Origin of the sequence: Nostoc sp., from assembly GCF_036917455.1 — a bacterium.
Taxonomy (GTDB): domain Bacteria; phylum Cyanobacteriota; class Cyanobacteriia; order Cyanobacteriales; family Nostocaceae; genus Nostoc.
Genome location: NZ_JBALDK010000055.1, coordinates 1 through 44,690, shown reverse-complemented (window position 1 = coordinate 44,690; position 44,690 = coordinate 1). Strand labels below are relative to the sequence as shown.

The 44,690-nt window shown below is 42.5% G+C and carries 32 protein-coding genes and 1 tRNA gene; 14 read left to right on the top strand and 19 right to left on the bottom strand.

What is annotated here, in order from left to right; translation table 11 throughout:
* Positions 1 to 281 precede the first annotated feature (281 nt).
* Entirely contained in the window at positions 282 to 1,157 is an 876-nt protein-coding gene (gene pheA / locus V7K42_RS06160) for a prephenate dehydratase (RefSeq protein WP_334914484.1), read from the top strand.
* Between the two features lie 114 nt (positions 1,158 to 1,271).
* On the opposite strand, the gene V7K42_RS06155 is transcribed toward pheA, so the two are convergent.
* The 9 genes from V7K42_RS06155 to V7K42_RS06115 all read right to left on the bottom strand — a co-directional run bounded on the left by V7K42_RS06155 (position 1,272) and on the right by V7K42_RS06115 (position 10,943).
* Positions 1,272 to 1,919 (bottom strand): LON peptidase substrate-binding domain-containing protein, encoded by a 648-nt coding sequence (locus tag V7K42_RS06155; RefSeq protein WP_334914482.1) that lies wholly within the window; start codon positions 1,917 to 1,919, stop codon positions 1,272 to 1,274.
* Positions 1,920 to 2,140: 221 nt separating this feature from the next.
* Entirely contained in the window at positions 2,141 to 2,458 is a 318-nt protein-coding gene (gene rpsJ, locus V7K42_RS06150) for a 30S ribosomal protein S10 (RefSeq protein ID WP_008232935.1), read from the bottom strand.
* A 180-nt stretch (positions 2,459 to 2,638) separates the two neighbouring features.
* Positions 2,639 to 3,868 carry an elongation factor Tu gene (gene tuf / locus V7K42_RS06145; RefSeq protein WP_334914480.1) on the bottom strand — a complete coding sequence of 410 codons (1,230 nt, stop codon included), beginning with the start codon at positions 3,866 to 3,868 and terminating at the stop codon, positions 2,639 to 2,641.
* A 23-nt stretch (positions 3,869 to 3,891) separates the two neighbouring features.
* Positions 3,892 to 5,970 (bottom strand): elongation factor G, encoded by a 2,079-nt coding sequence (gene fusA / locus V7K42_RS06140; protein WP_334914478.1) that lies wholly within the window; start codon positions 5,968 to 5,970, stop codon positions 3,892 to 3,894.
* Between the two features lie 139 nt (positions 5,971 to 6,109).
* The gene (gene rpsG, locus V7K42_RS06135; RefSeq protein ID WP_094331156.1) at positions 6,110 to 6,580 is read right to left on the bottom strand and encodes a 30S ribosomal protein S7; all 471 of its coding nucleotides are present in this window, start codon (positions 6,578 to 6,580) and stop codon (positions 6,110 to 6,112) included.
* A 528-nt stretch (positions 6,581 to 7,108) separates the two neighbouring features.
* Positions 7,109 to 7,495 (bottom strand): 30S ribosomal protein S12, encoded by a 387-nt coding sequence (rpsL, locus tag V7K42_RS06130; protein WP_094331155.1) that lies wholly within the window; start codon positions 7,493 to 7,495, stop codon positions 7,109 to 7,111.
* Positions 7,496 to 7,613: 118 nt separating this feature from the next.
* Positions 7,614 to 7,943, bottom strand: a complete 330-nt coding sequence (locus V7K42_RS06125) for a HesB/IscA family protein (protein ID WP_104899173.1) — start codon at positions 7,941 to 7,943, stop codon at positions 7,614 to 7,616.
* 229 nt (positions 7,944 to 8,172) lie between these two features.
* A complete protein-coding gene (locus V7K42_RS06120; protein ID WP_094331153.1) occupies positions 8,173 to 8,592 on the bottom strand; it encodes a cupin domain-containing protein in 420 nt (139 codons plus the stop codon).
* 308 nt (positions 8,593 to 8,900) lie between these two features.
* Positions 8,901 to 10,943: a phosphodiester glycosidase family protein gene (locus V7K42_RS06115; RefSeq protein WP_442938529.1), complete on the bottom strand. Its 2,043-nt coding sequence runs from the start codon at positions 10,941 to 10,943 to the stop codon at positions 8,901 to 8,903.
* A gap of 756 nt (positions 10,944 to 11,699) precedes the next feature.
* Between V7K42_RS06115 and gltB the strand changes: the two genes are divergently transcribed.
* On the top strand, positions 11,700 to 16,376 hold the full coding sequence (gene gltB, locus V7K42_RS06110) for a glutamate synthase large subunit (RefSeq protein WP_334914475.1): 4,677 nt from the start codon (positions 11,700 to 11,702) through the stop codon (positions 16,374 to 16,376).
* Between the two features lie 675 nt (positions 16,377 to 17,051).
* On the opposite strand, the gene V7K42_RS06105 is transcribed toward gltB, so the two are convergent.
* The gene (locus V7K42_RS06105; RefSeq protein ID WP_334914473.1) at positions 17,052 to 17,963 is read right to left on the bottom strand and encodes a polysaccharide deacetylase family protein; all 912 of its coding nucleotides are present in this window, start codon (positions 17,961 to 17,963) and stop codon (positions 17,052 to 17,054) included.
* Positions 17,964 to 19,560: 1,597 nt separating this feature from the next.
* Between V7K42_RS06105 and lepB the strand changes: the two genes are divergently transcribed.
* Positions 19,561 to 20,133: a signal peptidase I gene (lepB, locus tag V7K42_RS06100; protein WP_334914471.1), complete on the top strand. Its 573-nt coding sequence runs from the start codon at positions 19,561 to 19,563 to the stop codon at positions 20,131 to 20,133.
* A gap of 108 nt (positions 20,134 to 20,241) precedes the next feature.
* On the opposite strand, the gene V7K42_RS06095 is transcribed toward lepB, so the two are convergent.
* Positions 20,242 to 20,775 (bottom strand): ComEA family DNA-binding protein, encoded by a 534-nt coding sequence (locus V7K42_RS06095; RefSeq protein ID WP_334914469.1) that lies wholly within the window; start codon positions 20,773 to 20,775, stop codon positions 20,242 to 20,244.
* Between the two features lie 113 nt (positions 20,776 to 20,888).
* Complete coding sequence (locus V7K42_RS06090; RefSeq protein ID WP_334914467.1) at positions 20,889 to 21,263, bottom strand: NINE protein; 375 nt, start codon at positions 21,261 to 21,263, stop codon at positions 20,889 to 20,891.
* 189 nt (positions 21,264 to 21,452) lie between these two features.
* On the opposite strand from V7K42_RS06090, the gene V7K42_RS06085 reads away from it, so the two are divergent.
* Together V7K42_RS06085 and V7K42_RS06080 are read left to right on the top strand one after the other, a co-directional pair.
* On the top strand, positions 21,453 to 22,355 hold the full coding sequence (locus tag V7K42_RS06085) for a J domain-containing protein (RefSeq protein ID WP_334914465.1): 903 nt from the start codon (positions 21,453 to 21,455) through the stop codon (positions 22,353 to 22,355).
* Between the two features lie 126 nt (positions 22,356 to 22,481).
* The gene (locus tag V7K42_RS06080; protein ID WP_094340846.1) at positions 22,482 to 22,805 is read left to right on the top strand and encodes a DUF1825 family protein; all 324 of its coding nucleotides are present in this window, start codon (positions 22,482 to 22,484) and stop codon (positions 22,803 to 22,805) included.
* Between the two features lie 84 nt (positions 22,806 to 22,889).
* On the opposite strand, the gene V7K42_RS06075 is transcribed toward V7K42_RS06080, so the two are convergent.
* A complete protein-coding gene (locus tag V7K42_RS06075; protein ID WP_094340843.1) occupies positions 22,890 to 24,815 on the bottom strand; it encodes a transglycosylase domain-containing protein in 1,926 nt (641 codons plus the stop codon).
* A 173-nt stretch (positions 24,816 to 24,988) separates the two neighbouring features.
* On the opposite strand from V7K42_RS06075, the gene tyrS reads away from it, so the two are divergent.
* The 3 genes from tyrS to V7K42_RS06060 are packed head-to-tail and all read left to right on the top strand — an operon-like array spanning position 24,989 to position 27,629.
* Entirely contained in the window at positions 24,989 to 26,173 is a 1,185-nt protein-coding gene (tyrS, locus tag V7K42_RS06070) for a tyrosine--tRNA ligase (protein ID WP_334914488.1), read from the top strand.
* 14 nt (positions 26,174 to 26,187) lie between these two features.
* Positions 26,188 to 26,919, top strand: coding sequence for an orotidine-5'-phosphate decarboxylase (gene pyrF / locus V7K42_RS06065; RefSeq protein WP_334914462.1), 732 nt, complete (start codon positions 26,188 to 26,190; stop codon positions 26,917 to 26,919).
* Positions 26,916 to 27,629, top strand: a complete 714-nt coding sequence (locus tag V7K42_RS06060; protein ID WP_334914460.1) for a hypothetical protein — start codon at positions 26,916 to 26,918, stop codon at positions 27,627 to 27,629. Before pyrF ends, V7K42_RS06060 begins: the two co-directional genes overlap by 4 nt.
* 145 nt (positions 27,630 to 27,774) lie before the next feature.
* Here the strand turns inward: V7K42_RS06060 and V7K42_RS06055 are convergent, their stop codons facing one another.
* Entirely contained in the window at positions 27,775 to 30,045 is a 2,271-nt protein-coding gene (locus V7K42_RS06055) for a transglycosylase domain-containing protein (RefSeq protein ID WP_334914458.1), read from the bottom strand.
* Positions 30,046 to 30,473: 428 nt separating this feature from the next.
* On the opposite strand from V7K42_RS06055, the gene V7K42_RS06050 reads away from it, so the two are divergent.
* Positions 30,474 to 31,139: a hypothetical protein gene (locus V7K42_RS06050; RefSeq protein WP_334914456.1), complete on the top strand. Its 666-nt coding sequence runs from the start codon at positions 30,474 to 30,476 to the stop codon at positions 31,137 to 31,139.
* Between the two features lie 274 nt (positions 31,140 to 31,413).
* Here the strand turns inward: V7K42_RS06050 and lspA are convergent, their stop codons facing one another.
* The gene (gene lspA / locus V7K42_RS06045) at positions 31,414 to 31,890 is read right to left on the bottom strand and encodes a signal peptidase II (RefSeq protein ID WP_094331532.1); all 477 of its coding nucleotides are present in this window, start codon (positions 31,888 to 31,890) and stop codon (positions 31,414 to 31,416) included.
* Positions 31,891 to 31,992: 102 nt separating this feature from the next.
* Positions 31,993 to 32,580, bottom strand: a complete 588-nt coding sequence (locus V7K42_RS06040) for a biotin transporter BioY (protein WP_334914453.1) — start codon at positions 32,578 to 32,580, stop codon at positions 31,993 to 31,995.
* Between the two features lie 761 nt (positions 32,581 to 33,341).
* On the opposite strand from V7K42_RS06040, the gene pstS reads away from it, so the two are divergent.
* From pstS to pstB, 4 genes are all read left to right on the top strand, one after another.
* A complete protein-coding gene (gene pstS, locus V7K42_RS06035) occupies positions 33,342 to 34,523 on the top strand; it encodes a phosphate ABC transporter substrate-binding protein PstS (protein ID WP_334914451.1) in 1,182 nt (393 codons plus the stop codon).
* Between the two features lie 143 nt (positions 34,524 to 34,666).
* Positions 34,667 to 35,617, top strand: coding sequence for a phosphate ABC transporter permease subunit PstC (gene pstC, locus V7K42_RS06030; RefSeq protein ID WP_334914449.1), 951 nt, complete (start codon positions 34,667 to 34,669; stop codon positions 35,615 to 35,617).
* Positions 35,618 to 35,636: 19 nt separating this feature from the next.
* A complete protein-coding gene (gene pstA, locus V7K42_RS06025; protein WP_334914447.1) occupies positions 35,637 to 36,518 on the top strand; it encodes a phosphate ABC transporter permease PstA in 882 nt (293 codons plus the stop codon).
* A 57-nt stretch (positions 36,519 to 36,575) separates the two neighbouring features.
* Positions 36,576 to 37,382 (top strand): phosphate ABC transporter ATP-binding protein PstB, encoded by an 807-nt coding sequence (pstB, locus tag V7K42_RS06020; protein ID WP_334914445.1) that lies wholly within the window; start codon positions 36,576 to 36,578, stop codon positions 37,380 to 37,382.
* A gap of 279 nt (positions 37,383 to 37,661) precedes the next feature.
* Here pstB and V7K42_RS06015 read toward each other — a convergent pair.
* The 3 genes from V7K42_RS06015 to V7K42_RS06005 all read right to left on the bottom strand — a co-directional run bounded on the left by V7K42_RS06015 (position 37,662) and on the right by V7K42_RS06005 (position 42,551).
* Positions 37,662 to 37,732 (bottom strand) — tRNA-Gly (locus V7K42_RS06015).
* 50 nt (positions 37,733 to 37,782) lie between these two features.
* Positions 37,783 to 38,934 carry a hypothetical protein gene (locus V7K42_RS06010; RefSeq protein WP_334914443.1) on the bottom strand — a complete coding sequence of 384 codons (1,152 nt, stop codon included), beginning with the start codon at positions 38,932 to 38,934 and terminating at the stop codon, positions 37,783 to 37,785.
* Between the two features lie 68 nt (positions 38,935 to 39,002).
* Positions 39,003 to 42,551 carry a response regulator gene (locus V7K42_RS06005; RefSeq protein WP_334914441.1) on the bottom strand — a complete coding sequence of 1,183 codons (3,549 nt, stop codon included), beginning with the start codon at positions 42,549 to 42,551 and terminating at the stop codon, positions 39,003 to 39,005.
* 1,018 nt (positions 42,552 to 43,569) lie between these two features.
* Here V7K42_RS06005 and V7K42_RS06000 point away from each other — a divergent pair.
* Entirely contained in the window at positions 43,570 to 44,202 is a 633-nt protein-coding gene (locus tag V7K42_RS06000) for a GNAT family N-acetyltransferase (protein WP_442938528.1), read from the top strand.
* The last annotated feature ends 488 nt before the right edge of the window (positions 44,203 to 44,690 follow it).

Below are 44,690 nucleotides of genomic sequence, written 5' to 3'. Positions count from 1 at the left end.
AGGGGTCATGCTTAAAACTGCTGGAATTCATGTGCAATAGACATTTTGGCAGTTTTTGACTCCTCTTTTCTCAGGCTTTGTGAGAAATCCGGGAAAGGAAGGAAGAAATAAGAAGCAAAGGAATATTTGGCGCAGCTTCACAAAAAAAAGGTGTTAGTGCGTAAATTTTAGAGATAACAGTCTTTATTAAGAATAGATATCGAATATATTTTATATTTGCTAAACCCAAAATATCATAATCTCTATTTTACGTATTAAACTCGCAACTCAAGGCTAAAAGCATGACTTTATCGATCGCACATTTAGGGCCTCCCGGCACTTACGCAGAACAAGCAGCTGTTCTTTATGTCAACTGGTTGACTAAAAATAAGGGAGTTGAAGCTACCTTATGTCCCTATCCCACCATCTCACAGTCACTACACGCCGTTGCTGATAGTCAAGCTCACCTAGCTGTTGTGCCGGTAGAAAATTCTATTGAAGGGAGTGTGACTATGACGCTAGATACACTGTGGCAGTTAGACAGTTTGCGGATTCAGCTGGGTTTGGTATTACCCATTGTCCATACCTTAATCTCCTGTGCGTCAGGCTTAGATAAGATTAAAACTGTTTACTCTCACCCGCAGGCTTTGGCACAATGTCAAGGATGGTTAGAGCGGTTTCTGCCGACTGTACAGATTATTCCCAGCAATTCTACAACTGAAGCACTACAGCGATTAGAGCAAGAGACGACAACAGCAGCGATCGCTTCTAGTAGAGCCGCTCAACTCTACAACCTGCCTATACTTGCCACTGGTATTAACGACTATCCAGGAAACTGTACTCGTTTTTGGGTAGTAAGTCAGGGTGAGGGGGACGCTGGATATCAAGCATCAACAACACCTACGAGTCACACATCGCTAGCTTTTAGTATGCCTGCCAACACACCCGGAGCATTACTCAAACCTTTGCAAATATTTGCTCAATTAGGAATTAACCTCAGCCGGATTGAATCTCGTCCGACGAAGCGATCGCTAGGCGAATATTTATTTTTCATGGATTTAGAAGCAGATGTCAAGGAAACAAAAATGCAATCTGCTTTAGCAGAATTAACTATCCACACAGAGATTTTAAAAATTCTTGGCGCTTACAATATTTTGCCGATCGGCGCTCTTACTTGAGAAGTTAGGAGTTATCAGTTATCATTTAGGGAATATAAATTATTTTTTGTTATTTCTTCCTAACTACTAACTGCTGTACAGACACAGATTTTTCACGTCTCTACTTCTCACTCATCACTTTTCATTAAATGTGTCTTTGAGAACAGCGCGAGCTGCCAAGTGATTACGAGTAGAAGTTAAGATCTCTGCTTCCCGCTCTAAACGAGTTGCAGTATCTTGCATTTCTAGCAATAACTGCTGCTCTGCGGCAACACCATAAAGATTACTGGCTACCCAATAAGATAGCTCTGTTGGTAAATCGGGCAAATCTTCTGGGAGTTCGATATTTTGTTCGGTTAATTTACCTGATAGACGCACAACATCTCGCAGTAGTTGTTCTACGTCAGTTGACAAAGGACGCAAATCTTTAGTCGGTGTTTGGTCTTCAATCCACTCAACTAAACCAACCCGATATGGCTTTTCACGAACATACTCTAATACACGAAATCTTTGCTGCCCTAAAGTCAACATCTTGATCCGATCGTCTGGCAGCCTTTGGTGATGAACGATTTCCGCACAGCAACCAGTATTTGCAATTGTACCTTTGACTGGATCGAACATCAAAACACCGAACCTGCGATCGCTCTCCAAAATCGTGTTCATCATGATTCGGTAGCGAAATTCAAAGATATGCAGAGGCAATGGTCTAGTAGGAAACAGAACTACTTCAGGTAACGGGAACAGAGGTAGTTCACGAACTGCAATTTTAGAAGATGATGTCATTGTTACCTCGGTATAAACTTAATCTTTAAAATTTCTTTTTCTCTGCTTTTCCCGTATTTTGTCTATATTCTATCATTTGTTTCCCAGCTAAATAAAAGCCCTGAGATATATTTCTCAAGGCTACGTAAGTATTTATACTAATGTTATTTGTCAGTTGTCCTTTGTTTTTTGTCCTTTGTTTATTCACAAATGACCACAAATGACTAATGACAAATGACTAATTAAAGTTTTACTTCAATATCTACACCCGATGGTAGATCCAATTTCATCAGGGCATCTATAGTCTTAGAAGAAGGCTGGTAAATGTCAATAATCCGGCGATGAGTACGAGTTTCAAAGTGTTCCCGTGAATCTTTATCTACGTGAGGCGATCGCAGCACACAATAAATCCGGCGTTTTGTAGGTAAAGGAATTGGGCCTATGGCTGTAGCGTTGGTGCGGTTAGCTGTGTCTACAATCTTCTCGCAAGATGTATCTAATAAACGTCGGTCAAAGGCTTGTAAGCGAATTCTAATTTTCTGCTGCTGTAGAGTTGCCATCTTTAATTTTCCAGGTTCTGCGTAATTAGGGGATTATTTACAAGGTTAAAGGTTACAGGGTAAAGGTTACAGAAAACTATCAACTGTCCCCTGTAACCTATTACCTTATTTATAGAGGGAAGAGAAAGGAGCAGAGAGGAATTATACCATCTCTGCTCCTTTGTTATGAGCGAAAAGGTGCTATTTGATAATTTTGGAGACGACACCAGCACCGATGGTACGTCCACCTTCGCGGATAGCGAAGCGCATTCCTTGTTCAATAGCGATCGCGTTGATCAATTCTACTGTCATCTTGATGCGATCGCCTGGCATCACCATTTCTACTTCTTTGCCATCATCAGAGGTGTAGGCTTTGATAGTACCAGTTACATCGGTTGTCCGTACATAGAACTGGGGACGGTAGCCAGCGAAAAATGGAGTCTTACGACCACCTTCTTTTTCTGTTAGGACGTACACTTCACCTTCAAATTGAGTGTGAGGTGTAATTGAACCTGGTTTGGCTATTACCATACCGCGCTCGATATCTTCTTTCTTGAGACCACGCAGTAGTACACCAGCGTTATCTCCAGCCAGACCCTCGTCGAGGCTCTTCTTGAACATCTCAATCCCGGTGACGGCGGTAGTCCGAGTGTCTTTGAGACCAATTAGCTCGACAGTATCGCCAACCTTGACTTTCCCGCGTTCAATCCGTCCAGTAGCCACAGTACCGCGACCTGTGATGGTGAACACGTCTTCTACTGCCATCAAGAAGGGTTTATCAACATCCCGCTCAGGAGTGGGGATAAAGGAATCCACAGCATCCATCAAGTCGTAGATTTTATCTACCCAAGGATTTTCACCTTTTTTGGTCTTAGGATTCTTGGTCATTGCTTCGAGAGCTTGTAGACCAGAGCCTTTAACAATGGGGATATCATCGCCAGGGAAGTCATAGCTGCTTAACAGTTCTCTGAGTTCTAGTTCTACTAGTTCCAAGAGTTCTGGGTCATCCATCAAGTCTTCTTTGTTCAAGAATACAACCAGACTGGGAACGCCCACCTGTTTTGCTAACAGAATGTGTTCGCGGGTTTGGGGCATAGGGCCATCAGTAGCAGCTACTACGAGGATACCTCCATCCATCTGAGCAGCGCCAGTGATCATGTTCTTCACATAGTCAGCGTGGCCTGGACAGTCTACGTGAGCATAGTGCCGATTTTCGGTTTCATACTCAACGTGAGCGGTATTGATGGTAATACCCCGTGCTTTTTCTTCTGGCGCGTTATCGATTTGGTCGTAGCCTTTAGCTGTAGCTTGACCAAGAGCCGCCAAGGTCATAGTGATGGCTGCTGTTAACGTGGTTTTACCGTGGTCAACGTGGCCAATAGTACCGATATTGAGGTGGGGTTTATTTCTTTCAAACTTTGCGCGTGCCATGAATGCTCATTTCCTTATTTTAACTAAGCGTTCCCTTTGCTTTTTGCAATGATAGTTTCAGCTACGCTGCGAGGCACCTCTTCGTAGTGGCTGAACTCCATCGTGAAGGTACCCCGACCTTGGGTTTTTGACCGGATATCAGTGGCGTAGCCAAACATACTTGCCAGTGGAACTTTAGATGTTACCTTAGCAAGTCCCTTTTCGGTGCTTTGGCTTTCAATCTGCCCTCGACGAGTGTTGAGGTCGCCAATGACGTTACCCATATAGTCTTCAGGAACTTCAACTTCAACTTTCATCATAGGTTCTAAGATGACAGGTGAAGCTTTCAGTACAGCTTCTTTCATCGCCATTGAGCCAGCGATTTTGAAAGCCATTTCTGAAGAGTCTACATCGTGGTATGACCCATCAATTAACGTCGCTTTAACGTCAATCAATGGATATCCAGCTAGAACACCGGATTCGCAGCTTTCTTTCATCCCTTGTTCTGCGGGGCCAACGTACTCTTTAGGTACTGTACCGCCGGCAATTTTGGAAACGAATTCAAAGCCAGTACCGGGTTCTCCAGGCTCCAAATTGATCACAACGTGACCGTATTGACCTTTACCACCACTTTGGCGGATGAATTTGCCTTCAACTTTGTTCACAGCTTTCCGAATTGTTTCTCGGTAAGCTACTTGTGGCGCACCTACATTCGCTTCCACCTTGAATTCTCGTAACATCCGGTCTACTAGAATTTCTAGGTGTAGCTCTCCCATCCCGGCGATCACGGTTTGGTTTGTTTCGGGATCGACGCGGACACGGAAGGTAGGGTCTTCTTCTGAAAGAGATTGCAGAGCCTTGGACAACTTGTCCATGTCGTTCTTGGTTTTGGGTTCAACCGCCACCGAGATTACAGGCTCAGGAATGAATAGAGATTCCAGAATTACTGGCGATCCATCATCACAGAGTGTGTCACCTGTCAAGGTATCTTTCAATCCCAAAGCTGCTCCTAGATCGCCCGCTCTCAGTTCATCGACATCTTGCCGATCGTCTGCTTTCATGAGAACTAAGCGGGAAATCCGTTCTTTTTTATTCTTACTAGCGTTGAGAACGTAGCTGCCCTTTTTCAGGACACCAGAATAAACGCGAACGAATGTCAGGCGACCGTAAGGGTCAGCCATAATTTTGAATGCCAGAGCCGCTAGGGGTTCGTTGTCATCAGCCCGCCGCTCAACAGTATCGCCATTGAGCAGTAAGCCTTGAATTGGCGGTACTTCACTTGGCGCTGGCAGGTAATCGATAACAGCATCCAGCATTAACTGCACGCCTTTGTTTTTGAATGCCGAACCACAAAGTACTGGTACAATCGTCCCCGCAATTGTGCCTTTACGCAGGGCAGTCCGAATTTCCTGTTCTGTAAGTTCTTCGCCGTCGAAGTACTTGGCCATCAGAGCATCATCGGTTTCTGCTGCGGCTTCTATGAGCTTGGTGCGGAATTCGTCTACTTGCGCTTGCAATTCTTCCGGGATATCGGTTTCCTGGATATCGGTTCCTTGATCGTTGGCGTAAATGTACGCACGTTGTCCTACTAGGTCAACGATACCTTGGAAGTCGTTTTCACTACCAATCGGTAGTTGAATGGCGATCGCATTCGCCCGCAAGCGATCGCGGATTTGATCGTGAACTTTATAAAAGTTCGCTCCGGTGCGATCCATCTTGTTGATAAAGGCGATCCGAGGAACTTTGTAGCGTTCTGCTTGCCGCCACACTGTCTCAGACTGCGGTTGCACGCCGCCCACAGAACAAAATACTGCGATTACGCCATCCAACACGCGCATGGAACGCTCAACTTCAATTGTGAAGTCTACGTGACCCGGAGTATCGATAATGTTAATTTGATGATCTTTCCAGCTGGTACTGATAGCAGCCGCAGTAATGGTAATTCCCCGCTCCCGCTCTTGCTCCATCCAGTCTGTGACGGCAGTTCCTTCATGAACTTCGCCAATTTTATGAATTATCCCAGAGTAAAATAATATTCTCTCTGTTGTTGTTGTTTTGCCCGCATCTATATGCGCCGCAATACCAATGTTGCGTACTTTGTCTAGCGGGATCGTGCGTGCCACAGCTACCTCCTATAGTTTTTGCCTCATGATATCTTGTATATTACTCTTTGTTAAGATTCTATACTTTTACGGAAAACCGTCTTTGTTTTTGTAAATCCACGATATACCGCTTGGGCAAGGCGATATATCGCTTTTTTACTTAATAACGATAGTGAGCAAATGCTTTGTTAGCTTCTGCCATCCGGTGCGTTTCTTCGCGTTTCCGAATCGCATTGCCAGTTTCGTTGGCAGCATCCATTAACTCATTTGCCAATTTACTTGCCATTGTCCGGCCTGGTCTAGACCGGGAATATTGCACTAACCAACGCAGTGCTAGGGTAGTACCCCGTTCTGTACGCACTTCCATTGGTACTTGGTAGGTTGCTCCACCTACTCGCCGAGCTTTTACTTCTACTAAAGGCGTGGCATTTCGCACTGCTCTTTCAAAGGTTTCTAAAGCACCGTTACCAGTGCGTTCTTCAATAGTTTTCAATGCTTCATAAACAATTCGGGCGGCAAGTGATTTTTTGCCATGACGCATGATCCGCCTGATAATCATGCTCACAAGGCGACTGTTATATACAGAGTCAGACGGAACTGGGCGCCTTTGAATAACACCACGACGAGACATACTTCACCTTTAATTCGGAATTTGGCAACGAAATTATATGCTATCAGACACCGGAAACCAAAACCTGTGGAACCCAACCCTCAGACTTTTTCAATTTTGTTTTCGACTGTTGCAGCAAGGCTGACCTATTGACTTCCAATTTTGGATTAGAATTTTTGGTAGACGTTCCGACCACAAGGATTGGAAAAAATCAAAAGTCTGTAAGCCTCATCCCCTTGTGGGTTCGACCAATCCAAAATTGCAAATCTAAAATCTAAAATTCATTGACTTGCTACCTGCAACTAAATACTCACGGTGACAAGATTCTAAACCTTAATGTTCAGACGAGAATTATGCTGTGGGTTACAGCCTTCTCCTCAGAACTTCTACACTTGCTCGCTTAGTGTAGGTGTAGCTTGCTTGATTTTTTTTAACAGACTTGAGCAGCTTTCATAACTGCTCTTAGAACACAGACCCTGATAGTTTTTTGTCCTTGAGCGTTTTTAAGGTAAACGATTAATCGTCTTGGGTGCGATTAATCGCCTAATCCTATTTTTTCGCTGCTGCTTTTGGACGCTTGGTTCCATACTTGGAACGCCCTTGTTTACGGTCTTTGACTCCGGCTGTATCTAGGGTGCCACGGATAATGTGGTATCTCACGCCTGGTAGATCCTTAACCCGACCGCCACGAATCATCACAACTGAGTGTTCTTGTAAGTTGTGACCAATTCCTGGAATGTAAGCTGTAACTTCAAATCCAGATGTAAGTCTGACTCTTGCTACTTTGCGTAAAGCTGAGTTAGGCTTCTTTGGTGTGGTCGTGTATACTCTGGTACAAACTCCCCGACGTTGAGGGCATTGTTTCAGAGCCGGGGACTTGGTTTTCTGACGCGCTTGTTCGCGCTCGGTACGTATTAGCTGCTGTATTGTTGGCATGAGTTACAGCGCGTAAAGCTGCTTATATGTCTAAGTTTTAACAAATCCTGATTATATCGTTTTTTAGGCTTTTATGTCAATTTTAATTTTTCCTTTATTATTAGCAAAATATGGCTAATTAGTGATTAGTTGTAGAAAAGGAATTGCCACAGCCACAGGTTGCGATCGCCTGGGGGTTGTGGAAGCGAAAACCACCACCCATTAGGTCTTCTGAATAATCTACCCTCAAACCGTTGAGGTAATTTAAGCTTGTAGCATCTATGACTACTTGAATCTCATCCAAGTCAAAAACCTGGTCGCCAACTTTTATTGCTTCATCGAACGACATATCATAAAAGAATCCAGAACAACCACCTGGTTTTACTGCCAATCGAAACAAAACATTTGGCTGCTGCTTGGACTTTATCCGCCCAATTTCACTTGCGGCTGCTTGACTCAAATGAATCATGGAACTCGGTTTTTGCAATTGAATACCCCATCTTCATTTTACAGACAGATGGGTTAACTCTTACTTCTCGAAAATTCCAAATTACCAAAGTTATGAGCGCGATCGCTATTACTACATTTATAGCACAACAAGCAGAAGTCCTTACCTTAACTAGGTAGGGACTTCTGGGGTGCAGTGGTTCGCAAAGACGGTTTGCACAAGAAATGTATTCAGTTTTTAGATTAGAGTTTTAATCCTTAGTACGGGCATAGTCATCTTGGTAACGAATAATGTCATCTTCTCCCAAGTATTCGCCATTTTGCACTTCAATTAATATTAAGGGAATCACGCCAGGATTCTCTAAACGGTGAGATGTACATTGGGGTACATAAGTTGACTCATTATTGCTCAGTAGTACTTCTTGCTCACCACAAGTCACCCTAGCTGTACCAGAGACGACAATCCAATGTTCGCTGCGGTGGTGGTGCATTTGTAAACTGAGGCGGTGTCCGGGCTTAACTTCAATGCGCTTGATTTTGTATCCGCGCCCTTCTTCTAAGACTGTAAAAGCACCCCAAGGACGTAACTCAGTTGCAGCAATTCCTCTGGAAGTGATATTTGAAGGTAGGTGTAGAGTTTCAGTCTGTGTAGTTTCTTGATATCTAGCCATAGTTACCTCATTTGAAGACATAACAAACCGTTAGTACTCTTAACTATTGATAAAAAATCTGGCGCTATTTTGCAACGTTGAAAACCAGCAATTTTGCCGCACCTTGATAAACATAACAAAATCAAACGTGACGGTGTAAATCATCACTCCTAAAAGTGTTGTATCTACACCAAGTCTTCATCAAGCAAAATGATAGCTTGTTCTAAGCTTTAAAAAAAGATTGGGAATTGGGTATTAGTTCTTTATTCTTTCTCCCCCTGCTTCCTCTGCTTCCCCTGCTTCCCCATTCCCCATTCTCCATTCCCTAATCATCGTGGTTTCAAGAAAATACCAATTCCATTATGAACACGAGCAGCAGTACTAGGCGATCGGTCGAGTAGTTGTCCTCCTAAGTAAAGGCTGGTAGAACTACCCCCATCCAAATTTAAGGCATCTACACAGCCCATTTGTTGCATCAGTTGGGCATGTTCTGCCAATGTTGGCCCATAACCGCCGGCACGATTATGCACGGCAGCTATCATCAGTGTGCCTGTTGCAGTTGTACAAATGCCGCTACGAATAGCCTTTTCTGCAATAAAGGCATTGCTGAATTTTTCGGCTTTGGCATCAAGGACAATTTGGCGATTTTGGATTAATAGGGGGCCTGCTCCGATAATGTGGGGATAACGACTAAAATCAGTGGGAGTAGTACTGCTGGAAATACTCACTGCGCTTCCAATGGGTAACTGTGAAGCAGCACTAGCAGCGTTAGCGCGTAAAGTTAGCAGGTAGCCATCCTGGGGAATGGGAACGGCCGTCCCACCAACTTTGCCACCTGGTAACTGTTGAGTAATTTGGTCTTTTTGTACCACTAGGATAATTTCGTTATCCGTCAAGGGTGTGTAAGTTGCTCCCCAAGCTGGTGTGTAACGGGCAATGCCACTTTGGATATAGCCACTATTAAGAAACAGAATTGGTAAGCGCTGGTTATTTGCAGTAATTAAACTTTCTTCTAAGGTGAGACGACCGAAGTAAAATTGGCCTGAATCATTCCAAGCGATCGCACCTCGGTTAAGAATAGGGCCTGATAACCACTGATTATCCCGACGAATCGCACCCAATGGCAATCTGTTATTGCGGTTAAAATAACCACCGTTAATTCCAGCTACTGCTAAGTAACGTTGGGCTGTTTGAATTAAGGGAGCAGTACCAGCAAGTCCATTAGGGCTAGCCCACATAGGTTTCAGTGTTAGCCCAAATTTGCGGGGATCAACTTCTAACCAGACCACTGGAAAGCGTTCTGTGCCTAAGTTGACATAATTTTGTCGCCAGCGTAATCCCGGAGCCCAAGTAATATCTCGTTCTTCTAAAGGATCGGGTCGAATATCGATAATGAGGCGATTGGGGTTAGGGACAGTACTAACTTGAGGCGATAGACCAAAGGGAACGCTCAAACTAATAATAGTTTGGTTTTTCACCACCTCCACTTTTTGAATTAGTGGATCGGGGGCTGGTGGTATTGGTTGTGTTGGTGTAACTGGTAATAATTGTTTGAGTAAATTTGGCAGTAATGCTGGTGGTACTGCTGGCTGGGGGGTATAGCGTTCTATCAAAACAGGATCGGCTATTCCATCCAGGGTAATTGTCCACTCTCGATTTGGCGGTGTAGTGGGTTTGAGAGTTGGCGTGTCTGGATCGGAGGATGGAGTTTGCAGTTTTGCGATCGCTCCTCCTTGTGCTACTTGCCAAGGAGTTGGACGATCTAAATTCACAAGAATCCGAGCCTGTTGCAAAGGATTAACACTCGCGTCTGAAAGTTGCTGACTCTGAACAATATTTGTGACTTGCGTTTTTGGGGTAGCAATCACCAAGGTGTTGCCATTGGTTCGGATTTCCCATCCAGATGTTTGAGCGAAATTGCTAATATCAAGGTAGCGATATGCTCCTAGTAGCCTGGTGGATAAAACCAGTGGCTTTGTCACCGATGAAAACCACTGTATTGGTTGCTTCGCTGAGTTACTACTGCTTAAGAAATTTACTCCAATTAATTGCCTGAATACCCCATCGCTGAGATGAGTTGTCACCTGACCAGATTTTCCAGGTCGCTGCAACCAAGTTCCTGGTAAAGTACGACCATTAAGAGAAATTTGATTACCAAAGGATGCCACCCCTGTTAAAGGTGGTGCAGGTGACTGGGAAATTGGTATTTGTTTGGTGTTCGACTCCTGGGCGTTGGTAGCACAGGTACTCGTTAAGCACAGTACTGTTAAAAGTATTGGTGACACCGTAGCCCGAAAAAATCTGCGTTCGCCCTTGGCGATGGCTCTGCCAACGCTAATCCCTAATTGGCAACAACTCGGCATTTTTACCATAATTTACTAGTTACTTTTGAAAAATATTACCCAACGTATAAACTAACTAATTATTCGGAAATATAAAGATAACATGACTTTATTTCTTATAAAAGATGTTATCCTATATATTGGCTAGTTATATCTTTTAAAACAAACGAATTTAGAAGCTAAAGCCACTGCAATCAAGTGTTTTAACTGGCACTAATTCTAACCAGACTATACACGGTAGTATTGGTTATCAAAACTAGATTAAGATATTCGATCCTGACTGAATGTTGCTATTTCAGTGAGGTCTAGTTAATAGTAATATATGTGTCAGCTGGTAAGCAGAGAAACTCCAGACAATAACAATATTTGGGAATTGTCAAATGGGTATATATTGTAATACGCTGATTTTATTGCAGGCTCAGGATGAGTTTGGCTTTAAAACATAGGACAGCTTTTAGTTTTGTTTCAGGTGAGCCGCAATAGGCTCTATGAGTAGCTACCGTGCATCTGGAAAAAGGGAATTGAGAAAATACTTAGCTTCACAATATAAAAAAGAAACTGTCAGGGCAAAAATCATGTCTTGGCGGGAGTAACGTTGTCTAACACCGCATAAATACATAAAAAATACGCAACTATTTTAACACGGGGAAACTAAGAAAGCAAAACCGAAGTTAAAATTTTTTTTCCCTAAATTTCGCTGCTTATATATTTCTCCATCGTGAAATTTAGAAATTTTTTCTCATAAGTAGTGGCAAAATTGGTAACTCAATACTTCAGGAACAGGGTATGAATAATCAACCAATGAATCAAGACCAGAAAATCACAGCGAATATAAACTCAAGAGATACCTATCAGGGGCAAAAGTGGTTAGTAGAAGAACGAGATGCCTGTGGTGTAGGTTTTATTGCTCATCGTGAGAATCATACCAGCCACGAAATTGTCGAAAAAGCTTTAGCTGCTTTAACCTGCTTAGAACACCGGGGAGGTTGTAGCGCCGATCGAGACTCTGGTGATGGTGCTGGAGTCTTGACAGCTATCCCTTGGGATTTGTTCCAACAAGACTTTGCCGAAAGGGGGAAGGAATTTCCATCCATCAATAATATAGCTGTGGGGATGATATTTCTACCACAAGACCAGGAAGCAGCACAAAAAGCTAGGGTGGCAGTTGAGCAAGTAGCAACTGAAGAAAAATTGATTGTACTGGGCTGGCGAGTAGTGCCAGTGCAATCTGATTTACTGGGTGTACAAGCAAAAGAAAATCAACCCCAGATTGAACAAGTTTTGTTAGCTTCTGTTGACAAAAGTGGCGATGAATTAGAACGACAGTTGTATATTACCCGCCGTCGAATTAGTAAAGTTGCAAGCAATATTTCAGAAGAATTTTATATCTGCTCTTTGTCAAGCCGGACAATTGTTTACAAAGGCATGGTGCGTTCTGCCGTATTGGGAGAATTTTATCAAGATTTAAAAAATCCGGTTTATAAAAGCGCCTTTGCTGTGTATCATCGCCGCTTTAGTACAAACACGATGCCAAAATGGCCCCTAGCTCAACCAATGCGGCTTTTGGGTCACAACGGCGAAATCAATACCTTGTTGGGTAACATCAACTGGATGATGGCACGAGAAGCTAGCCTGAATCATCCGGTATGGAGCGATCGCATCAAGGAACTGAAACCATTAGTTCACATTGATAACAGCGACTCCGCAACTCTAGATAACGTACTGGAATTACTAGTATGTTCTGGACGCAGCCCCTTGGAAGCTTTAATGATTATGGTTCCAGAGGCTTACCAAAATCAACCTTCTTTAAAAGACTCCCCAGAAATTGTTGATTTCTACGAATATTACAGTGGTCTGCAAGAAGCGTGGGACGGGCCAGCGCTTTTAGTATTCAGCGATGGCAAAAAAGTTGGTGCAACACTAGATCGTAATGGTTTAAGACCAGCCCGCTACTTGATAACTAAAGATGACTACATTGTAGTAGCTTCGGAAGCTGGTGTAGTAGACTTTCCAGAAGCCGATATTGTCGAAAAAGGTAGACTCGGCCCAGGACAAATGATTGCTGTGGATTTAGTCAACCATGAAGTACTGAAGAATTGGGAGATTAAGCAGCGCATCGCCAAGCAGCATCCTTATGGAGAATGGTTGCAACAGTACCGACAAGAACTCAAAGAACTTGTTAGTGGTAAGCCATCAGATGTTAATGGAAATGGAAATGGACATCTGGCTACTGAAAATGGTCACGCACATAATATAGACAAGCAAACCTTGCTGCAACTTCAAACTGCCTTTGGCTACACCACAGAAGATGTAGAAATGGTGATTCAGCAAATGGCGATCGCAGGTTCAGAACCGACTTTCTGCATGGGGGATGATATTCCTTTAGCGGTGCTGTCAACAAAACCCCACCTGCTTTATGACTATTTCAAACAGCGCTTTGCTCAGGTGACTAACCCGGCGATTGATCCCCTGCGGGAAAAGCTAGTGATGTCTTTGAAAGTCGAACTGGGTGAACGGGGTAACTTATTAGAACCCAAGGCAGAATATGCGCGGAGATTGAAACTTGAATCGCCAGTGTTAACAGATGGTGAATTAGAGGCAATTAAGCTGTCAGGATTTGCCACAGCCGAGTTGTCAACCTTATTTGCGATCGCCACCGGCCCTGAAGGATTGAAAGCCGCAGTCCAATCTTTACAAGCACAAGCAGCTGAATCAGTTCGGGCGGGTGCAAAGATTTTAATCTTAAGCGATAAGGGGAATGACGGTATCAACCCAGAAGATACATACATTCCTCCTCTATTAGCAGTGGGTGCAGTCCATCATCACCTGATTCAAGAAGGGCTGCGAATGAAAACATCCCTGATTGTCAATACTGCCCAATGTTGGAGTACTCATCACTTTGCTTGTTTGATTGGCTACGGTGCTGGTGCAGTTTGCCCATATATGGCTTTAGATACGGTGCGTGATTGGTGCGTCGATCCCAAAACCCAAAAGTTAATGGAGGTGAAAAAACTTCCGACCCTCAATGTAGAAGAAGCTTTAGGAAACTATCGCAAAGCAGTAGAGTCAGGTTTACTGAAAATTCTCTCCAAGATGGGAATTTCTCTGCTCTCCAGCTATCAAGCAGCCCAAATTTTTGAAGCTATTGGCATTGGTGGAGATTTAATCGAACTAGGGTTTCGTGGTACGACTTCCCGTATGGGTGGTTTGAGTGTTAGCGAACTCGCTGATGAAGTACTTTCTTTCCACGCCAAAGCTTTCCCAGAACTGACGACCAAGAAGTTAGAAAACCTGGGCTTTGTGCAGTACCGTCCTGGCGGCGAGTACCACATGAATAGCCCCGAAATGGTTAAGGCGCTGCATAAGGCTCTAGATGGTAAAAACTACGACCATTATGAAGTTTACAAAAAGCATCTCCAAGGCAGACCAGTAACGGCATTGCGGGACTTGTTAGATTTCCAAGGTGAGCGTACCCCAATTTCTATAGAAGAAGTAGAGTCAGTAGCTGATATTGTCAAGCGTTTCTGCACAGGTGGGATGTCTTTAGGCGCTTTGTCAAGAGAAGCCCATGAAACTTTAGCGATCGCCATGAATCGCATTGGTGGTAAATCTAACTCTGGGGAAGGCGGCGAAGACCCAGTGCGCTATAAAGTTCTAGATGATGTAGACGAGTCTGGTAACTCGCCAACCCTATCTCATTTAAAAGGATTGCGGAATGGGGATAAAGCATATAGTGCCATTAAGCAAGTTGCATCGGGACGCTTCGGTGTCACGCCAGAGTACCTAGTCAACGCCAAACAAATTGAAATCAAAATTGCCCAAGGTGCCAAGCCTGGAGAAGGTGGACAACTGCCAGGGCCAAAGGTGAGCCAATATATTGCGATGTTAAGGCGCTCGAAGCCAGGTGTGACGCTGATTTCGCCACCACCACACCACGATATCTATTCAATTGAAGACCTAGCACAACTGATTTTCGATCTGCACCAAATTAATCCCAAAGCAAAGGTATCAGTAAAGCTAGTTTCAGAAGTTGGCATTGGCACGATCGCGGCTGGTGTAGCTAAAGCAAACGCTGATATCATCCAAATTTCTGGACATGATGGTGGTACAGGTGCATCGCCACTAAGTTCGATTAAACACGCTGGTTCGCCGTGGGAATTGGGTTTAAGCGAAGTGCATCGGGTTTTGATGGAAAATAGTTTACGCGATCGCGTGATTTTACGTGTAGATGGCGGACTTAAGAGTGGTTGGGATGTGGTAATAGGTGCATTGATGGGTGCTGAAGAATTCGGTTTCGGCTCCATCGCCATGATTGCTGAAGGCTGTATCATGGCGCGAGTTTGCCATAAGAATACCTGCCCTGTGGGTGTGGCCACTCAGCAAGAAGAACTCCGCAAGCGGTTTAACGGAATACCGGAAAAGGTTGTCAACTTCTTCTACTTCATCGCCGAAGAAGTGCGGAGTTTGTTAGCACGACTTGGCTACCGTTCTTTGTCAGAAATCATTGGACGTGCAGATTTGTTGAAACTGCGCGAAGAGGCAAAACTTACCAAAACGCGATCGCTAAACCTGGACTGCTTACTGAAGCTGCCAGATAGCAGAGACAATCGTAGCTGGTTAGTGCATGAAGAAGTCCATAGCAACGGCGTGGTTTTGGATGACAAGTTCCTTGCCGATCCCGATATTCAGACTGCAATTAGGGATCAGTCTACCGTTACCAAAACTTACCCTATTATCAATACTGACAGAACAGTAGGTACAAGATTAGCGGGTGCGATCGCTTCTCAATATGGTGACAGTGGCTTTGAGGGGCAAATTAATCTCAACTTCACAGGTAGCGTAGGACAAAGCTTTGGTGCATTCAACCTCCCCGGCATAATTCTGACACTGGAAGGAGAAGCAAACGACTACGTAGGAAAAGGGATGCATGGTGGTGAAATCATCATCAAACCTCCAACGGATGCAACCTATAACGCATCACAAAACGTCATAGTTGGCAATACCTGCCTCTATGGTGCTACTGGTGGCGTGTTATTTGCCAACGGTTTAGCTGGAGAGCGATTTGCTGTGAGAAACTCCAAAGGCATCGCAGTGATTGAAGGCGCTGGGGATCATTGCTGTGAATACATGACTGGTGGTGCGATCGTCGTCCTCGGCAAAGTAGGGCGCAACGTTGCTGCTGGAATGACGGGCGGACTGGCATATTTCTTAGATGAAGATGACTCATTTCGTGATTTAGTTAACCCGGAAATTGTCACAATTCAACAGGTGATTACAGAAGCAGGTGCAAGACAACTGCAAGAGTTAATCCAAACTCATGCCGAACGCACTGGTTCACCAAAGGCGAAGAAAATTCTGCAAAACTGGCAAGAATTTTTACCGAAATTCTGGCAATTGGTTCCGCCTTCTGAAGCTGATAGCCCTGAAGCCGCTCCGCAAAAAAAACAACTGAGTTCAGTTTAGTGACTAGTCATTAGACATCGTAATTAAAATAAAGTAGGCACAATTCATGAATTGTGCCTACCAGGGATTTACAGCAGCGTATGCTTGATAATTTTAATTAAAAAGACTCTTGTAATAGCTCCGCCGAACATCCCAAAGGATAATCCAAAAACGAATACTTCTACAACAAAAAAACAGAAAAATATTACATGAGATAGTTTAGGAATTTATGAACGCTATGCTAGCGAAATAATTTTTTGATCGTAAATATAGCTATACTTGCACCTATTGCCCCCAACATACCTGGAATCAAGAATGTAAAATTAATTTTCCTCAAATTAATAATTATTTTAAGTATTTCATGATAAAAATAAATAATTATTTTAAGTATTCCATTTAAATTCTTAAATTAATCAGGTTTAAGAATAATAAACCCGATAACTAGACCTTCATGCCCTCCAATAGCACCAATTAATAGTCTAAATATTTCAATAAAAAATTGCTTTTCTTTGTGATAAGTAGAGTAGCTATTTCAGCAAATGCTCCTCCAAAAAAAGGTAACCCAAATATTATCGCGAGAATTATTAATAACTCTAGAGTGCTTGGTGGTTGAGGAAAAGGTGATGCAAAAAATAATATTGTGAGAAGCATTGGTAATATTACATCGCCTGATTTCCACATAACCATAATTAATAATTATTGCTTTTTATTAGCAAGCAATTTTTGGTCTGCATCTTCTATTTCTAAAAGTTCTGGAATAGTCACAAAGCGATAGCCTTGCTTTTTAAAGTTGCTAATAATTTCTGGTAAAGCTTGTACAGTTCTAGAACGGTTTCCACCACCATCATGCATTAACACAATACCACCAGGTTTGGAATCTTTAATTACGTTATCGATCAACTTTGGTACAGGTGGTAATTTATAGTCTGTGGAGTCAGCCGACCACATAATCACAGCATACTTCTGTCCTTTTGCATAAGCAGATAATCCATTGTGCAACATGCCACCAGGTGGTCGGAATAGATTCGTTTTAGCGCCTGTGATTTGATAAATTAAGTCTGTTGTGCGATCGATTTCAAAAGCTGCTGCTTGTTGATTAAAGAAGTGATACCAGTGATGCCAAGTATGGTTAGCAATAACGTGACCTTCAGTTACAATTTTCTTTCCTATTTCTGGAAAATTTTTTAAGTTCTGTCCGACAACAAAAAACGTTCCTTTGATATTATTTGATTTCAGAATACCTAGTACTTGCTCTGTAGTGTCAGGCCAAGGGCCATCATCAAAGGTGAGAGCAATTACTTTTTCACCCTGAGAGAGTTTTGCCGCTTCAATTACTGCCCCTTGAAAACGTGACGGTAGAGCGTAAGACAGTCCTTTTGTTTGTGCTTCTTGCTGCCAACTTGTAAGCATCGCCGCCTTTAATTTCTCAATTCGCTGCTGAGTTCCTACGTTTGCGGTTACATCTTTAATATCTATACCTTGTCTACTTTGAGCCTCTGAAGCGTTTGGTCTTAGAAGCATCATGAAAGCAAGGCTAAAAACACCACCTAAAGCAAGCAGTGCAATTAATATTCCTTCTGGCCACAGAAACGACTTATTGTTTTCCACCTCATAGCTCCTTCAAATATCGAACCATCAACCACACTTATGCCGATACGTTATGGCACATTTTTTTAGATATTTTAAGATACCAGTTACTTTCTGCTAATGCTGAAAACTGGAATTTAAACTAACCGAAATTCACAATCGAGAAGACAGACTACACAGCTTTAACTTAAATCTAGATACTCTATAATTTAGATAAGCACTTATACAATAGTTACTACTGTTTAATGAAAACCCATTCATAAAAGGCAATGTCTGTACTTCTAGATCCTTATCTCTAGTTCTAAGAAGAAGCATAATTAGATAATTAACCACACCCAAAAATCCTCTTGATAGAAGTTTTGAATCAGTTACTGCCTTTCACTTCACAGCTAAGGCAGCATTATACTTTCAAGTTTTATAGCTTTACAAATAAAATGAACTAAACTGTCTTGCCTACAACTTACAATTTTTGCAGGCTAAAGTTTTTATGGTCAGACTGTCTGACAGTAAAGTTGTATAATTTACAACTTAGTTCATTATTTGATTAATATACAAAACTACTGACAAGGAGACGGTATCTTCCAAAAAATAGTTTAGTAAACTATTAATTAATCAAGATATATTCTACTGCCTGCTGTTATTTCTTCTTTTTTAAGAAAAAGTTAAATTTTAAACTGACAGAATGTTGCCTTGTACTTTCTATGAAATAGACAGACGAAAATTGATTAAATATAGTTTCTCATTGCCAAGGGCCATTTATTCATTAATCTATACACTTTTGACTCATTTAGCAAAAATAATTTTATCGGCAGTTTAACTCTATTTTTGATGCTGATACTTAAGCCTAAATTGCTAGTAGCTTTTTTCTTTTAATTTTCTGCTCGATCGCAAAAGAGGTTCATATATCATTCATAGTACACTTTAATATATACTGTTACCGTGTAATTACTGAAAATAATCTTATGTGTATAGGCAAGTTAAAATTTGGAGTAGTATGGCATCTATTGAATCATTAAATTTTAAAATTAAAATGTAATGTTTTTTACTACGATCGCGTATTGCAATGGCTTTCGTATTTTAAACAACATTTACAGAGTAGTTTTTCTACGTAATATCATTTAGTTTCTTTTTGACTAAACTTTCATCAATACTGCTATTCGCCTTTTTTTGCTAAAGTGAAGCAGATACAGCAGTTTATAAGTAAGTGAAGTACAAAATATACATACATAAAGTTTCTATCTCCTGCCGACGCTCGCAGACTCCTTCTAAGCGTACTCCTGCAAAGAAGCAAGCTACGCGTAGCGTATCTAAGAGTTGCTATGCCGCAGGCTCTACGCTGCGCTATCGTGCCTTGGAACCTGTAACTTCGAACTTCATGTAAAATACAATCATTGTATTGTCAGATATGCAGTAAAATGCATTACCACTTAATAACCAATTTTCTTTCTACTCAAAGAAAAAAGCGACTGGCTGTATCACTCTACCAATCGGTAAATAGATTTTTGAGCAGCAGGAAGCAAAACTGAAAATTATCTAATAACTTGCCTTATAATTGCAACAATTTGAGCCAAAATAATCAAGCTATTTGTCCCACTTCTGAAACTGGCTAGAAACTTTTATGATTCCTCACGAAAGTGATGCAAAAGAAGATACTGCGTCGTTGAAAGTATTGCGTAGTTGGCAAGAAAATCTGATTTTAATTGCGATCGCATTATTTTTAGCACTATCGATCAGGACTTTTATCGCTGAACCCCGCTATATACCTTCTGATTCGATGTTGCCAACCTTACATACTGGCGATCGCTTGGTAGTTGAAAAAGTATCCTACCATTTTCACCCTCCCATAACTGGAGATATTATTGTTTTCCAGCCACCCGCAGAATTACAACGTCGGGGATATCCCAAAGACCAAGCTTTTATCAAGCGAGTTATTGGTCAGCCTGGTGAAATAATTAGTGTTAATTCTGGCAAAGTCTACCTCAACGGTCAACCTTTGCCAGAAGACTACATTGCTGAACCACCAAATCAGCCATATCAACCAGTGAAAGTCCCAGAAGACGAATTTTTTGTTATGGGAGACAACCGCAATGATAGTAATGACTCTCGCTATTGGGGCTTTTTACCCAGAAAAAATGTTATCGGTCGGGCAACATTTCGTTTTTGGCCTCTCGATCGCATTGGATTTATTTAAATAGTTAGGAGTCATTCAATTTTGGATTTTAGATTTTTCCTTCAATTAAAAATTAAAAATCTAAAATTGGCAGAGTTAATAGTTACTTTAAAACTTCTAACTTTTAACTTAAAATCTTAAATAATACATCAGTTGGGCGATCGCATCACCACTTAACTCTAGCCGTCGTTGAAAATCAGCTAGGTTACGGTAAGGCCCTACTGATTGCCGATTTTGAACTACTGCTTCTGCTAAAGACAAATCTAGAAATGGAATTTGTGCTAACTTTTCAACTGTTGCTGTGTTCGTATTGACTAAATGGGTCGGATTGTCTAGAGATTCCTGATCATAGTAAATAAAATTCAACAGAGGCTTTAATGGCTCCAAGCGCGGTACTGGTATAGCCAAAGCTGCGGCGATATCTTCAATACAGTAAAATTTAACACCAGAATGCGAAAGTTCTACAAGCGATCGCGCTTGGTGAATTGACAATCCTGGTAGGCGTAACCAATCATCTACAGTCGCTTGATTAGCATCAATACGAATACCTAATTTTGCCGCTATCTGAATTTCTTCCCCAGATTGGAGGCGATAGTAAGGATCGTTGAGGAGCTTGGCGCGGAGTTTTTGCAGTCTGGGATTCAAAGGTAGCCAGTTATTCATATCGCTTACTTTAACCAATATTGAGGTCAAGCCCTCATCCCATAAGGGTTGATTGTAATGCGATTGGGGTTGAAATCCCCTTTTCGCTTACATAATTACGAATTACGAATTATTTAAGAAATCTGGTCTAGCAATTGGCGGCGCTTTTGTTCAAACTCATACTCCGAAATCAGTCCATCTTGGCGCAAAGCATCTAATTCTCGCATTGCTTCAGCCATCGCTCCTACCTGATTACTTACCTTGTGTGAGTTTTTTGTCGCTGACTTGCCGAGATTAAAATTACGATCAAAAGCTTCTTCATCTTGGGCTAAATACCAAACTCCCTCAATGGCACTAGCTACTTTGGGGATAGGTGTCCACGAAAGCAGCACATACAAAATACCCCACAACGGTTGTCCTAGATAGAATTTATGCAATCCTGAAATTGTCAGCGTGCCAGAAAAAGCTAAAACAGCAGCAATACTTCGACTTTTGCGCTTAGTCAACATATTTATAATAAATCTACCAATAACACAGTTCCTACAATCAGATAGTCAACTACCTTGTCTTGCCCTTCAGACTTTTGGATGGGAAGTTCTACGCACAATTTAGTATTTGAAGAAATTTGAGTAAGTTTCACATGACTGTGCATTGAGCTTTGATGCTAATTTTAAGTTTTTAACAGCTTTATTACTACTATGTCACAGACCTTACTACCGTCGGGATGGGTTGAAAAGCTTTGCGATCCTTACGCTGTGCTAGGAATTTCTGTGATTGCTGACGATCGCCAGATTTTCAAACGCTATCACACTTTAGCGAAACTCCTACATCCCGATCGCTATGCTAAAAACTGCAATTCAGACCAAAAATTAGCAACGGCAATATTTAGCCATTTAATCAATCCAGCTTATGAACAACTTAAACACCGACAGAAGCGCTTGATTGCGATCGCTATGCTGCGATCGGATACAAGAGTTTTGGAGCAGAAGTCTTTGTCTTCTCAAAGTGCCATCGCTCATGAAATTACGGAAATGTCTACACCTGAAGCAGAATTGTTTTATGAAGAAGCGATCGCCTGCTATGCAGAAGCTCAATACAAATCACTAGATCAGTTTTATCAGGTGACGCAACAAATTAGTATACTAAATCTAGTTTATTTACGGTTGCATAAACCACACCTTTTCCTACCACAAAAAGCTGTTCCCATCATCCCGGAAGAAGAAGTCAACCCAGTTGAACCAGTTTTGACAAACTACGCTCAACGTCACTACGAGCGAGCTATGGAATATGTCAGGCTAGCCAAATGGACCCTAGCTGTGCAAGAACTGCGCGATGCCATCAAGTTAGAGCCAAATAACAGCGACTATTATGCCTTGTTAGGTTTGGTACATCTCCAACAGAAATTTATGGGGATGGCTAGGGTTTACATCTCTCAAGCATTAAAACTGAATCCGCAAAATTCACTAGCTTTGAAATACGCTCCCGGACTGAAGATTCAACCAGGTGAAAACACCAATCCAAAATCAATGGCTAAAGCTATGAGTATTGCTGCTTTATTAAGTCGGTTTACAAAGGGTAAAGGTTCTCAAGTCAAGTGTTGAAATTTCGGTAACAAACCGTACTAAAACCGAAGCTTCGTCACTAGATTACTCACCTAGACTAAAATAATAAATAGAAGTAAAACTATTAAGCTGCTGAGTCTGGGCGCTCAGTTTAATATAAGCAATATGGGATTCTTCGATTCTGAGATCGTTCAGCAAGAAGCAAAACAGCTATTTGATGATTATCAAGCGCTAATCAAGCTTGGTAACAACTACGGCAAATTTGACCGCGATGGCAAAAAGCTGTTTATTGAGCAAATGGAAGCCATGATGGATCGATATCGCATCTTTATGAAGCGCTTCGAGTTATCAGAAGACTTCATGGCACAAATGACCGTAGAACAACTGAAAACGCAATTAGGTCAGTTCGGTATCACTCCGCAACAAATGTTTGACCAAATGAACCTCACTTTAGAACGGATGAAAGCCGAGCTAGAAAAACAGGCTTAGTCAATTTTAGATTTTGGATTGGCAATTAATCCAAAATCCAAATTGCGCTGGAAGCGCACCAAAGGTACGGCCCAAAATCTCAAATTATTGTGACTTGGGGCGAGAGAACTGCGAAGGTGACTTGAAGTTTTCTACTGGTGTGTTTTTAAGTGCTTTCTCCATAAAATCTTTCCAGATGGGAGCGACCATAACACCACCTGTTGCATGGTCAGCTAATTGTCTGTTGTCGTCTCTCCCTACCCAAACCGCAGTTGTTAACTGTGGTACAGTACCAACAAACCAAATATCTTTTTCTGATGATGTCGTTCCCGTCTTACCGGCGGCTGGGCGACCGATCGCAGCACCTTTACCAGTACCTTCAGAAATTACCGATCGCATCACATCGAGAATTGCTGCTGATGCCCAAGGATCGAGAACTAGCTGAGGCTTGGGAGTATTATCTAGCAATACATTACCACTACTATCAGTGACACGGGCAATTACAGTTGGTGGTGACTGCCAACCATAATTAGCAAATGTGGCATAAGCACTAGCCATTTCCAGGGGTGTAACACCAATTGCACCAAGAGGCAAAGAAGTAACAGGTTCCATCGGACTCATAATACCCAAGGTACGACAAGTTTCGATAACTCTATTCATCCCCACAGCCTTACCAATCTTGATTACAGGAATGTTTCGTGACTGAGCTAAAGCCGTGCGAATTGGCATCGATCCCCTAAAACTGTTATCGTAATTTCTGGGTGAGTACCAACCGTTACCATCTCGATAGCTGACTGGAGAATCTTCCACAGTTGAATCTGCCGTATATTTACCAGTAGCAAAAGCAGTGTAATATACAAACGGTTTAAAAGAAGATCCGGGCTGGCGTTGAGCTTGAGTTGCCCGATTGAATTCACTAGTCTTAGGATCTATACCGCCCACCAATGCTTTGATAAAATGTGTGCGCGGATCAATTGACACTAGGGCCATTTGGTTTTTAGATAATCCCTGATCTAAAAGTGCTTTATGCCACTTAGTGACGGTTTCTTCTGCCATTATTTGGAACTTGGCATCAACCGTTGTTTGCACGCGCATCCCACCTTTAAGTAGTGTGTCACGCCCAAACTTTTTAGCCAATTCCTGAGCTACGGTGTTGGTTACATAGGGTAGGGCACTACCTTGAAAGGATTTGATTTTACCAAGTTTGATTTCCTGCTTGAGGGCATTGTCATACTCAGACTGGTCGATCCAGTTTAATTCCAGCATCCGCCCCAGCACTTCTTTTTGTTTCTGTTTTGCCAGCTTCATGCTCACAAAGGGGCTGAATTCTTCTGGTGCTTGGATCAAACCCGCCATCATTGCTGACTCACCCAAGGTTAAATATTCTGATGACTTATTAAAGTAACTGCGGGCTGCCGTTTGTACACCATAATTATTATGACCCCAATAAACCTGATTGAGGTACATTTCTAAAATTTGGTCTTTGGTAAGAATTTGCTCTAATCTGATTGCCAGCACTGCCTCCGCTAACTTGCGGGTAAAAGCACGCTTTTGAGATAAAAACAGGTTTTTTACCAATTGCATAGTAACAGTAGAGCCACCCTCTTTGACTCCGCCTGCTACCGCATTAACCACTATAGCCCGGCCAACACCAGTGGGGTTAATACCGTGGTGATCGTAGAAGTGGTTATCTTCACTTGCTAATACAGCCCGTTTTAAATTCGGGGAAATTCTATCCAGGGGTACGACTTCGCGGTTGGCTTCCCCGTGGATACTCGTTAAAAGTTTACCCTTAACGTCATAGATGTAAGTTGTTTCTGAGGGAAAGAAGTTACGTAGCTGTCTTACATCTGGCAAATTACGGAAACTAATGGCTAAACCAACCAGTCCTCCGGCTACAATGGAACTTGCCAACATGGTAATTGAGAGCAGAGTACCGCCAGTTACCTGACCAACTCCTTTCAAAAACTCAAAACCTGATGAAGCCCGACGTTGTGGCTGTTTATCTTCAAAAGTCCTAGAAGACGACACGGCGATTTCACTTCCTCACTTATAAATTTAACTGTAATTGATTGGACGAAGCAAGGCGGTTAATTTTTTGCAATTATAGTAGTTTGGCAGATGAGAAAGTGGATAAATTGCAAGTGTTTATAACCAACTTAACTTCTAGCGGGCAAAACATAGCTAACAGTGGATTTTCTAGTATGACGCAAGATTTTGCTTGGTTGCGTCGTGGTGTTGTAGAAGTTTTTCCACAACCAGTTGATGTTAACAGTGAAAGTCTAGAAAAGCTTTTGCTAACTACAAACCAACCTTTGAGGATCAAATTGGGGATTGACCCTACTGGTACTGATATTCATTTCGGTCATAGCATACCAGTACGGAAACTGCGAGCGTTTCAAGATGCAGGCCATATAGCAGTTTTAATTATTGGCGATTTTACAGCACGCATTGGCGATCCGACTGGGAAATCTGAGGTGCGTCGTCAGCTTACTGAAGCAGATGTCGCCCAAAATGCCCAGACTTATCTTGACCAAGTACGTCCTATCTTGGATTTTGACACACCAGGAAGGTTAGAGGTGCGTTATAACTCCGAATGGCTCTCTGGGCTTAACTTAGAGAAAATTTTAGAGTTACTCTCGACAATGACGGTAGGGCAGATGTTGGCTAAGGAAGGATTTGCCGATCGCTATAAGAAAGAGAATCCAATTTTTATCCATGAGTTCCTATACCCGTTAATGCAAGGTTTCGATTCCGTTGCTGTTAAGGCAGATGTGGAATTGGGAGGGACAGATCAGAAATTTAACATCGCTGTGGGCAGAGATTTGCAGCGCCATTTTGGTCAAAAGCCCCAGTTTGGGATGTTGCTACCAATTTTGATTGGCACAGATGGGGTGCAAAAAATGTCCAAGTCTTTAGGTAATTATATTGGGTTGTCAGAACATCCGGGGCAAAAATATCAAAAATTACAAGGGGTTCCAGATAATCTCCTGGAGGAGTATTTTGAACTGCTGACGGATTTACCTTTGGATAATCTGCCAGAAAATCCCCGCGATCGCCAAACACTTTTAGCTTATGAAGTTGTCAAGCAGTACCACAGCGAAACAGCCGCTAAAGAAGCCAAAGAAGCAGCGCAAAGCGGCGGAAAGGAAGGTGCAGTTCCCGAATTTTCTCTAGCTGAGGTATCCCATCCCGCTAAATTAGCCTATATTCTCAATATCACCGGCTTATGCAAAAGTACAGGGGAAGGGAAGCGGAAAATTCAAGAAGGTGGGGTGCGCTTAGATGGCGATCGCATTACCGATATTGATACTACTTTTGCTGATTCTGGTGAGTTACAAGGTAAGGTTTTACAAGTTGGGAAAAATAAGTTTGTGCGTTTAGTTTAAATGGGGAATAGGGAATGGGGAATGGGGAACAGGCACAAAAACGAGTTATAGTGCCTTTGGATGTGCCGGATGAAGAAAGTGCGATCGCTCTGATAGATCGACTCCCCCAAGTTGGTTTTTGGAAAGTCGGCTTAGAGTTGTTTACCAGCACTGGCCCAAAAATTCTGCAAGTTTTGAAATCTAAGGAAAAACGCATCTTCCTAGATTTAAAGTTTCACGATATCCCTAACACTGTGGCTGGTGCTTGTCGTAGTGCGGCTCGTTACGGGGTAGATTTATTGACAATTTATTCTACTTGTGGTAAGGAAGCTCTGAAAGCTGCAACAGAAGCGGCACAAGAAGGGGCTGCCCAAGCGGGTGTAAAACCGCCTAAGTTAATTGCTATTACTTTGTTAACGAGCATTTCTGCTAGACAGTTGGCGTTTGATTTAAAGATTCCCCTAGAATTACCAGAATACGCCCTAGAAATGGCATTGCTGGCTCAAGAGGCAGGATTGGATGGGGCAGTTTGTTCGCCCCAAGAGGCGGCACAGTTGCGAGAAACTTGTGGAGATGACTTTTTGCTAGTTTGTCCCGGTGTTAGACCAAATTGGGCTGATATTGGCGATCAAAAGCGATCGCTTACTCCAGCCCAAGCAATGATTGCTGGTGCTGATTATCTAGTGATTGGCCGTCCCATCACTGCTGCTACTGAGCCTGAGTTAGCCTGGAGGAGGATTTCTGAGGAGTTAACTACAGTGGCATGAAGCTAATAGTTAATGACAAACTAGGGGATAGGGTGCAGGGTGTAGGGCAGAAAAATCTTGCCTCTTCATTTAAGAAGAAAAATTATAGTTGGCTTTTAGCTTGTGGCTTTTGGGTTTTCGGAGCAAATATCCTTGCTTATCCAGCGTTCTCGACAAACCCCACCCCTAACCCCTCGGCGCTAGCAGAAAAGGAAAATGTCAACGACGGGGCGAATTTGTGTTCTGAGCAAAATTTAGAAACATTAACTATACAGCTACTAGAAGATTTACCTAGTTATACCAATCGCGCTACTCAACGCGCCCGTCGCCTCAGCAGAAGCAGCGATATTTACAGTTATGTGCTAGTGGCAGGAAAACCTGAGTTTGCTCCTCTGCCCCTTAATCTTGAAGAATATGGTGCAGATGCGTCTAAAAGCTCTGCATCAGGAGTTGAGCAAGTTTTCTTCACTACTTTGGGACGGCAGTACATAGGAAGGAAAGCGTTAGAATTGCAGGAATTCCACTGGCTGTTGTTGACTAAAACTACAATTGGTTGGCGTTTAGTGATGATGTTTTCTCAAATTAGCTCCAATTCAGCACAGCAGCCATTATCGCCGCCCCGGGATAGTAGTAACGGTACTGTTGCCCAAGGGGTTAAAACTTGGTTACGCGATTGTCAAGCTGGAAGTGTCCGACGGATGCGTGCTGTAAATGGGAAACGATATCCCTGACAGAACTGAAGTTATGGGCTGATAGCGAAAGTGTACGCTTAGTGGACTGAATTAGACCTGTCAGAAATATTAACTTGGTGGCAAAAGAATGATAGAACGCAATTTTGACCGTCTACCAAACCAATTCCTTATTCCGAATCCCCGTTTACCGCGTAATTCGCCGCATATAATTTCCCCATAACTGAGCGGCTTGAGCGCTGCTACCAGACGTGGGGGAATTGTTGTCATTTCCCAACCAAACACCAGTTACAAGCCGCCGACTAGGAATAAAACCGATGAACCATAAGTCAACGTTTTTATCAGTCGTGCCTGTTTTTCCAGCTTCCCCCAATCCCAGAGCCGCACTACGACCAGTACCTCTTGTGATGACACCACGCATCAAACCAGTCATCTCGTCGGCTACACCATTCGTCAGTACTCGTTTGTTGCCATCTGGATCTTGATCGAAGGAGTAGATTACACGGCAGGTTTTGATATCATTGCGATCGCGGCAATCACCACTGTCTAAAATTCGGTTAATCGCATGGGGAGGATTCCACACTCCCCGATTGCTAATAGCGCCAAAAGCACCAGTCATTTCCAAAACATTGACCACACTTTGACCCAGTACTAAGCCAGGAACCGGATCTAGGTTTGACTTTATTCCCAAATTCTGCGCCATTGCCACCACTTTATTCAGCCCGATTTCTCTGGCAACTCGTAGGGCGATGGGATTTTCTGAAAGAGCAAGCCCGGTAGCAATATCTAAACTAGTATCAGCACCAGCACGACAGGGTTTATAAGTAAAGCCTTGCCAAGTTAAAGGGGCGCAAGAATAACTTTTTGATTCGGAAATTCCCTGTTGAATAGCAGCAGTGTAAGTAAAGATTTTGAAGGTGGAACCTGGTTGTCTTTTGGCTTGAACGGCACGATTGAACTGACTTTTTTTGTAATCAGTTCCGCCTACCATTGCCAAGATGCTACCTGTGCTGGAGTCAAGAGTTACCAAAGCCCCTTGAGAAAAATTAAAACTTCCACCAGCGTTGTTGACTGAATTCCGTAACGCTGATTCTGCTTGGCTCTGTACAGATGGATCGAGCTGGGTTTCAATGATATAATTCCCTTCGTTTGCCGCTCCTTGTCCTAAAATCGATTCCAGTTCAGAAAACACATAACTGTAAAAATAAGGAGCGATCGTCTTAGATTGCTGTTCACAAACTTTAGGACTAACTTGGACGGTAGAGCGTCTAGCTCGATTCGCATCTTCAGGTTTAATTTTGCCCATCTCCAGTAACCGCTTAATTACGCGATTCCGGTATTCAGCTGCTTCTAGCTTATTTGGCCCATCCCCGCAAAAATCAAATGCGTTGGGAGCAGGTAAAATTCCTACCAACGTTGCTGCTTCTGCCAAAGTTAATTCTTTAGCTGGCTTCTCAAAGTAATACCGGGCTGCATCTTCAAAGCCAGAAGTATCTCCCCCTAAAAAAACCCGATTTAAGTACATCAGCAAAATTTCATCTTTGCTGTAAAAGGTTTCTAGCTTGAGGGCGACAACTGCCTCTCGCAATTTGCGTCCAAGGGTATCCTGTCTACCTACATACTCTCGGAACAAACTGCGGGCAACTTGCTGCGTAACAGTGCTGGCTCCTTGTTGCACATCTCCGCTACGGCTATTGATCAATACGGCTCGTAAAATCCCCAGAGGGTCAACCCCAAAGTGCCAGTAATAACGAGTATCTTCTGAAGCCACCACCGCAGCAGGCAAATAAGGGCCAAATTCCTCTAAGCGCTTCATATCTACATGAGAGGTTGTTCGAGGCTCTCTGAGCGGGGTGGCTCCATCACGAGCGTAAACAACTACTGGGGCGCGTGTAGCTGTTGGTAGGGGTCTAACTGAAAATTTCAGCCATTCTACGCCAATCACTAAAGCTAACAGAGCGCTGACACCGCCGACACCATAAGCTGTAACACTTGCAGCTTTGACATACCAAGCTGGTGGATCGACGTATTGCAAGCGCACAGAAGCGGCGAGTTCTGGGGGCCCCAGGGTGAGAATATCGCCATGACGCAGTTCCAGGGAATTAACACGACGCTTGCCACGATAAATGCCATTGGTGGAGTTTTCGTCTTTGATCACGAAAACTGGTGTGCGCTGAGTAGAATTCCGCGATAGCGACAGGTGAATTTGGCTGACAACAGGGTTACGGACGACGATATCGCTGGATTTGGAGCTACGACCGAGAATATAGCGATCGCCCAACAGTGGATAGACCTCTGCTTTATCCGCCCCCGCATCCTGCACCCAGAGTTCTGGTACTTTGGCATTAGGCTTGAGCGCCAGTTTGGAAAAATCAACCCTAGCTTGGATAGTATGGACTGCTTGAGTCAGTTGACCAATTAACGTTTGTGGCTTTTGAGGGGGTTGGGGAAAACTCATCGGCTATTCACATCACACTTTTTAGTGAAGAATCGGGCGAATTACAATTTAGATGTTAGTCTTTCATCATTTTACTCATAAGCCAAAGCATAAATTAGCTATACTGAATTTTTTGCTCTAATTTATACTTAATCTTACTTTGCCATCAAAATTAGTTTGTTCTTTTCGTCACTTTTTTTCAAAGGCATAAATTTCTTCCATCTTCTCAAGAGCCTGTTTTATATACATTCTTAGTTCAGTAACTACAGACAGAATTTGTATTAATGTGTTTATAAATACTAATTACTAAGAAGCAACAAATTTAATTTTTAACAATTTTACATATCCACAGATTCTGAAACAAACCAAAATATCTTCATTTAGGAAGATTTTCTAAATCTTATTGTCTGTTTTAATGGGGCGAGTGTTCCGTTGAGGTTAATTTCAGAATGATGGGAAAATCTCTGACCCTGATTGGTACAGCTTTATCTTTGGCTCTCACCACTAATATTGCTGTAGCCGAATCCAGTAAATCCCCCATAGCCCAATCCAGTAGCGAATCTACTAGTGCACCAACGGAAATCAAGATGTCGCCAGAAGGGATGAAAATTCTGTGCGAGTATTTCCCGCTTAACTCTCGCTGTCCCGGCGGTACAGCAGCTAACCCCAGCGCTCCTAGTAGCACTACAGTACCAGCAGAAACCACACCTAGTAACAGCACCACTCCCGAAAGCACTCCAGCACCAGGAAGCATGACACCACCTGGACCTGGCAGCCCCGAAAGCACTCCAGCCCCAGGGAGCATGACCCCACCCGAACCTGGCGCTCCTAGCAACTTAACTCCAGCACCAGGAAGCGTTACCCCACCCGAACCTGGCGCTCCTAGCAACTTAACTCCAGCACCAGGAAGCGTTACCCCACCCGAACCTGGCGCTCCTAGTAACTTAACTCCAGCACCAGGAAGCGTTACCCCATCCGAACCTGGCGCTCCTAGCAGCACTACTGTACCAGGAAGCTCAACTTCACCTGAACCTGGCACTCCTGGCAGCACTACCGCACCAGGTGTAAACTCTCCCAGTACTCCAGGCTCTAGTACTCCTGCTCCAGGTAATTAAATTAAAAGCTGGGGCATAATCTGAATACTAATTTGCCATCAGCGATCGCCGGTGCATCTTGATTTTCTGCACCAGTTATATAAAACTGGTGTAGGATACAAATGAAATAAAAATCTTTGGAATCTTATAGATAAAGTCTTCGCATATAAGACTAAGCAAGGGTTTCATTAATCAATAGCCTGGGATGATTCATCCCAGGCTTAATAGTTTAGAAAGGCTTGAGCCAGAGGGCATTTTTAGCCGGAGGAATACTACCCTCTACCTCCTACCCCATTCACTGCGACCTACCAGTTGAAGTCGGTGTTTTTTCCAAGGAAGCAATTAATAGGCAAACAATACCGATACTAATAAATGAATCTGCCACATTAAATACAGCAAAGTTAATCAGGCGGAAATCAAGAAAATCAACAACGTATCCTAAAACAAAGCGATCAATACCGTTGCCCATAGCTCCACCTAAAATCAAGCCATAGCCCAACTGATCCCACAAATTTAACGTTGGGCCAAACAAGGCCAAAGCTATCAATACTAAACTGACTCCTAAAGATAGCCAGCGCAACCACTCGACTTTTCCACTTAATAGACTAAAAGCCGCACCAGTGTTAGTCACATAGGTGAAGTGAAATATTCCAGGTAAGAGTGGTAGTGTCTGCCCCAAGCTAAAGGTTTGCACCACCCAGTATTTTGTTATTTGGTCTAAGAAAAAAGCTATGAAGGCAGCAATCCAGAAAAGGCGATTTTTTAAACGCATGAAACTAGGGGCTAAGGACTAAGGACTAAGGACTAGGGACTAGGTAGAAGAATTTTAAACTTTAAATAAATTTCTAGCCCCTAGCCTCTAGGTCCTTCATAACTAATAAAACATTAAGTGACGCAATATATATGCTATTACAGTAACGGCACAGACTACACTTAATTGCCCTGGTAGTGCAAACCAAGAGTATCTAAGGATTGCTTGCATCAAAGGTATATTTTCTGTGCCTTTCCACTGAAAAATATAGCTAATAATCAAATAAGTGATACCGCATAGATGGAGAGTTAACAAGCCACAGATGCAACTAAAAGCGAGAGTTTCTAGTCGAGGTCTAGCTTTAAAGGCAACTAAGCCACAAATCCAAGCTCCAGGAATAAAGCCTAGTAGATAGCCAAACTGAGATAACTTAACATAACCAATACCTCCGCCATCGGCAAATACAGGTAATAAGGTTAGTCCCATCACTAAATAGGCTATTTGCGAGAGCGCACCGGCATTTTTGCCCCCTAAACAACCCACCAACAGTACTGCGCCAATTTGAAAAGTGACACCTAAAGAAAAAGTCTGAATTCCGTGCTTACTCCAATTCCAAGGAAAGGTGATGCCATAGGCTTCTAGGAAGGTGCCACCCATTGTCAGGAGTAAGCCAATCATAGACCATAGTAATTGATTGGAAGCAGCAAACATTTATCAGACAACCAGGAAAAGGCAAAAGGGAAAACCAACAGCAACTAGTATGTTCATTAGTATTGAAATGAAATTTGTGCTGACACCTCTAAGAATTAGCATATTTTTTTTTGCCTTTTTGGTATGGTAACTTTCAGTTCTGCAAATTATGGCTTAGGTGTCTATAGCTGTAATTTTATTGACTGAAGCCTAGTCTGATTCTGGTATTTGACCTAATACGCAGTAAAGTTAGCAAAATTTAGTATTTAAACTAAGTTTTTCGATTCAGCGCCAACTTATGCTACAAAATGTTAAAGATAGTTCTTTAATTCACGATTTTTTAGCGATCGCCCTGCCTACTCTCCATAAAATAGGCAATTGACGGTTTTTCTTCTACTTTCTCTAAACTTAGATTGTTTAGTTATGACTTTTATCCTACTTAGACCTATAAGCAGCAAGAACTTTCATCAGTTCTAAAATTTATTTTAAGTTTTACATATTACCACAATTTGTCATTTTTTATCACTGGACTAACAAACCTACATTAAAATAATAGAGTCTAGTAAATATATGTAACCAACTTACTGTGGTACTATTTGTGACATCTGACTAGCAATAGCAGTATAAATTTTATCAAGTAAAAGTAGAAACGAGTGTTTGTTCTTCATCAAAAAAAAACAAGCATTTTTTGCTTTATTAACCTATCCTTTACCTTGACATTCATCCTTTGGGGGTATCCTTAGAATCGCTCACCTGAAAAGTTACCCAAACTATTGATAGCGATGCCTTCACCTCTTAGTGTAATAAAAATCCATCGCCTCACTGCTTCAATTTCAGTGTTAGCACTGACATTCAGCCTAGCTGCATGTGGTGGCGGACAGCAAAACCCAGATAATACGGCCACCAAGGAGACTCCTTCTGGCACTGCTACAGATACTACTGCCTCCAGCACAACCAAATTAGATTTGGGTGGAAATATCAAGTTAAGCGGGGCTGGTGCGTCTTTTCCAGCACCATTGTATGATACATGGTTTACGGATCTAAACAAAAAATATCCAAATCTGCAAGTTGACTATGCCTCAGTTGGTAGCGGTGCTGGAGTTGAGCAATTTATCAAAGGCACTGTAGACTTTGGTGCTAGCGATGTTGCCATGAAGGATGAAGAAATCCAGAAAGTGCCAGCCGATAAGGGCGTTATTTTACTGCCTGTAACTGCTGGTAGCATCGTGCTAGCTTACAACTTACCAGATGTTCCAGAACTTAAGCTACCACGAGCCGTTTACGCTGATATTCTACTAGGCAAAATCACGTCTTGGGATGATGCCCAAATTGCCAAAGCGAACCCAGGTGCAAAGCTTCCTAAAGAGCAAATCACAGTTGTTTATCGTTCAGATGGTAGCGGAACAACAGGTGTGTTTACAAAACACCTCAGTGCTATTAGCCCAGAGTGGAAGACTAAAGTTGGTGAAGGTAAAACTGTCAATTGGCCTAAGGGAGTTGGTGCTAAGGGGAATGAGGGTGTTACCGCTCAAATCCAACAAACACCAGGTTCTATTGGTTATGTCGAGTACGGCTATGCCAAACAAAACAGTCTCAAGTTTGCGGCTTTGGAAAACAAAGGCGGTAAATTTATTGTCCCTAGTGAAGAGTCAGCCTCTAAAACCCTGGCATCAGTAACTCTACCCCCCGATCTCCGCGTCTTCATTTCCGATCCAGAAGGGGCTGATTCCTATCCCATCGTCACTTACACCTGGATTTTGGCTTACAAGAAATATCCCAATGCGGCAAAAGCTAAGGCAGTTGAAGCTGCGATCGAATACGCTTTAACTGAGGGTCAAAAACAGGCCACAACATTAGGATATGTTCCTCTACCCCAAAACGTGATCGCAAAGGTGGCTGCTGCTGCCGATCAAATTAGTCCAGAGTATAAAATCTCTGTTGCTGGTACTAGCGCTACTAAATAGCTTCAGCTAAGACATGAGGCATTCCTAGACAATAATTTTTAGGCTGGTTACTAAACTAGTTTTAAAAGACGATGAGGCAACAATTTTGTTGAGATGGTTGCCTCCCATATTTTCCTCTGATTTAATTGTGAAAGTCGGTAGTCATGACTACAAATTCTCAAAATCTTTCATCAGCGACAAAAAATCGCACTGATGTAGAAAAGTCCCTAGATCGGGGTTTTATTTGGCTTACTAAAATTTTCGCCTTTGGGGTTGCTGCCACTTTATTATGGATCGGCTTACAGGTTGCGATCGCTTCTTGGCCTGCTATCCAAAAATTTGGCGCTAGCTTTTTAGCCAACACCACTTGGAACCCAGTTAATGATACCTACGGGGTGCTACCTCAAATTTATGGAACTCTCTTGAGTTCTTTTATCGGTCTACTGATAGCTGTACCGATTGGAGTTGGTACGGCTATTATCCTCAGTGAGGACTTTTTACCCGCCAAAGTGAAGTTGGTACTGGTATTTGCGGTAGAACTACTCGCAGCTATTCCCAGTGTTGTCTACGGCGTGTGGGGTATTTTCGTTTTAGTGCCTATCATAACTAACTTGGGAAAATGGCTCAATACTTACTTTGGCTGGATACCATTTTTTAGCACCCCCCCTACAGGGCCAGGAATGTTGCCAGCGGGTGTCATATTAGCGATTATGACTTTGCCCATCATCACAGCCTTATCGCGTGATGCCTTGATTTCTATACCACCCAGTTTGCGCCAAGCCGCCGTAGGATTAGGAGCAACCCGTTGGGAAACGATTTTGCAAATTCTGATTCCAGCCGCCTTTTCAGGGATAGTTAGTGCCGTGATGTTGGCACTCGGTCGGGCAATGGGAGAAACAATGGCTGTAACCATGTTGATTGGTAATTCCAACAACATTAGTCTCTCAGTGTTAGCACCAGGCAATACGATTTCTTCTCTACTGGCGAATCAATTTTCCGAAGCTAGTGGTTTGCAAGTTTCGGCTTTAATGTACGCTGCTTTAGTTCTATTCTTCTTGACCTTGGTAGTCAATATCATGGCCGAGTTTATCGTTCTGAGAGTCAAGCGACTGTAGCTTAGTTTTGGATTGAATTATGACTTCTAGTTTTCCAGAGCGCAGTTTAATTCGCGCTCCCATGTCTCAAAGGACACTGTTTAACACTGTAATGACCGTAATTGCATTTATCTGTGGGGTATTGGCACTTGTGCCTTTGCTAGCAGTGATTTCTTACGTCATTATTCAAGGTTTTAGCAGTTTGAATCCTAGCATCTTTTTTGAACTGCCACCCAAAGCTTTACAAAAGGGAGGAGGCTTTGGTAATGCAATCTTGGGCACACTATTAATGGTAGGAATTGCTGCCCTGATTAGTATCCCATTTGGGATTTTAGCGGCAATTTACATCACAGAATTTAGCTCGGCTAATGTTGCAAGATGGGTACGTTTTGCAGCTAACGTATTGAGTGGAGTCCCCTCAATCATTGCTGGGGTATTTGCCTATGGTATTGTGGTTTTGACACTGGTTAAGTTAAACTTAGGATCGTATTCTGCTCTCGGTGGAGGGTTTGCGCTGGCAATTTTGATGTTGCCAATTATTGTCCGAACCACTGATGAAGCCTTGCAGTTAGTATCGCAAGATTTGCGGCAAGCATCTGTAGGATTAGGAGCAACAAACTTTCAAACAGTAACACAAGTAGTTTTGCCAGCAGCTTTACCAGCAATTGTAACTGGGGCAACGCTAGCGATCGCCAGAGCATCTGGAGAAACCGCACCTTTACTATTTACCGCCCTGTTTTCCAATTTTTGGCCTGGGAGCTTATTTGAACCCACAGCTTCCCTTGCTGTTTTGGTTTACAAATATGCCATTTCTCCGTTTAAAAATTGGCAATCACTAGCTTGGGCGGCATCTTTGATTTTGGTATTGATGGTTTTAATCACAAGTATCATCGCTCGTTGGGCTACTCGCAAAAAAGCTTAGGGAAAGAGCTTACACATAGCGGATTTGTATCGCTAAAACTAATACTGCACTTAATTTATGGCTACTAATATTAGCACAGTCAACGGGACTGAAACCGTTTTACGCACCGAAAACTTGAACGTATACTACGGCAAATTTTTAGCCTTACAGAATATTTGGCTAGACATACCAAAAAATCAGGTGACAGCCTTTATCGGCCCTTCTGGTTGTGGTAAAAGTACGTTGTTACGATGCTATAACCGCCTCAATGACTTAATTGAGTCATTCCGGGCAGAAGGTAAAATACTTTTTTACGATAAGAATTTGTATGCATCCGACATCGATCCTGTAGAAGTGCGTCGGAGAATTGGGATGGTGTTTCAAAGACCAAACCCGTTTCCCAAATCAATTTATGACAACATTGCTTTTGGAGCCAAAATCAATGGCTACAAAGGTAATATGGATGAATTAGTAGAACGCAGTTTGCGGCAAGCAGCTTTGTGGGATGAGGTAAAAGATAAACTGCGACAAAGTGGTTCCTCTCTATCTGGTGGACAACAGCAGAGGTTATGTATTGCTCGTGCGATCGCAGTTCAACCTGAAATTATATTAATGGATGAACCTTGCTCCGCTCTCGATCCCATTTCTACCTTGCGGGTTGAAGAACTCATTCACCAACTTAAAGAGCAATATACCATTGTTATCGTCACCCATAATATGCAGCAAGCAGCACGGGTTTCTGATAAAACAGCCTTTTTTAATGTCAAAACTACAGAGACAGGAGGTCGTAATGGCTACATGGTAGAGTACGACGCAACAGAGCTAATTTTCAACAATCCTCAGCAGCAAGATACCAGAGATTACGTTAGCGGCAGGTTTGGATAACTAGATAAATATTACACATCATTGATGTGAAAGCAATGAGGGATACTCAGAAATTAAAGCTGTGCGATATTCCTCTAGTTTTATTATTTGTTTGTCAAGGTTCGCGTAGGCATCGCTTGAGCGATTGCGGCTGTTTCTCGATCGAGAAAAACAATAATAAGGCTATTTAACATAAATCTTGGTTAAGTGGGTGGTTTACCACACCCACTCCAAACACCTCAAGCAAAATAGTAGATATACTTACACCGTGCTTCATTTTCGGAGTTCAAACTTTTTTAAAGCGGGTGGCGGGAATCGAACCCGCATTAATAGCTTGGAAGGCTATAGTTTTACCACTAAACTACACCCGCAAATTTCCAACTTATTAAGTATAACATAGCTTTTAGAAAAATTCAAGCATCTAGTTAGAATTAGCAGGCTGGATTTTGATTCGTACAAACAAATTACTCAAATCTGGTTTTTTACCATCGTTGTTGTGAGCGGCAAGAAAGTTTTCTGTTTTGAAAACATCATTAAGAACTCGCTCGTATGTGCTTTTTTCACTTTGTAGTGTTGTTGGTTCTATTTCTAGAACTACAGCCTGTTGAAACTTGCCATTGCGATCGATTATTAAACTAACAAGCATCTGTGCAGGCTTAACTTCGGAATCGCTTGGGAGAAAACTTGAGTCTAATTGTTTTGCGTTGCTTCCCGTGTATGAAGCGATAACGTCGGGTAAAGCATCTTGTCGAAATCCTGCTGTTTGTATAAATTTAATCATTTCATCTCTCAGCAAAGGAGCTACTATTGCTACCGATGCTCCCCCAGTCGGAGTTGATGGAGTTTCCCTAGTCGAAGGTGGTGGAGTTTCTCTAGCTGGAGTTGGTGGAGTTTCCCTAGCTGGAGTTGGTGGAGTTGATGGAATACCTGTTGGTAGTGCCGTTCCCTTTCCCAGTGTGATTTCTTGACGACGTTTCCAAGGTAGATTACCGACTGGAACCGTAGGTGGTGGCGTAACTGTCGGTTTGGGCGTGGCGATCGCTTTTGGTGTAACTGTCGGTTTGGGCGTGGCGATCGCTTTTGGCGTAACTGTCGGTTTGGGTGTGGCGATCGCTTTTGGTGTAACTGTCGGTTTGGGCGTGGCGATCGCTTTTGGTGTAACTGTCGGTTTGGGTGTGGATGCAGGAATTCTCTGTTGTCTATTAGGTTGAGAGGCGTAAATTCGACTCTTTTGCTGGAGATTATCAGCAGAATTTATGGCCCCAAAATCTTCATTTCTGGGCGTAGTTCGTGCTGTTACAGACTTTTGAGTTGTGGATGCTGGCTTTGGCGAAACTCTTTTGGCTGTGGATTTTGTTTCAGGAGGAATGTCTATCAATTCAACAGGAATAGCAGATTGGCTTTGCTGGGGAAACCACAGACTAAATCCATTAGATGAGCATATTAGCCAGAACGCCAGCAAGTGCAGAGAGACTGAACCTATAACGACAGAAATCCACAAACCTGGTGGGTCAGTGTGTCGCCTCCAGACTTTGGCTGGAATTGGAGTTTTGTCTGCAACCGATGGTGTCATATTATATAAACTGGATATGATTAGGCACTCTTACTCATTGTTAATGCTTTAAAATACCAGTCTAAATTTTAGCGATTAACCATTACCTCTGGTGTAACAGCAAAGGTCAAAACTGTTTCGTCCACTCCTTTAAGTTCTAGCGGACTACCTTTAGTAATTTCTTCTTCCTGCAAATAATCTGCTACGGCAGCAGAAACCAGGATTGTACCCGGAATAGCAGCAGCTTGCAACCTTGCAGCAATATTTACACTTGGGCCAATAGCAGTATAATCAGCCCGTTCAGCACCACCAAACATCCCCACAACAGCAGTACCTTGGTGGATACCGCAGCGAAACTGGACGCTAGTAAGTCTGTCACCATCAAATACACCTTGATCTCGCCAGCGCTGATTCAAGTCAGCCAGTGAGCGGTGCATTGCTCTGGCTGTATTGATGGCACGACGCACTTGTTCGTTGGGGGTTAGCTCTTCCGGCGCTCCATATAAAGCTAATATCGCATCTCCCATAAATTTATCTACAGTGCCGCCATTGCCAAATACAACCTTGGTCATAGCTTCTAAATATTCATTTAGCAATTCTGCAACTCGTCGGGATCTGAGAGTATTTGATAACTGGGTAAAACCCACTATGTCACTAAACAAAACTGTAATTAAGCGTGGTTCTGGGCGTAAATCTAAGGTTAAATCACCGGTTGCGGCTTTTTGTACCAATACAGCTGGCAAAAAGCGTTTTAGCACCGATTCTGTTAGATAAGTATTTAACTCCACGATTCGGCGTTCATTTTCTTTCAATGCTAAAAGATTCCGAACTTCCGCTAAAAGTTCCCGATCGTTGAATGGTTTTGCTAAATAAGCATCCGCTCCATGTTCTGTACCTTCGATGCGGGTTTCCTCGTCAACTTTTGCTGTCAACAGAATAATTGGTGTTCCTTTTAACTTCTCCTCTTTGCGGATCAGCTGAATCATCTCAAGTCCGCTCACCAAAGGCATCATTAAGTCAGTCACAATCAAGTTAGGTATAATTTCTTTAGCTATGTTATGCCCTTCATAACCATTACGAGCCGTCTGTACACGATAACCGTTACGGCGGAAAATCTCAGATACATAGGTTCGCAAATCCGGGTTGTCATCTACAACTAAAATTGAGTGTTGAGTCTTAAGTGCTGAGTCTTGAGTATCAATATGAGGGGAGGAATTTTTTGTAATATCTTCAATATTGTCTGTTGTTGACTCTACCAGTTCTAAATCAGCCAATTCTACACTAGCGCGGCTCGTATTCACTTCCGCAGGCGTTTCTAGTATTTGTTGTGCGGGTAAATGAGCGTTTCCAGTCACAAGCCATAAACTAAAGGTAGTACCTTGACCGTAAACTGATTCCACAGTGACTTGACCACCATGTAATTCTACCAATTCTTTAACTAAGGCTAAACCCAAACCACTGCCTTCATAGGAACGGTTTGCTGAACCTTCAGCTTGGCGGAAGCGCTCAAAGAGGTAAGGAATTTGTTCTTGAACAATGCCAATTCCCGTATCTTGTACTTGCAATATGCAACGATCGCGCTCAGATTTTAGTCTGACAGCGATCGTGCCACCTTCGGGAGTAAACTTCATGGCATTTGACAGCAGGTTGTAAATCACCTTGTCAAATTTTTCCATGTCCAAGTATACCGGAGAACATTCATCTAACTGGGCGATCAGATGCAGTTTCTTTTTCTCACAGTAGGGACGAAAAGATTCCACAATTTGGCTGACAAATTCGACCAAATCGCAGGGATGGAAACTAGGCTGCATTCTTCCCGCATTCAGGCGTTGTAAATCCAGGAGTTGATTTACCAGTCGCAGGAGGCGACGGGAGTTACGCAGAGCGATCGCACTTTGGGAGAAAGATAATCCTTCACCAGCTGCCACCGCCGACTCTAAAGGCCCTTGGATCAAGGTGATCGGTGTGCGAAACTCATGGGAAATATTCTGGAAAAATTCGGTTTTTTGTTTGTCTAATTCTAGTAAGCGTTCAGCTTGCTGGCGAGTTTTTTCATACAAGTGTGACTGCTGCACAGCGATCGCTGCTTGAGCTGCTACTGCTTTCGCCAAATCGATATCAGATTGCAGCCACTTCCGTACTTTTTTACCTTCATGCAAAGTAATACTACCGATGCATTTACCATCTGCCAATAATGGGACAAACATTAGCGATCGCGCTGGCATTTTTAACGGCAAATTAAAACCCTGCACATCTGAAGGAGAATGGCTAACGTTACCAATTACCACAGGTTCATGTGTCTGTAGCATTTGTTGAAGGATTGGATTTTCTTGTATAGATGCTTGAGAATAGGGTAATCTTGGAGTTGTTAGGTAATGATTACTACTTGAGTTATTGTTTGAGGCTGGCCATGCCTGGGTTGAGCTGTACCTACCTAAATTTTCTAAATGTTGAAAACTATCATACAAGCCCACACACTCGACAAACTCATCATCTTCTGTCCACAAAGACAGGACGCAGCCATCAACTTGTAAGGCTTGCCCCAACTGTTGAGTAATCGCCGCAAAGATATCTTGGGGGTCTAGACTAGAGCGAATCGCACTAGTAATTGTATTGATTAAGCTCTCTCGCTTGGCAAGGGCACGTACTTGCTCGTAAGCATAAGCTTGAGACAAAGCTAAGGCTGCCTGATCCGCTACCATTAACACTAGCTGCACCTCATCCTCTCCCCAGAAGCGGGGTACAGAACACTGGTGCAGTGCCAGCACTGCCATAAGTTCTTGTTGGCAGATCAATGGCACAACTAAACTAGAACAAATGTTAGCAGCAACGAAAGCTTCGCCACGTTGGTGCAGTTCGGGAGTATTACCGTGAATGCGCTCATCATCGGTTACATCGTGAATCACCTGAACTTCGCGGGTTTCCCATACAGTTTGAGCCAAAACAGTCACAGGTGTCGAGGGAGAGAAGGACACAGCAGAAGAATTATTTGCCTGCACCTCTACTAATGTATGTTCCCCTGCTTCTTCAGAAAGAGCCTTCTGATAAATGAATCCTTTATCCGTCAACTGCTCATCTTGGAAGGGACGCAATAGGCACACATCTACCTCCAACATGTGGCCCACTGTATCTACAATTGCCTGCAAAATTTGGCGATAGTCTAAAGCACTGCGAATTGTGTTTGTGACGGTATTCAGCAGCGACTCTTGTCGGAGTGTGCGGGTAAGTTCGCGGGTGCGGGCTTTGAGGACATTGTGAGTATCCAAAGCTTGGCGTACTACTGCTTTAAGTTCCTCTGCTTCCCACGGTTTAGTGACATATTTAAAAACCTTACCAGCGTTGATTGCTTCCACCAAGTCTTCGACATCGGTGTAGCCAGTTAAAATAATTCGGATAATATCTGGATATTGAGTTGCTGTCAGGCTCAAAAATTCTGTACCGCTCATCATCGGCATTCGCTGATCGGAGATGATCACCGCGACCTCTCCTTCTTGAGCCAGTAGATCGAGGGCAGCAGGGCCAGAGGTTGCCCTTAGCACCTTATAGTCGCGATAGAAGGTGCGGTAAAGCAAGTCAAGGTTGTCTGGCTCATCATCGACGACCAAAATTTTAGGCTTACTGTTTGCTTGGGATTTCATGCACCGCTTTCCTGCTGTAACGGCAGTCGGATAAAGAATAATCTGATTGGGGAAGGATTTTTCTTCCTCAGGTAAGAGCAGAGCATTTCGACCAATAAGGTTGTTTGGCTATATGACTGCTGAGTGTAGGAGCGTTTACTCACAGTAATTCGTCTCAATGGCTTATGCCCATTAACGTTTGCTTTGGTGCAGTGTAATTGCTTTCATAGTCAGTTTTAGGGTTATAGAGTCGATCCTTGCTTGCCAAATCTTCTTTCACCTCCTGTGAGTAATGTCTGTAGATACAGCACTCATAGCTAGCTGAAAATTCCAGATGAAGCTGCATATTAAGTTTTCCCTCCACAGTCGTTGTACTAACACTTGCGGGTAAATTTTATTTATGGTAGTCATGGTAGAGTCGGGAGATTAAAACAATAAGATTTAAAGCCAAAGTATACTATTAGACAAATACCTCTTTCTAATTTAGCAATCAGAACTATCATTAAGACAAGTGGTATTGGTTAAAAAATTAGGGATTATGAACCTTGCAGATTCTTTCCTGGTATCTACACAGCCAGCTCTTATGACCTAGTAGCAAAGTCCTGTTAGTGTAGCTTCAATTGCATAAACAAGTTCAGTACTACAACTAAAGGTAGTTTTTAACCAGAGCTTATTGCTAGTGTACTTACTTAACAATTTTGTAGTTAATGTCTACGGCTAGGTTATGCTATTTATCTACCCATTCACTTAAACCTGTACAAATCTACAGATGTTTTTGTGGTCAACAGACTGACATGCTCTCTATCTAAAGCAAGGAATGCATCTGAACTCAACAAACTTAAGATTGTGGCTTGACGAAGTTGTAACTTCTAAGACTATTTAAAAATACAGGTTATTAAGCCTCAAACTCAAGTGTAAAACTTTGTTTGCTGTATAAGCAAAAGTGAATTAGCAATCTTAAGTCAGTTCAATCTCCTGGGCGGATATGAAGTTTTTACTAAGTTTAAATGGTGTTTGAGGATATTTGAGAAAATTTTCGTTGAATAAAATCAATCCTAAACTAGCCTTGAAATATCGGTTTTTTCATCCATACCAGGAACAGCCAATCGATCCAGCTTGCTGGCAATTTCAAGTTCGGACAGCTATACCTGCTGATTTGATCGATGTTTCCCAAATTATTGCTGAAAGCTTTCACTCCCAAAAGGGTCTGTGGGGATGGGCTTTTCCATTGCTACGTCTGGGTATTTACGAGGACTTAAGGCATAGGATGGCATCACCTCCACCTCGTCATGTTTGTTTAGTCGCCTTTGAAGGTACTAGTGGTGCGGCGAATAATCTAGTGGGAAGTGTGGAACTGGGTGTACGTTACAGTGATTCGTGGAATCAGACTAGTATAGGTTTTCCTTATTTATCTAACTTAGCGGTTCACCCAAAATACCGTAGACATGGTGTGGCTTCAGGGTTATTGACTAGCTGTGAAAAAGTTTCGCGAGAGTGGGGATTTCAAGACTTATATCTTCACGTTTTGGAAAATAATCATGAGGCAAGGCAACTTTATTTCAAGGTGGGATATCGAGTCCATAAAGTAGAATCGAATTTGAATAGGTTTTTACTAGGACGCTCAAGCCAGATGCTATTGCATAAACATCTGAGTGTTGATTCAAATATCTGAATTTTTATAAACTTTAATATTGTAATTATTTTGGAGAAAATCTATCATCAATATCGATAATTAGGGCACAAACTGACCTAACTAAAAAATTAGCCAATATTAGCTAAATCGCCTGATATATATACCTGCTGATATTTTTGGAAAGATATGTATTTGGGATTTTTCACAGATATTTCTATTCTTCATATTAATAAACATATAACTTGAGAAAACTTCGTTTAATAATTTAAGTGTTACATTTTATCTTTTTTGACTTGTCATGAAACAACAATTATTTTAGAGTATTTTATAGAGGTAAATAAACGAATTACAAGAGAACATATCGGTATAATTACTCTGATAAAATTAGCGATCCCTCATAATAACTTTGTAATTAAGATATTCATCTTTATAAAAACTTTAATAAAACACTATCCGAATTTGGGGACAAATCTGGTCATATCTCATAAGATATGATCATTCAATTACTAACCAATGTGTATTTATTA

Excerpts from the sequence above, each read along its gene's own strand:
- pheA (WP_334914484.1), top strand. The coding sequence starts at position 282 with ATGACTTTATCGATCGCACATTTAGGGCCTCCCGGCACTTACGCAGAA.
- V7K42_RS06155 (WP_334914482.1), bottom strand. The coding sequence starts at position 1,919 with ATGACATCATCTTCTAAAATTGCAGTTCGTGAACTACCTCTGTTCCCG.
- rpsJ (WP_008232935.1), bottom strand. The coding sequence starts at position 2,458 with ATGGCAACTCTACAGCAGCAGAAAATTAGAATTCGCTTACAAGCCTTT.
- tuf (WP_334914480.1), bottom strand. The coding sequence starts at position 3,868 with ATGGCACGCGCAAAGTTTGAAAGAAATAAACCCCACCTCAATATCGGT.
- rpsG (WP_094331156.1), bottom strand. The coding sequence starts at position 6,580 with ATGTCTCGTCGTGGTGTTATTCAAAGGCGCCCAGTTCCGTCTGACTCT.
- rpsL (WP_094331155.1), bottom strand. The coding sequence starts at position 7,495 with ATGCCAACAATACAGCAGCTAATACGTACCGAGCGCGAACAAGCGCGT.
- V7K42_RS06125 (WP_104899173.1), bottom strand. The coding sequence starts at position 7,943 with ATGATTCATTTGAGTCAAGCAGCCGCAAGTGAAATTGGGCGGATAAAG.
- V7K42_RS06120 (WP_094331153.1), bottom strand. The coding sequence starts at position 8,592 with ATGGCTAGATATCAAGAAACTACACAGACTGAAACTCTACACCTACCT.
- V7K42_RS06115 (WP_442938529.1), bottom strand. The coding sequence starts at position 10,943 with ATGGTAAAAATGCCGAGTTGTTGCCAATTAGGGATTAGCGTTGGCAGA.
- gltB (WP_334914475.1), top strand. The coding sequence starts at position 11,700 with ATGAATAATCAACCAATGAATCAAGACCAGAAAATCACAGCGAATATA.
- lepB (WP_334914471.1), top strand. The coding sequence starts at position 19,561 with ATGATTCCTCACGAAAGTGATGCAAAAGAAGATACTGCGTCGTTGAAA.
- V7K42_RS06095 (WP_334914469.1), bottom strand. The coding sequence starts at position 20,775 with ATGAATAACTGGCTACCTTTGAATCCCAGACTGCAAAAACTCCGCGCC.
- V7K42_RS06090 (WP_334914467.1), bottom strand. The coding sequence starts at position 21,263 with ATGTTGACTAAGCGCAAAAGTCGAAGTATTGCTGCTGTTTTAGCTTTT.
- V7K42_RS06085 (WP_334914465.1), top strand. The coding sequence starts at position 21,453 with ATGTCACAGACCTTACTACCGTCGGGATGGGTTGAAAAGCTTTGCGAT.
- V7K42_RS06080 (WP_094340846.1), top strand. The coding sequence starts at position 22,482 with ATGGGATTCTTCGATTCTGAGATCGTTCAGCAAGAAGCAAAACAGCTA.
- tyrS (WP_334914488.1), top strand. The coding sequence starts at position 24,989 with ATGACGCAAGATTTTGCTTGGTTGCGTCGTGGTGTTGTAGAAGTTTTT.
- pyrF (WP_334914462.1), top strand. The coding sequence starts at position 26,188 with ATGGGGAATGGGGAACAGGCACAAAAACGAGTTATAGTGCCTTTGGAT.
- V7K42_RS06060 (WP_334914460.1), top strand. The coding sequence starts at position 26,916 with ATGAAGCTAATAGTTAATGACAAACTAGGGGATAGGGTGCAGGGTGTA.
- V7K42_RS06055 (WP_334914458.1), bottom strand. The coding sequence starts at position 30,045 with ATGAGTTTTCCCCAACCCCCTCAAAAGCCACAAACGTTAATTGGTCAA.
- V7K42_RS06050 (WP_334914456.1), top strand. The coding sequence starts at position 30,474 with ATGATGGGAAAATCTCTGACCCTGATTGGTACAGCTTTATCTTTGGCT.
- lspA (WP_094331532.1), bottom strand. The coding sequence starts at position 31,890 with ATGCGTTTAAAAAATCGCCTTTTCTGGATTGCTGCCTTCATAGCTTTT.
- V7K42_RS06040 (WP_334914453.1), bottom strand. The coding sequence starts at position 32,580 with ATGTTTGCTGCTTCCAATCAATTACTATGGTCTATGATTGGCTTACTC.
- pstS (WP_334914451.1), top strand. The coding sequence starts at position 33,342 with ATGCCTTCACCTCTTAGTGTAATAAAAATCCATCGCCTCACTGCTTCA.
- pstC (WP_334914449.1), top strand. The coding sequence starts at position 34,667 with ATGACTACAAATTCTCAAAATCTTTCATCAGCGACAAAAAATCGCACT.
- pstA (WP_334914447.1), top strand. The coding sequence starts at position 35,637 with ATGACTTCTAGTTTTCCAGAGCGCAGTTTAATTCGCGCTCCCATGTCT.
- pstB (WP_334914445.1), top strand. The coding sequence starts at position 36,576 with ATGGCTACTAATATTAGCACAGTCAACGGGACTGAAACCGTTTTACGC.
- V7K42_RS06010 (WP_334914443.1), bottom strand. The coding sequence starts at position 38,934 with ATGACACCATCGGTTGCAGACAAAACTCCAATTCCAGCCAAAGTCTGG.
- V7K42_RS06005 (WP_334914441.1), bottom strand. The coding sequence starts at position 42,551 with ATGAAATCCCAAGCAAACAGTAAGCCTAAAATTTTGGTCGTCGATGAT.